The sequence below is a fragment of the Streptomyces sp. JL2001 genome (assembly GCF_050917515.1).
GTDB lineage: Bacteria > Actinomycetota > Actinomycetes > Streptomycetales > Streptomycetaceae > Streptomyces.
Map to the genome: position 1 here is coordinate 450,480 of NZ_CP169421.1, position 53,461 is coordinate 503,940.

The following is a 53,461-nucleotide window of genomic DNA, read 5'->3' on the forward strand; positions in this document are numbered from 1 at the left end:
TGTGCAGCCGCGCGTCCGGCGCGGTGAGCACCGCGTTGAAGGCGGCGGCGTCGGACCGGGCGGCCTCGATCTGGGCCCGGGCCCGGACCACCTGGTCCCCGGCGTCCTCGGCACGGGAGTACTGCCAGGCGGCGATGCCGCCGAGGGCCACGGCCAGGGCGACGCCGGCGGCCAGGACGAAGCGGAGGACGCGCCGGCCGCGCGACGCGCGAGCACCCGGCTCCCGCCCCGGATCCCAGTCCGGGTCCGGATCGACCCCACGCCCCGGGGCCGGACCCGGGCCCGGGTCCGGCCCCGGACGGGTCGCGCGCAGCTGGCGGACGCGGCTGATCTCGTCCAGGACGCGCGCCCGCAGGTCCGGCGGCGGGGCCATCGGGTCCGCGGCGCCGAGCCGGGCCGCCGCCTCCCGGAACTCCCGCACCTCGCGCCGGCACGCCTCGCAGGTCGCGAGGTGCGCCTCGAAGGCGGCCTCATCCGCCGGCGGCAGCGCGTGCAGGGCGTAGGCCCCGGCGTCGAGGTGCACGTCCTCGGCGGGCGTCATCGGCCCTCCTCCAGGCAGGCGCGCAGCTGCCGGAGCCCCGCACGCATCCGTGACTTCGTCGTGCCCTGGGGTGTCGAGAGCGAGTCGGCGACCTCGACGTAGGTCATGCCCTGGTAGTAGGCGAGGACGAGCGGAACCCGCTGCAGGCGGGTCAGCGAGGCGAGACAGCGGTAGACCCGCCGACGCTCGTCGTTCCCCTCCACGACGTCGACCACTTCGTCGTGGTCCCGGTCGGGAGAGAGCCGCCAGGCGCGCGTCTCGCGCTCCGTGCTCGCCTGGACGGCGCGGACCCGGTCCACGGCGCGGCGATGGGCGAGCGTGAGCACCCACGCCTTCGCGCTGCCCCGGTCAGGCCGGTAGCGCTCGGCGGTGCGCCATACCTCGATCATGACGTCCTGGGTCACCTCCTCCGCCTGCGCCGCGTCGCGCAGGATCCGGCAGGCCATGCCCATGACCGTGTCTGCCAGCGCGTCGTACACCGCCGCGAACGCCGCCTCGTCACCGCCGGCCGTGCGGTGCAGCAGCTCACCCAGCCGCCGGTCCGGCCCGGATCCGTGCGCCACGCGGTGCTCCTCTTCCCGGGTGCCGGAGTGCGGCACGTGTCGTCCCGCCGGGCCTGCGCCTCCTGGCGATCCTGCCCGCGTCGCCGCCGGTCCGCAGCGGGCCGGTGCCGATCGGGTGACGCCGCCCGAAGGCGGACGTGCGCGACCCCCTCAAGGCACGCCTCGGCGCGACGCGTCGGGTCCAGGTCCCCGATCCGGTTCCCGCGCGGGCGTGAAGTCGGGAGGGAGGCGCCGGTCCCGGTCGGGATCCCGGCCGGCGTCGGGAGCGAGGCCGGGCGCGTCGAGCCGGCCGGACGCGTCGGCGAGCCCTGCCGGCCCGAGGCCGGGCTCCGGATCAAGATCGAGCCGTACGTGCACGGTCTTGCCCCCGAGGGCCGGCACGACCGTCGTCGTGCCGCCCAGTCCGCTGATCACCGCCAGGCCGAAGCCGCCGGCCCGGCGCCCGCTCCCGGTCGGGACACCGGGCCCGGAGCCGGCTTCGCCCGGGAGCTGCGGCAGCTCCTCGCTGCGATCGGCCACGCCGATGTCGAGCACGGCGCCGCTGACGGTGAGGGTGAGCACGCAGGGCCCGCGACTGTGCAGGACGGCGTTGGCGACCAGCTCCGAGACGATCTGCACCGCGTCCGCGACCCGGTCGGACCCGGCGCCCGTGGGCGCGAGCCGGCGGGCGGTGACGTGCCGGGCGACGGCCGGCGCGTGCAGGCCGTAGGGCAGCGCGACGACGTGGCGCGTCGCGCTCGGCGCCTCTGTGGCGATGGTCGTGGTCATGGCCACTCCCCGGAACCGGTGGTGCGGAAAGGCGGAGTCCTTCGCAGGGGATTCGGAGCGGGACCCCTGTCCGGATGCCGTCCTCGCGGACGACTCGGCGCGACCGCCCGTCACGGAATCTTTCGGACTTTTCCTCCGTCCCGGTCATCCGGGGCGCCGACCGCTTCGAATCCCCTGTGTCACGCCGATCCGGTGAAGCTCCGGTCCCCCCGCTCGTATCCCGAGGGGCGGTGAGCCCGCCGGTACCCACGTCTCGCTACGTAAGGAAGTGCGTTTCGATGACTCCCACCATGAAGGTCCGCCGGCTCGTGGCCGGCGCCGCCTCGGCGGGTCTGCTGGCCGGTGGCGCCGCGCTCGGGCTGTCGGGCACCGCGTCGGCGGCTCCCGCGCCGGCTTCCGTCACCTCCACCGTGACCCATGACAACGACCACCGTCACCACGACCGGTGCGTCTGGAAGAAGGGTCACTGGGACAAGCGCTGGGTCCCGGGACACTGGGAGAAGAAGCAGGTCCACCACAAGACCTGGCACAAGGGTGACGGCAAGCACGGCCACCCCCACAAGGGGCACTGGGACCACGACCGGCACTACAAGTGGGTCTACGTCCCCGCGCACTGGGACCACTACTGGGTGAAGGGGCACTGGCACTGCCATCACCGGTGATCGCCTCCACGATCCGCACGCGCGACCGGGCACCTCTGGTGCCCGGTCGCCCGCCGTCCACCGCCGGCCGAGGCCACGAGGACGTTCGGCGGCACACGCGGAAATCCGCCGACCCCGGATGGCGTGGCGGGCCGACGGCGTGACGGGACGCGGGCGTCTACCCCGCCGCGTCCGCGTGGCGCAGCTCGGCGAGGAGCTCGCTCTGGCCGGCGAGGAGTTCGGTGAGGATCCGCCGTGCCGCACGCAGGAGTTCGGCGACGTCGCCGCCCGCGAGCGCGTAGCTGACGGTGGATCCGTCACGGATCGACACCACGATGCCGGAGCGGCGCAGGACCGCCAGCTGCTGGGACAGGTTGGAGGGCTCGATGTCGATGTCGTTCAGCAGTTCGCGTACCGGTACGGGGCCGTCCTGGAGGAGCTCCAGGACGCGGATACGGACCGGGTGCCCGAGCATGCGAAAGAACTCCGCTTTGGCCTGGTACAGCGGTACCTGCATGCAACAACGCTCCTGCCGGGGTCTGGGCTGCTGGGTGGGGGCGGCAGCCGGCGGCCCGCCGGTCCTCCACGACCGTTGCCACGATCCTGCCGTGTCCGGACCCGCCCCCACCTGCAGCTGTCCTCTTTTGGATGTGTCGAGTTGAAGATTTCTTCAACTCTTGGGCATAAGAGATCGGGCCGCTCGGCGAGCGGCTAGAGCTCCAGATCCTTCTCGATCCGGCGTAGCTGGTGCCGTGCCATCGCGAGGTTGGATCTGCCCTTGTCCAGGACGATGTAGAGGAACAGACCGTTGCCTCCCCGCCCCTTGAGCAACCGGATGAGGTGGTACTGGTTGCCGAGGGTGATCAGCATGTCCTCGATGTCCTCCTGGAGTCCGAGCATCTCCAGGGTGCGGGTCTTGGCACGGATCACGTCGGTGTTGCCGGCGGCGGCGACCGTCAGATCGAGGTCGTGGCTGCCGCCGAGCGTGCCGAGCGCCATGCCGCTCGTGTAGTCGACCAGTGCGACGCCCACGGTCCCGTCGATCGAGGTCATCGCCTCCTTGAGAGACGTCTCCACATTCACCATCAGCGCCTGCTTCCTCAACTCACGATGTTCCGGACCGTGGTGCTCCCCCGGCCGGTCTGTGATCGAGACGCTACTGACCGGCGTCCGAGCGGGAGGAGGAAAGCTGTTGGTCCGGCCGAAAACAGACGCTCAGGCTCCGAAACCCGCCGCGCGGCGTCGACCGGTGGGGATCGGCGCCGGCCGACGCGAGAGGATTCACCTCATGGCGATTCCTCCGGAGACACCTGCTGCGACCCGCTCGCGCCGGACCGGGCGGGGTCTGGCGGCGGACGAAAAGGGAGCGGAAACGGTGGAGTACGTACGGTTCGAGTCGCCGCACAGGAACGACCGGGGTCACTTCACCGGTGTGTTCGGGCTGGTCAACACGCTGGCGCGGGAGGGCCGGCTCTCCTTGGAGGAGGAGTCCTTCCGGCGCGTGCACAACAGCTGGTACGACGCCGCCTACCCGGACCCGTCGACCGTGGACCCCACCGTCTACGACCGGACGACGAACCCCGGCGCCGCCGCGTGGTTCAAGCCCTCGGCCACGCATCTGATCGAGCGGGTCCCCGGCTATCTGGAGATCCTCCGGGCGCACGGCGTCGACTGCCGGACGCGGCGCTGCGCCGACCCGGGCCGGATCGTCTACGAGGACGACGTCCAGATCGTCGTGGTGCCGTACGGGTAGACCGGGCCGGCGGGTCAGGGCCGGTCGGGGCGGTGGCGGTCGGCCCGGTCGAGTTCGTCGTCCAGCGCCATCGCCGCGGTGATCAGGGCTAGGTGGGTGAACGCCTGCGGGAAGTTGCCGAGTTGCTCGCCGGTGGGACCGATCTCCTCGGCGAACAGACCGACGTGGTTGGCGTAGGTGAGCATCTTGTCCATCGCGTAGCGGGCCTGTTCCAGGCGACCCGCACGGGCCATGGCGTGGACGTAGAGGAAGCTGCAGAGCGAGAAGGTGCCCTCGACGCCGCGCAGGCCGTCGGGCGAGGCCTCGGGGTTGTAGCGGTAGACGAGGCTGTCCGTGACCAGCTCGCGGTCGATGGCGTCCAGGGTGGACAGCCACTGCGTGGACTTCGGCGAGAGGAATCCGAGCAGGGGCATCAGCAGCAGTGAGGCGTCCAGGACGTCGCTGCCGTAGTGCTGGACGAAGGCGCCGCGGTCGGGGTTCCAGCCGCGCCGCATCACCTGGGTGAGGATGGCGTCGCGTTCCGCCGTCCAGCGGGTCAGGTCGGCGGGCCGGGCGTACTGGGTGGCCAGCCGGATGCCCCGGTCGAAGGCGACCCAGCACATCAGCCGGCTGAACGTGAAGTCCTGGCGTCCGCCGCGGGTCTCCCAGATGCCCTCGTCGGGCCGGTCCCAGGCGTCGGCGAGCCAGTCGAGGAGCGCGGCGAAGCCCAGCCAGCCCTCGTATCCGGCGAGCTCGGCCACCTCCGGGGAGTGGGTGAGGCCGTAGGCGAACTCGCCGTAGATGTCGAGTTGCAGCTGGTCCGCGGCCCCGTTCCCCGACCGGACCGGATACGAGTCGCGATAGCCGCTCAGGTGTTCCAGGATCTCCTCGGAGAGCCTCGGATCGCCGTCGATCCGGTACATGATCTGCAGCGGCTCGCCGCCCTCCGCCGCGGTCGACCGCAGGCAGCGGCCGAGCCACGCCCGGAAGGCGTTGGCCTCCTCGACGTAGCCGAGGTCGATCAGGACGCGGACCGACAGCGACGCGTCCCGGATCCAGGTGTAGCGGTAGTCCCAGTTGCGTTCGCCGCCGATCTGTTCCGGCAGGCCCATCGTGGGCGCGGCGATCGGGGCGCCGGTGGGCGCGTAGATGAGGAGCTTCAGCGTGATCGCCGAGCGGTTGACCATGTGCTGCCAGCGGCCGCGGTAGCTGCAGCGGCGGATCCAGCCGTGCCAGAAGCCGAGTGTCGCCTCGAACTCCGCGACGAAGTCCTCGACGGTGACGGGCTCCGGTCCGGGGGATCCCGCGGCGCGGGTCTCCAGGAGGATTCCGGCACGCTGGCCCTGCTCCAGGGTGACGGTGGCCCGGACGTCGTGGCCGTCCGCGTCCAGGGGGATGTCGCCCTGCAGGTGGACGTCGAGTTCGGGGCCGTGGAAGACGGCGCCCTGACCGCCGAGGGTGAGCGCGTGCGGGGCCCGGCCGTAGTCGAAGCGCGGCCGGCACTCCAGGGCGAAGGTCACGGTGCCGCGGACCACGCGCAGGACCCGCATCAGGCGGTGCCGGTCGCCCGCCACCTGCGGCTGGTCGCCGAGCGGCATGAAGTCCACCACCTCCCCCACACCCTGCGGGGTCAGGAACCGGGTGACCAGGACGGCCGTGTCGGGGAGGTACAGCTGACGCACCGTCGTGTCGTCGCCGACGGGCGCGATCGTGAAGTGGCCGCCGCGCTCCGCGTCGAGCAGGGCGGCGAAGATGCTCGGGGAGTCGAAGCGGGGCGCGCACATCCAGTCGACAGAGCCCCCGCCGGACACCAGGGCGGCGGTCTGGAGGTCGCCGATCATTCCGTGGTCGGCGATCGGAGGGTAACCACGCATCACTGACCTCGATTCCTGCACCGGGACCAGGGACCGGGGACCGGGGGCGTCACGATGCTCGACAGCACCACGCAACCCGCCCCGTCACCGGCCGGCAACACGGATCGGCCGATCGGGGGAACGGGAGAACGGGAACGGGACGCGGGCACCGGCGAACGCCGGCGCCCGCGAGGAGAACGATCCGACCGGGGCGTGAGAACGCCGGGGACGGCGCCGCCCGGCCGTCCCCGGAAGTCCGCTCAGGTGCCCGTGTAGAACCCGATGGTCGCCGCGGTCGTGGCCGCGACGGTCTCCGGGTCGGCACCGGACGCGGCGTACGCGGCACCCCACGCCTCCCCCGACCGCGTCGTGTACTCCTTCGCCTCCGGGGAGGTCTGCCACACCTCGGCCTCCTCCTTGCTCATGCCGGCACCCGCGAGGTGCATGCCGAGTCCGAGGAACATCAGGTCCCAGCCGACGCCGACGGCACCCGGGCCGAAGCGGTCCCGGAACTCGTCCGGCACGACGGCCACGTGTTCGAGTTCGAAGACGGTCCGTTCCTCGCCTTCGGCCGTCAGCCGGACCTCGACCTCGCCGAACCCGGGGTCGGGTCCGAACAGCCAGGAGACCCGCAGCCGTTCGGGCTCCACGCATTCGAGGATCTCGCCGCCCGCGTTGCCCTCCAACTGGTAGCGCCCACCGACCTTGAACTCGCCGGTGACCGGCAGGAACCAGCGCCCGAGCCGCTCGGGATCGGTCACCGCGTCCCACACGTCGGCGATGCCGGCGTCGTAGGTCCGCCGCAGCAGCACCGTCCCGGCCTCACCGGCCTCGACCCGACGGGTGCCGGCCTCCCGGTGCACCAGGTTGATCCGGTCGACGATCTCACTCATGTCCGCTCGTTTCCTCTCTCTGCCTGCGCTCGCGCTTTCCCCGCGCGAGCTCCGTCCCGAGCGCGTCGAGCCGCTGCTCCCAGAAGCCGCGGAACCGTTCCAGCCAGTCGTCCACCTCGCGCAGCGGCGCGGCATCGACCGCGTACAGCCGGCGCGTGCCCTCCGGGCGCACCGAGGCGAAGCCGCTCTCGCGCAGCACACGCAGGTGCTGGGACACGGCGGGCTGGGAGATCCCGAACTCCTCCCGGATGACGGCACTGACCTCGCCCGATGTCCGCTCGCCCGTGGCGAGCAGCTCCAATATCCGGCGTCTGACCGGATCCCCGAGAACATCGAAGGCGTGCACACGGGCGACTATGCCACCAGGCGCTTATATAAGGCAACTCTTATATAGGGGGGTCCTGGAGGTCTTTCCCGGGCGAGTCCGGCGCTCCTGATCGGCCGATCAGCCGGTCCGTCGTCAGGCGTCGGTCCGTCGTCAGGCGTCGGTCCGTGGGGTCGTCCGTCGTGAGCGGTCGGCTGTCACCGGTCGGCGGACCGCGTGGCGCGGGTCTGCCTCCTGCGCAGTCCCGCGCGCGGCTCCGGGCTGAAGGCGAGGCCGCGGCGGTGCCGGATCTCCCCGCTCTCCCTGCTCAGGGCGCCTTCCTCACGCCAGCGCCCGAGGTCCCCGAGCACCATGCTCAACTGGGTGAGCAGGCGGGCCAGGCTCGGCTCGTACGCGGGGTTGTCCCGGGCGAGTCGGCGGTATCCGGCCACGCTCTCCTCCAAGGGAGCCAGCGCCTCCTCGTTCCGGTCGAGGATGGCCAGCCGCCTGCCCAGGTGGTACAGCGCGAGGAAGAGATAGGACCCGTCCGCGCCGGGGGTGGTCCTCAGCAGCCGGCGCTCGATCGCGACGATCTCCTCGGCCGTGACGAGGGCATCCGCGGAACTCTCCCGTCCCCGGCGCGAGAGCACCATGGAGCGATTGCGCAGTGCCACGGCGAGCCGCGGTTCCGTCGCCCCGGGGTCGACCCGCGCGAAGCGGCGGCCGAGTTCGACCGCCTCGTCCAGTGCGGTCAGGGCTTCGCCGGCCCGGTCCATCTGCTCGCAGCGCACGCCGATGTCGTTCAACGTCTCGACGAGTTCCGGGCCATAGGCGTCGGGCTGCTGGACGGCCAGCTCGCGGAACGCGGTGGCCAGCCTGCGGTTGAGGTCCAGACCGAGAGCGGTGAAGTACGGCCTGTCGTAGGGCGCCTTGGGATGGGGCGGAAGGACGGTGCCGGCGGCGAGCAGGACCCGGACGCGCGCGGGCGCCGAGTCCACCGCGGCCCCGAGTGCGTCCAGCACCTCCGTCGCGGTCTGCGGGCGCCCCCCGAGCACATGGGCGCCCGCGGCACGCACGAGGACGACCAGGGCGTGGACCTGCTGACCGTCGGTGGCTTCGGCCCACAGGGGTGCGAGCATCTCGTCCCCGGGGCGGGTGAAGTGGACACCGGCGTGGTACTCGGCGAGCCGGTCGGGCTGGAGCGAACCCCAGTAGCGGCCGGGGGCGGGTGGGTAGAGGGCACGCAGCCACTCGGCGACGTCGTCCTCCCGGCCGGACGGCAGTCCCCGCACCTGCCGGGTGACGGCGACGGCCTCGGCGCGGGTGGCCGCCCCGCACAACGCCGCGGCCGCCACGGCACGTCGCAGGGCGACGGGCCGCAGGTCGCCGAGCCGGAACGCCGGCGAGGCCGCGGTGCCCTCCCAGTAGTGCGCCTCGTGTGCCAGCAGCAGCGCCTCGACGGGTGCCGTCTCGGTGTCCCGCCGGACGTCCAGGCCGGGCAGGACCTCCAAGCCGGACGGTAGGTCCGGGCCCTCCAGGCCGGGCGGCAGGTCCGGACCCGTCGGCTGCTCCGGGGCCGGCGGCCGGCCCGGGCCCGAGGTCGCACCGGCGGTCACCGGACTGGGGCCGGCCTGGAGCAGCGTCGCCAGCGCGTGCATCTGCAGGGTGAGGGCGGAGGCGTAGCGGGAGCGGTTCAGATCCTGCGGAGGCCTGATCCGCTCCGCCAACGCCTGCCAGTCCGTCCGCGGCAGTCCCGTCACCTGTCCCAGGAGCCGGGACAGGTCCTGGGTGGCCCGGCCGAAGGCGACGGCCCGCGCCTCGGTCCCGGCGCTCTGCCCGAGCAGGGGGGCGAGCGCGAGCGTGGGAGCGTCGGAGAGGATCCGCAGCGTGTCGGGCTCCGATCCCAGGACGTCCGTCTTCCAGTCCCCCTTCGCCCGGGCGAGCAGCAACAGCCGCGTACGGTGCCGGCCGTGGCGCAGCCGTGTGATGAGGCGGCGGACCTGGCGGGGCAGGGTCTCGGCGTAGTCGACGACCACCAGCAGGGGCGACGTGGTGTCCAGGGCTCCCCAGTCGGGACCCGTTCCGTCGGGTTCCGGGCCGCCGGCGCCCGCCGGACCCGCGGGCGCGGCGTCGTCCAGGTCGGCGCGCAGTTGCACGGCCACCCAGCCGGACGCGCGGAGTTCGGCGGCCAGATGACGGGCCAGGCGGGTCTTCCCCTGACCGCCCGGGCCGGTGATCAGGTGGACCGCGAAGGGGTCCGGGGTGTTCCGGCACCACGCGGTGAAGTAGCGCAGCTCCTTCTCCCGGCCGTGGAAGGTGACAGCCTCCGTGTCGGCGCGCAGCAGCATCGCGGGCGACCGCAGGTCGCGGGCATGTGCCGCGGGAGCGAGCAGGTGATCGGGTTCGACCGGCTCCGCCAGCGGCTGCCAGCCGGTGTGCGCGGTGACCAGCTCGCGGAACTCGGGATCGTCCAGCAGGTCGGTGGTGCGCGTGGCGATGAGCCGGGCTCCGACGGCCGCCTGCCGGTCCCGGGACACCACGCCCGTGAGCAGGTCGCCGCACAGGAGTGCGGCGCCCGACATCCCGGACCAGGGAGTGGCGGACGGGGCGGACGACGTGTCGGCGGGGAAGGTGGGGTTGACGCTCAGCACTTCGTACCGGTCGGCGCCGCTCCCGCTCCCCGGGTGGATGGAACCCGTGAGCTGTTCCCCGCGGCGGTCGAGCCCGTCCTTCTGCATGCGCGGGTAGCCGCAGACGGTGACCGGATGGGGCCGGGTGCCGATCAGCCTGCCCCACCGCTGCGGCGGACGGGTCCGCAGGTCGCGGAGGGAGTCCGGAGTCCGCCATCCGGGGTCGGGGACCACCTCGACCAGCGCGGCGTCGACGGAGTCGGCCCTGCGCCGCCAGAGCACCCGCGCGGGGAACCGCCGCTCGTCCGCCTCGGGACGGCACACGGAAACGCTCGTCCCACCCGGTTCCGGGGACTCCCCCAGCACGTGCGCCGTGGTGAGCAGCAGCCGCGGGGCGACCAGGTAGCCGGTGGCGAAGGCCGCCCGGCCCGGGCTCCGGGGCCCGGTGACCCTGACCTGCACGATCCGGTCGAACTCCACCGTGACTCCGCTCCCCTCTCGTCCCGCGTCCCGGTCCCGGCCCGGTGCGGCTCGGCACAGGCGGCCGTCACCGGGCGGGAGTCACCCGCTCACCGGGGCCCTCTCTCCGTCCGTCACGCCTCGTCCTCGTCGGAGACCTCGACGTCGCCGCCGCCCGGCAGACGGGGATCCAGTCGTACGGTCAGCGTGTGCGTCGTCTTGCGGGCTTGCTCGCCCTTCCCCCCGACCCCGACCACGCCGAAGCGCAGACCGCCGTCCGCACCGCGCGTCCGCGCCAGTTCCAGGCCGAGTTCCACGGTGACCTCGCCCAGCCCGAACCGCACGCCGCCGTCACCGCTCGTGGCGAGCCGGCGCCGGGCCTCGGCCACCTGATCCCGCAGCAGGGTGATCGCGTCCGCCAGGTCCAGCGCCTCGTCCGCCCCGCCGCCGCCCTGCCCCCGCGCCATGCTCATCCGTCCCTCCCGTACCGACAGGACGTCAGTTTTCCATCCGGGTGGGCCGGGTGAAGGCCGATGGCCGGAAGTCACCGATCGGGCCGGATCCGGGCCTCAGACCTCCTGGTCGCCGGCGTGTCGGCCCAGCGCTCCGCCGAACCGGGCGGAGATCCCCGGCATCAGGCTCTCGCCCTCGGCCGGACGGTCCAGTCCGAAGACGTGGCCCGGGAAGTCGAGATCCCTCTGGACCTCCCAGATCCCCTCGTGGTCCTCCGGTGGCAGGATGCGGGCCGGATCCCCGACGGCGACCCAGCCGATCGGCACCGTCGTGTCGGGTGGCAGCACCGTGCGCAGATGCACGACACCGTTGATGCGGACCTCGGAACGCGTGCCGATCCGGGCACCGTTGAAGACCCTGCTCCCGGTGGCGAGGAAGACCTCGTCCTCGACCCGGCAGCCCGTCAGGTAGGAGGTCGGGCCGACGAGGACCTGGCGTCCCAGCGTCAGCGGGTCGCGGCGCGTGCCGCGCAGGACCGCGTTCTCCATGACGATGCATCCCGCGCCCAGCTCCACCGGACCGCCCTCGGCGGTGAGGACCGCGCCGAACAGCACCCGGCAGTCGGCTCCCACCCGCACGTCGCCGCACAGGGTGGCGGTGGGAGCGATGTAGGCCGAGGGGTGGACCACGGGCGACCGGCCCTCGTGAGTCAGCAGCATGCGCGGCATCATCGCGCGCCCCGGGGGCCGCACGCCAGATCGGCCCGCCGCGCTCGACTCGTGTCCCCCCACCGGGCCCGACCCCACGACCCGCCTCACGCCGCCCCGCCCGACCCGCGTGAGCTCGGAGAATCGTCGGGGTTACGCTTCGAGGCGACCGAGAAGGACCGAAGCTCCCGCGGCGGCCGCGGCGACCCGGGCGACACGGCGGATCTCAGAATCCCCTGCCGGCCTGGGCCCCCGAGGCGCGGGGACCCAGGGATGGAGCAGCACATGGAGAGCCCCAGCCGCACCGCACTGGTCGAGGATCTGATGGGGCGCTTCCCGCACGTGCCCCGGGAAGCCGTGATCAAGGAAGACCTCCTGCGCGGCGGCATGGCCTTCGACGAGTCGGCGCTGAGCGGCACGGCCGACGGCGCCTCCGGTGACGTCAAGCCCAAGTCGTACTTCATCTTCTCCTTCGACCACCGCACGCTGCCGGAGCTCGGCGCCGCCGCGCTCAACCGGCCGCCGGAGGAGATCGTGCTCACCGGCGGTCCGTACGAGCTGCGGCGCACCGTCGTGTCCGTGCGCGTCAATCCCGACTCCCCGTACGTCGTGCGCGCCGGCGAGGACGGGGCGCTCGGCCTGTACCTGGACGGGGCGCGGATCGCGGACGTGGGTCTGCCGCCGATGCCGGAGTACTACCGGCACAAGCTGTCGAACGGCAAGTCCGTGATGGAGGTCGCGCCGACCATCCAGTGGGGCTACCTCATCTATCTGACGGTCTTCCGGGTGTGCCAGTACTTCGGCGCGAAGGAGGAGTGCCAGTTCTGCGACATCAACCACAACTGGCGCCAGCACAAGGCGGCGGGCCGCCCGTACACCGGGGTGAAGCCGGTGGAGGAGGTGCTGGAGGCGCTGGAGATCATCGACCGGTACGACACGGCCGGCACCTCGCGCGCCTACACCCTGACGGGCGGCTCCATCACCTCCCAGGTCGGGGGCCGGGACGAGGCCGACTTCTACGGCCACTACGCCCAGGCCATCGAGGAGCGCTTCCCGGGCCGGTGGACGGGCAAGGTCGTCGCGCAGGCGCTGCCCCGTGACGCCGTGCAGCGCTTCCACGACTACGGCATCCGGATCTACCACCCCAACTTCGAGGTGTGGGACCGGCGGCTGTTCGAGCTCCACTGCCCGGGCAAGGAGCGCTACGTCGGCCGGGACGAGTGGCACCGCCGGATCCTGGACGCGGCCGAGGTGTTCGGCCCCCGCCAGGTGATCCCGAACTTCGTGGCGGGCATCGAGATGGCCGAGCCGTTCGGCTTCACGAAGGTGAGCGAGGCGATCGAGTCGACCACCGAGGGCCTGCGGTTCTTCATGTCGAAGGGCGTCGTCCCGCGCTTCACCACGTGGTGCCCGGAGCCGACGACGCCGCTGGGCAAGGCCAATCCTCTGGGCGCGCCGCTGGAGTACCACATCCGCCTGCTGGAGGCTTACCGGGCGACGCTCGAGGAGTTCGGGCTCAGCTCCCCTCCCGGCTACGGTCCGGCGGGCCCCGGCCGCGCCGTGTTCTCCGTGAGCTCGTTCATGGACAGCCTCGAAGGCCTCTGACGGCTCCCGCCCCGCCGGGTCGTCGACGCGCGCGCGACGCCCGCCGGGGTGCCACGTCCGGAACCGGTGCCGTCGGTTCCGGTCGCCCGCGGGGCTCGGTCCGGTGACGACTTGGGGACGGGCGCGCTCCGACCTGTGCCCGCGGGACAGGCTGTGCCCATGGGGAGACGATCACAGGTCCGGAGCGGCACGGTCGGCGGCTGTCTGTTCAACGGATGCCTGACGGTGCTCGGCGGGCTGCTGCTCGTCGTCACCGTCACGTGGATCTGGCTGGCGACGGAACCGGCGCGCGACGAGAGCACGGCCCGGGACGATCTGCGGGCGCAGGTGGACGCGCGGCGCGGGGAGCTGGACCGGGAGGCGGCCGATGGCGAGCTGTCGGACGCGGACATCGCCCGGATCTTCCCCGCCGCGCGGGCGGGGGCGGGCGCGGTCGGTGTCACCCGGAGCGGCGCGGCGGTCACGGTCGTCGCGGGACTGATCGGCCACGGGCCACCGCGGACGTTCATCTTCGTGACCGAGCGGACGGTGCCGGGGTGTTACGCCTTCGACGTGCCGGTCACGGGCGGCGAGGGCGCGCGGACAGCCGTCCGGGACCTGCCGCAGGAGAAGTGCCGCGCGGCCGCCCCGACCGCGAGCCCTCGCCCCACCGTCAGCCCGGGCGCGTCGAGGACGGTCCGCCTCAGGTAGCGACGATCACGGTCGGGGCTCCGTCGCAGCACATCCGGTATTTGCCGCGGCGGTTGCGAACGCGTTCCGCGCTCGACCGTCCGCCCGAATCCGGTTCTGCTGTGCGGACTTGAGGGGAGGGGACCGTCAGTGCCCGGCGCCGGCAGGCTTACCCGGGTCGTGCCCCGGATCCTCCGTCACGGGCAGGCACTCGGCGAGCAGGTCGACGACGCCGCGCCAGGCTCGCTGCGCGTGCCGTGGGTGGTAGCCGACGCCGGGGACCACAGGGTGGCCGACCGGCGGGTGGTGGAAGGCGTGCAAGGCGCCGCCGTAGACCGCGAGGCGCCAGTCGACGCCCGCGGCCTGCATCTCGGCGGTGAACGCGTTCCGTTGCGCGGGCGGCATGATCGGGTCTTCCGAACCGACCCCGGCCCAGACCGGGCAGCGAATGCGCGCCGCCTCGCCCGGTCGGCCCGTGGTAGTTGCGTTGACTGTTCCGATCGCGCGCAGGTTCGCGCCGTCGCGCCCGAGTTCCAGCGCGATGGCGCCCCCGGTGCCGTAGCCGACGGCGGCGATCCGATCGGGGTCGGTCCGCGGTTCGGCGCGCAACACGTCGAGCGCCGCATGGCCGATGCCCCGCATCCGGTCGGGATCAGCGAGCAGCGGCAGGCAACGGGCCAGCATCTCCTCGGGGTCGCCCAGATAGCGCCCGCCGTGAAGGTCGAAGGCCAGCGCCACATATCCCAGTTCGGCGAGAGCATCGGCCCGGCGGCGCTCGACGTCGCTGAGCCCCATGCCCTCTGGTCCGAGCAGCACCGCGGGCCGGCGGTCGAAACCGGCCGGGAGCGCGAGGTGCCCGATCATCGTCAAACCGTCGGCCGGGTACTCGACCGTACGCGTCGTCATCTGCGTCATGGGACTGGACTGTAGGGATGGTCGAGCCCGGTCCGGCCGCTGTTCCGCCGCCGGCGAAACAGCGCGGGTGTCCCGCTGACCTTCGGGACGGGCCCGGCGCTCGGACGAGGTCGAGGCCCCTGGAGCGGGCAGCGTCGGCTTCCTCAGGTGGGAGGGACCGATGGCCATCTCGATCGGCCGGTGTGCCTCGGCGAGGGAGAGTCAGGTGCGGCGCGGTTCACGTGCCATGGCTTGACCGTGATGTGAGACTTGCGTCATGGACAGGGGACGTGAGGCGCGGTGGGAGAAGGACGCGATGACGGTGGAGATCGTTTTCGCTCTGGTGACCGCCGTCGCGCTGGCTGCGGCGGTCTTCGCCGTCGCGCTGGCTCTGGCACTGGCTCTCGGCGTCTCCGGTCCAGCGGGACGGGGCACCTGGGTGGGCGGTGCGCTGCTGGGAGCGGCGGCCGGAGTGTGGCGTTTGGTGCGGGTACTGCGCCGCTTCGATGCGCAGCGTCGTCAGGGTCGCTGACCACGGCTTCCTCAGGTGTCCCCTCCGGGTACTTCAGGTCACGACCGCGGCCGGAACACCCCCGTCGGCCTGGGAGACCATCACCGACGAGGAGGAGGAGGAGCGGGCGCTGGTTCGACTGAAGCGTCGGCTGACGGCCCCCGGTAAAGCGTTTGCCGCACCCCGAGGCCCCTGCCATCGTGTCGATCATGCCTACCTTCTCCGCGCACGACGGAACCGAACTCGCCTACCACGAGCTCGGTGACGGCGCCGGCCGTCCCGTCGTCTGCCTGCCCGGCGGCCCGATGCAGGACTCCGCCTACCTCGGCGACCTCGGGGGCCTGGCCGCCCGTCGCGGGCTCGTCCTGCTGGACCTGCGCGGCACGGGCCGGTCCGCGGTCCCCGACGACAGCTCCTCGTACCGGTGCGACCGGCTCGTCGACGACGTCGAGGCGCTGCGCGAGCACCTCGGGCTCGACACGCTCGACCTCCTCGCGCACTCCGGCGGCACCAATCTGGCCGCCCTCTACGCCGCCCGCCATCCGAAGCGGATCGCGCGGCTCGCGCTGATCACACCGAGCGTCCAGGCGTTCGGAATCACGATCACCGCCGACGACCGGCAGGAGGCGGCCCGGCTGCGCGAGGGCGAGCCGTGGTTCCCCGAGGCGTTCGCCGCGCTGGAGGAGATCGTCGCGGGCCGGGGTACCGCAGACTCGTTCGGCGCCATCGCCCCCTTCTGGTACGGCCGTTGGGACGCGGCGGCCCAGGCCCACCGGGCAGCGGAGGACGGTCAGCGCAACGGAGAGGCGGCCGCGGTCTACGGATCCGACGGCGCCTTCGACCCGGCGGCCACCCGTGCGGCGTTCGCGGGCTTCCCCGCCCCGGTGCTCCTGATCGCCGGGGAGGTGGACCTGAACTCGCCGCCGGGCGCGATCGCCGAGCTGGCCGAGGTCTTCCCGCGCGCCGAACTCGTCGTGCAACCGGGAGCCGGGCACTTCCCGTGGCTCGACGACCCCGAACTGTTCGTGGCCGGCGCCGCGCCGTTCCTGGCGTGAACGGGCCGGCACGCGCCGGGCGGCCGGACGCGCCCGCCGCCCGGCCGGCCACCGGCCCGCAGACCCTGACCGCTCCGGCCTCCGGTCTCCGGCGCAGGGCCGCCCCCACGCGGCCATGCCTTACTCGCCCGCACCCGCCGTCGCGCACGCCGGGTGGCCCCAGCCGTCCGGGTTCTTGCTGATCGTCTCGCCCTTGGCGTACGGGGAGCCGCAGCGGCAGCGGCCCGGGAACTTGGCCTTCACCGAGCCTCCCGCGGCGCGCGCACCCTGGGTGCGGGGCTTCGTCGTGCGGGTGCCCGACGCGGCGGCGGCCCGTCGGGGTCCGGCCGTGGAGCGGCCGGCGGTGGCGGGCTCCGGCGGCGGGAGGGCCGAGCCGTCCGCGGAGCCGATGGCCTGCTGGCTGCGGGCAGTGTGGCTCGCGGCCCGGTCGGCGGCGTCGTTCAGCCGGTCACCGTCCACCTGATGGGCCGGGGTGTAGACGAACTCCACCTCCCGGCCGGTCAGCAGCTCGTCGATCCGGACGACCAGGTCCTTGTTGGCCACCGGCGTCCCCGCCGCGGTCTTCCAGCCCTTGCGGCGCCAGCCGGGCAGCCAGGTCGTGACCGCCTTCATCGCGTACTGGGAGTCCATCCGGACCTCCACCGGAACCGCCGGGTCGAGCGTCTCCAGCAGCTTCTGCAGCGCGGTCAGCTCGGCGACGTTGTTCGTCGCCCGCCCCAGCGGGCCCGCCTCCCAGGTCCCCACCTCGCCGTCCGCGCCCGCGATGACCCACGCCCAGGCCGCCGGCCCGGGATTTCCCTTCGACGCGCCGTCGCACGCCGCGATGATCTTCTGCACCATCCTCCGATCCTGACACGTCGCGACTCCTGCTCAAACCCGCCCGGTCCCGGCCCGGCCCCGCCGCGTATTTCGCAGGACAGCGCACCCGGGCTCTGGCACCCTGCGGAGGCGAACAGCACGTGATCACTGTGACGGATGGGGTGGCGGTCGATGGGTTTCACGCTGGAGGGTCCGGTCCTCGAGGGCGCGCTGGTGCGCCTGGAGCCCCTGGACCACCGGCACACGGCGGGGCTGGCCGTGGCGGCGGAGGAGGACCGGCACGCGTACGGGTTCACCTGGGTGCCGCCGGCCGGCGAGGTCGGTCAGTACGTCGAGGCGCAGCTCGGCCGCGCCGCCGAGGGGACCGTCGCCCCGTACGCGCAGGTGGACCGCCGAACGGGGCGGGTGGTCGGTGCGACCGCCTATCTGGATCCGCGGCCGATGCCGCAGGACGACGGCGCCCTGTGCGCGGTCGAGATCGGCTACACCTGGCTGGCGGCGTCGGCGCAGGGGACGGGGCTCAACACCGAGTCCAAGTACCTGCTGTTCCGCCACGCCTTCGAGACCTGGGGCGCGGCGCGGGTCGACCTCAAGACGGACGCCCGCAACGAGCGCTCCCGGGCGGCCCTGGCGAAGGTGGGGGCGCGCTTCGAGGGCGTGCTGCGCAACTGGAACCGGTCCTGGGCCCCGGGCGAGGAGCATCTGCTGCGCGACTCCGCCATGTTCTCGGTCGTCGCCGCGGAATGGCCGGACTGCCGGGCCCGGCTGGAGACCCGGCTGGCGAGGTTCCCGGAGCGCGAGGGCGCGGGTTGCCCGCGGTCGTGAGCGGTGCGGGAAAACCCGGTGAGGGCGGGACGGGCCGTCGGCCATGATGGCGCGATGACCCCACCACCGACGCCCGTAGAGGCCCTGCTCGTCGTGGACGTCCAGTCGGCGTTCGTCGTCGGCGAGGGAGCGGTGCCCGACGCGGCACGGCTCGAGGAGCGGACCGCGGACCTGATCGCCCGTGCCCGCGCCGCCGGGGCGCTCGTCGTGCACCTGCAGAACGACGGGCGGCCGGGGGCGGAGGACGAGCCCCGCACGCCCGGCTGGGAGCTCCATCACCCCGTCGAGGCCGGGCCGACGGAAGTCGTGCTCCGCAAGACCCGTGACGACGGCTTCGCGAGGACCGGGCTGGGGGACCTGCTGGAGGCGCGGGGCGTACGAGCGGTCGCCGTCTGCGGCGTGATGTCCGAGATGTGCGTGCAGGCGACGGCGCGGACGGCTCTCGCGCGCGGGTACCGGGTGGTACTGCCGCACGACGCCCACGCCACGCAGGACGTCCCGGCGGTGGCCGGGATCAGCGAACGGATCCCGGCCCGGGTCGTCTCCCGGGTGGCCGCCTGGGCGCTGGGCGGGGAGGCCGACATCGTCTCCCGCTCGGCCGACGTCTCCTTCACCGCCGCGGGGGCCGGTGGGCGGGGGGAGGTCCCCCGGTCGTAGTGCGGGCCGGCCCCGGCCCGATGGACGCGACCGGGGCCCTTCCCTCAGGCCGTCACGCGGTCAGGCGTGGCGCAGGGCACGCCAGGTGTCCGGGCCCACGATGCCGTCCACCCCGATACCGCCCCAGTTCCGCTGGAGCGTGCGGACCGCCGTCTTCGTGGCGGTCCCGTAGTCGCCGTCGACCGTGAGGCGCGGGCCGCCGTAGTAGGCGTGGTTGTTGATCAGGCACTGGATCTCGCGGACCCGGTCGCCGGTGGCTCCGGGACCGACCTCCACGTTCCACGCCCAGCTGTAACCCGCCGTGAATCCGGCGTAGTTGTCCGTCGTCCGCCAGCGGATGGTGCAGCCGGCCTGCGCGGAGAGCGCACGCGTGTCGGTGCCGGGCGCCGCGGCCGCCGTCGTGGCGCCGGCGCAGAGCAGGAGCACCGCTCCGGTCAGCGCGGTGGCCGCCCTGCGTCCGAGCCGCAGAGATCGCATCCTCGTGTGTCGGTTCGTCAACTGTTCCCCCTGTGGACGGAGACGAGGCGACCGGTCCGCCGCCCCGGCCGTCATCCTGGGGCCCACCGGGCCCCGTTCTCCACGGGAACGCCCTGTCCGGGACACGTCCCGGACAGGGCGGGGCGCATCGGTGTCAGGAGGTGCCGCAGGTCGGGTCGTCGATCGCGCTCACGGTGTACGGGGGACGGCCCGGCGGTTCGTCCAGCTGGCTGTTGACCACGTACAGGCGGCAGCCGTACCGCGCGAGTGTGGTCGGCAGGTCGAAGGGTTCGCCGGTGAGGCGGTGGGTCACCGTGCCCGTCCGCAGGTCGTCGTCCAGCCGGGCGATGTAGACGCCGTGCGGGGCACCGTAGTTGAGCACGGCGTACAGCGTGCGGCCGTGCAGCACCATGCCGTCGGGGCCGAACGACGCCTCCCCGAGGTCGACCCGGTCGACCTCCTTGTCGGCGGTGCCGATCCGCCAGACGGCCTCGGTCCCGTTGGACGCCACCAGCAGGGCGGTGCCGGACGCGTTCGCGACGATGCCGTTCAGGAGCCAGTACTGCGCCGGGAACTGCGGGAAGGCGCCGCGGATGTCCAGCCAGGGTTCGAGGGGGCCGAGGGTGCCGCCCCGGATCTCCGCGCGATGGACGACGGGGTTGGCCCAGTCGGTCACGTACACCGCGTCCCGGGTCACGACCAGGTCGTTCAGATCGGGTGCGCCGAGGGGTCCGCTGCGGGCGGTACGGGTGGCCAGCAGCCGGCCGTGCCGGTCGTGGACGGTCAGGGTCGCGCCGCCGACCGAGAGGACCCGGCCCTGGCGGTCGGTGTGGACGCCGAGCGAGCTGGGCCGGTCGCGCAGGCCGTCCGCGGGGAAGGGGCGCAGCTCAGGCCGGCTGACGTGACCGCGGTACAGCGCGCCGGTGCCGTCCGAGGACACGTACATGGTGCCGTCGCGGGCGACGGCGATCCCCTCGGGGAGCACGCCGGGAGCGCGGGAGACGACGTAGCTGTCCGGCAGTTCCCGGGCGGTGGCCGGGCCGGGCGTCCCGGCGAGGGTGGCGAGCAGGGCCGCCGCGGTGAGGCAGGCGGTACGGGTGGGGATGCGGCGCATCGGGGCGACCTCCGGAGGGAGTCGGATCGGCGAGGCGGACACCGGGAGCCTGCGGCCCGGCGGCGCGGAACGCGAGGCCTTTCACCCCTGGTTGAAAGGGTCCGGCGGGCCGATAATCGGTCGTCGTGATCCGCCTCCACTTCATGGCCGCCGACCTGCGTCAGATCACCCTCGCCCCGGCGGCCGACGCCCTCTCGGAAACCGCGCTGAGCCTGCGGCTGGGGCTGCGGGCGGGCCGTCCCGGCGACGTCTCCGGCCCGGGCTCCGCCCTCCTGCACCGGACGCGTCCCGCGGCCCGGGAGTGGCAGCGCTCCCTGCGGGGCGGCCCGGCGGCCGGGGCGGGTGTCCTCGCCGAACTGGTCACCGAGGACGGGTTCGTGCCGGACTTCCTGCTGCAGCCGTCGGTGCACGACTTCACCGACGCGCTGGACGCGGCCGTCGCGACCCCCACCGGGACGCTGGCGCGCGATCTGGGAGTGCCGGAGGTCTCCGGCTGGAACGGCGGCCTGGCCCGCCCGGGCCGGTGGGCCCGGGAGCTCGCCCAGGGCTCCGCGGCCGCGCGCCACGCGCTGGCCCGCGACACGCGCGCCTATTTCCACTCCTCGGTGGAACCCCTCTGGCCGCGGATCCGCGCCGACGCCCTGACCGATCGTGCGCTGCGGGCCGAGATGCTGCTGCGCGGCGGCGTCGACGCGCTGCTGACCACGCTGGGGACGACCTGGCGGTGGCAGCCGCCGACGCTGCACCTGCCGTCGGCGTCGTCGTACGACATCCCGTTGTGCGGACGCGGACTGCTGCTGGTGCCCTCGTGGTTCGCGACGGGCCCGATGGTGATGTACCGACCGGAGGCGGCGACGGTGCTCGTCTACCCGATGTGCGACGGCGCCGCCTCGGGCCGGTCCGACGACCGGCCCGAAGCGCTGGGGGCGCTGCTGGGCCGTACCCGGGCGCAGGTGCTCCGGCTGCTGCGTTCCCCCGCCAGCACCACGGCCCTCGCCGAACGGGCCGGCGTCTCGCTCGCGGCGGCCAGCCAGCACGCGGGCGTCCTCCGGGGCGCCGGCCTGATCGACACGGTACGGACGGGCACGGCGGTGCTCCACAGCCTCACCCCGCTCGGACACGCGCTGCTGGCCGGGGGCTGACCGCCGAGGGCACGGGGCCCGAAGGCCCGGTGTCTCAGGAACATGAGCCGTCCGCCGTCCGGGCGGGGAGGGGCGCGCCCTCCCTCACCCGACGGCGTCCAGGAAGGCGAGTACCCGCTCGGTGAGCAGGGTGGCCGCGGCCGCGTCGTGGGAGGGCAGGCTGCTGTCGGCGAACAGGTGCTGCTTGCCGGGGTAGAGGAACAGCTCGGCCCGCTCCGTGGCGGCGACGAGCGCGCGGGCCGCGTCGAGATCGCCGTCGCCGACGAAGAACTCGTCCGCGTCCATGCCGTGCACCTGGACGGGGACGTCGTCGGGCCAGGCAGCGCCGAACTCGGTGACGGGGACGCAGGCGTCGAACAGGAGCGCGCCACGGGCGCCCGGCCTGGTCTGCGCCAACTGCTGGGCGGGCAGCACCCCGAGGGAGAAGCCGGCGAGGACGAGCCCGGCCGGCAGCGGTTCGGCGGCGCGGGCGCCCCGCTCCACGATCGTGCCGAAGCCGATGGCCTGGACGTGGCCGACGCCTTCCTCCAGGGTGTCGAACGTCCGCCCGTCGTACAGGTCGGGGACGTGCACGGTGTGGCCGTGCCGGCGGAGGGTGTCGGCGAAGGCCGTGACGCCCGGCGTCAGTCCCTGTGCGTGGTGGAAGAGCAGTACCTCGGCCATGCGGGTCCCTTCTCGTGGGCGGGCCGGCCCCGGCGGCACAGACCCGGCGCCGTGCTAGCCCCGGCCGCCGTGCGGTTCAGGTCCGGCGGGCCAGCAGGTAGACGCGGCGGGTGTCGACCTCGTGAGCGTAGTGGCCGCGCTCCATCCGCATCTCCACGGTGAACCCGGCGTCGGCGAGGAGTCCGCTCACCCGGGAGGGGTCCAGGAAGCGGAAGTCGACGTCCACCTCGTGTCCCCACCACTCGTCCAGGTGCCGCACTTCCTCGCCCTGATGGAAGGAGACCAGGAGCAGCCCGGTGGGGCGCAGGACGCGGTGCGCCTCGGCGAAGGCGCGGCCGAGCTCGTCGGGGGCGACGTGGATGACGGAGTAGAGGGCGACGGCCGCGTCGAACTCGCCGTCCTCGGCGGGCAGCGCGAGCAGGTCGCCCTCCCGGAACGCCGCCTCGGGATGGCGTCGGGCGGCGGTCGCGACCATGCCCGGGGAGAGGTCGATGCCGACGGCCCGCGCGCCGTGGGCGGCGAGCCAGCCGGTCACGTGCCCGGGTCCACAGCCGAGGTCGGCGACGGCGGCCCCCTGCCCGGCCTCTTCGAGGAGTGCGCCGAGCAGGGCCCGGTCGAGCGGCTTCCCGTCCAGTTCGTTGCCGAGCCGGTCGGCGTACTCCTCCGCCACGGTGTCGTAACTCCGCCGGACGGCCGCGTGGTCCACGTGATCCCCCATGTCCCCAGCATCCCACGGGCCCATGACCGGAGGCAGCCCGGTCGTGCGACCCCGCGGTCGCGCGCCGGCACCCTTCTCGGGCCTGACCGCCCCGGGCCGGCGACGTGACGTCAGCGGGGGTCGGGCACGGGCGCCGGATCGGGAGCCGGCGCCGGGGGTCCTCCAGGTCGTCGACCGGACGGTGAACACCTCCGCGCCGCTGCTGCGGACCCCCCTTCGGTCGCGACAGATCGTAGGGAGGTCACGACCGCCCCCGCAGCCGGACGGGAGACCTCGTGGCACGAGGGACCGGAGGGGTGTCCGGGACGCGGATCCGGGCAAGCGGAGAGGCCCTGGACGGCGAGTCGTCACATCGGCGCGCATAAAAGGCCATAAAACGACCACCCACCCCATGAGCATCAATCTTCTTTTGCTCGGAATTATGGGGTGATGTCGGACATTTCTTTCAGGTGACATGGCTCACGGGGCATCGGCCGTCATACCCGCCGTCGGGCCCCATCTCCCCCTGATTCAGGGAAGTTCGGGGCTTCACGGGCCTCCGCGACGCCGTTTATCACATCGTCGAGACGCCTTGTTTCCGACGGTATTCCTCGCCTACGGTCACCTCCATTCGGATGGAACGCCGAATCCTGCCACCATCCGCAATTCCCACTATTCACCGCCGGCAGGAGCGGGGGACCCAAGTATTCGCCGGTCCGGATTCCGGAACGGCTAGGGGTGAAGTCGCACGTGTGCGGCCGGGCATCTCCAGCCCGAACCCGACAGCTCACCCCGCAGGCTCCGGAGAGGAATCCGTCATGCCTGCAAACGGTAAGCACCGACGCCCGAAGCGCCGTCCGCTCGCCCGCGGTATCGCCCTCGCGAGCACGGGTGGAGCGGCACTGGCCCTCCCTCTCGTCGCCTCCGCGACCGCCCACGCCGCCCCCCGCACCGCCCCCGAGATCACTCCGGCCATTGCCACGGCGAACGCGGCAGCAAATGTGTCGCAAAAGATCACGGAATCGCTGCCGGCGGCGCCTGCCGCAGCTCCCAAGACTTACACCGTCGTGCCGGGCGATTCTCTTTCGATGATCGCCTACGAGCAGGGTGTCCGGGGCGGCTGGAAGGTTCTCTACCGCGCCAACCACGCTGCGGTCGGTGACAATCCGTCACTCATTCACCCGGGTCTCAAGCTGACGCTGCACCGCAATTCCGCGGCGCCGCAGCCCAAGTCCCCCGCTCCCGCGCAGAAGTCGAAGGCCGCCAAGCCGGCGAAGTCCTCGTCCGCCGACCGGGCCAGCCGTTCCCAGCAGCGCACCGCGCCCGCGCCGCAGGCCCGGCAGACCCAGCAGGCGGCTCCGGCCGCCGCCCCCGCCGCCGCCGTGAAGAGCTACACGAACGACCTCGACGGCTGGATCCGGGAGTCCCTGGACGTGATGGCCCAGCACGGCATCCCCGGCTCCTACGAGGGCATCCACCGCAACATCATGCGCGAGTCCTCCGGCAACCCGCAGGCCATCAACAACTGGGACTCCAACGCCGTCGCCGGCACTCCCTCGAAGGGCCTGCTCCAGGTCATCGAGCCCACCTTCCTGGCGTACCACGTGCCCGGCACGTCCATGGACATGTACGACCCGGTCGCCAACATCACGGCCGCGTGCAACTACGCCGCCGACAAGTACGGCTCCATCGACAACGTCTTCGGCGCCTACTGACGGGGCCACGGCGCCTCCTGACGGGCGCGCCGGCCCATACGACGGGGAAGGCCCCGACCGCTCGGGGGTCGGGGCCTTCCTCGCGTGCCGGGCCCGTCGTCGGGGCCTGCGGCGCGGGCCGCCTACAGCACGCCCCGCCGCCACTCCCGGACGAGCAGGTGGCCGAGGTAGAGCCCGCCGATGGCCATCGTGTAGATGCCCACGGGCAGGTTGTCGAGGTACGGCATCTGCTGGGCGGCAAGGTCGGCGAGGACCAGCAGCAGGGCACCCACCAGCATGGACAGGGCGAGCTGGGGACCGGACCCGCGCGACAGCCGCTTGGCGATCTGGGGGGCGGTCAGGGAGATGAAGGCGATCGGTCCGGCCACGCTCACGGCGGCGGCCGACAGCACGATCGCCAGGGTGACCGCCGCGGTCTTGGTCCGCCCGGGACGGCCGCCCAGCGCGGCGGCGGTGTCGTCGCCCATCTCCCCGATGCCGATGTCCCGCGAGAGCAGGGCGGCGAACGGAAGAACCACGGCCAGCACGAGCCAGATCGTGGTCGCGTCGTCCCACGAGCGGGCGGACAGGCTGCCGTTGACGTAGGCGCTCAGGACCGTCGCCTTGTCCCGTTCCACCGCGTACACGACGTACTGGATGACGGCGACCGCCATGGCCGAGACACCGATGCCGGCGACGACGAGGCGCACCGGGTTGCGGAAGCCCGTCCCGGTCGACACGTAGACGAGCACCATGGCCAGGACCGCGCCGAGGAGCGCGCCGACCGGGACCGGTACGACGTCCGGCAGGAGCAGGGCGACGATGGCCGCGCCGGCTCCGGCGCCCGCGCCCAGCCCGATGACGTCCGGGCTGCCGAGCGGGTTGCGGGTGACCGACTGGAACAGCGCGCCGGACAGGCCGAACGCGGCGCCGGTGCCGATGCCGACGACCAGACGCGGTCCGCGCAGCCGGTTCAGGACGAAGGCGTTCTTGCCCTCCGCGCCTCCCAGCAGGGCCGTGGGGAGGTCGGGCAGCCGGATGCCGAGGCGGCCCAGGGTGAGGGTGGCCACCGCTCCGACGACGATCAGCAGCAGCAGGCCGAGGGCCAGGACGACGGTGGAGGTGCGGATCGGCAGCGACACCGCGCCGCCGATCCGGAGCACGTGCCGGCGCGGCGCCGTCCTGACGGGGGCGGGCGCCGGGGCCTGACGGGCGCTCATGCGCTTCCTCTCATCCTGCGGACCGCCAGCAGCAGCGCGGGCGCCCCGATGAACGCGGTGATGACACCGACCATGACCTCCTGCGGGCGCAGCAGCACGCGTCCGACGACGTCGGCGGAGAGCAGCAGCGCGGGACCGACGAGAGCGGAGAAGAGGATCTGCAGGCGGAAGTCGACGCCGACGAGGGCCCGTACGAGGTGGGGCACGGCGAGGCCGACGAAGGCGATGGGTCCGACGGCCGCGGTGGCCGCCGCGCTCAGCAGGGTCGCCGCGAGCAGTCCGGCCGCCTTGACCCGTGCCGGGCGGGCGCCGAGGGAGGTCGCGCTGTCGTCGCCCAGTGCCGTCACGTTGAGACCGGGGGCGATCACGAGGGCGACGAGGAGGCCGACGGCGGCGAACGGCAGGACCGACCAGAAGACGTCGAAGTCCCGGCCGCCGAGGGCTCCGACGACCCAGTAGCGGTAGCTGTCGAAGACGCGCGGCCGGCTCAGGGTGACGGCCTGGATGAAGGCCGCGAGGACGGCGGAGAGGACCGCGCCGGCCAGCACGAGGCGGGCCGGGCCGGCGCTGGTACCGGCGGACCCGATGACGTGGACGACGAGTCCGGCCAGCAGGGCGCCGGGCAGGGCCCACCACAGGGTGGCGGACTGACCCGTCACCCCGAGGAAGGCGGTCGCGGCGACGATGCTCGCCGAGGCGCCCGCGTTGATGCCGAGGAGGCCGGGCTCGGCCAGCGGGTTGCGGGTGACGCCCTGCATGAGGGTGCCCGCGACCGCCAGGCACACGCCGGCGAGCACGCCGATCGCGGTCCGGGGGTAGCGGCTCTCGACGACGGTGGTCAGGTAGGCGTCGCCATGGCCCCTGAGGACGTCCATGACGGAGCCGAACGAGGTGGTCTTGCTGCCGAACATCACGCTCGCGAGCATCGCGAGGGCGAGGACGGCGAGACAGACCGTCAGAGACGACGCCAGCCGGGCGGCACCGGCACGCGAGGTGCTGGTACCGCCCGGCTCGACGAGCGTGGAGGAAGCCATGCGCAGGGAACCGTGCTTACTTCCCGGCCTTGGCGACGGCCTTGTCGATCAGGGGCAGGTAGCGCTCGATGCTCCACGGCACGGTCAGCGGGTTGATCATCGAGGAGGCCGTGACGAACGGGGTGTCGTGGCTGTAGACGATCGCGCCCTTCTTGACCGCGGGGATGGCCCCGTACAGCGGCTGGGCCTCGATCTCCTTGCGCGACTTCTCGTCCATGTAGAACGTGAAGGCGACGTCGCTGCCGGACAGCTTGTTGGCGTTCTCCAGGCCGATGAGGGCGGAGTCGGTGCCGTCGGTCTCCTTGAAGCCGTTCACGACCGGGTCGACCTTGAGGCCGAGGGACGTCAGCATCTCGACGCGCTGCTCCTTCGGCTTGAAGACGCCGAGGGTGCCGGGGCCGGTGTTGTAGATGTACGAGAACGTCACGTTCTTGTAGTTCGGCCGGGTCGCGGCGGCGTCGGCCAGCTGCTTGCGGATCTTCGCCGTCAGCTGCTTGCCCTCCTCGGGCTCACCGAGGGCCTTGGCGACGATGTCGATCTGCTGGTCCCAGTCGGTGCTCCACGCCTTGTCCGGGTAGGCCACGGTCGGCGCGATGTCCTTCAGGACGTCGTACTGCTCCTTGGTGACGCCGGACCAGGGCGCGAGGATCACGTCGGGCTCGAGCTCGGTGATGGCCTCGATGTCGAGCTCCTCCATGCCCTTGAACTGCTTGGGGAGCTTGCCGCCGGACTTGGTGACGGCCTCGTGGATCCACGGCAGGTAGCCGGTCTTGTCGCTGCCCCAGGGGTAGCTCTCGATGCCGACGGGGGTGTGGCCGAGGGCGATGGCGGTCTCGGCGGAGCCCTGCCCGAGGGTGACGACGCGCTTGGGCTGCTTGGTGATGGTCGCCTCGCCGAGCGCGCTCTTGATGGTCACGGGGAAGGCGGCTCCGGCGGCCTTCGCCTCGCCGGAGCCGGCGGTGTCCTTCTTCTCGCCCGCGCCGCAGCCCCCGACGAGGAGGGCGAGCGTGGCGGCGGCGGCCGTGGCGACGACTGCGCGACGGCGTGTGCGGGTCACTGCGAGGGTCATGGACGATCCTTCTCTGCGGGCAGTCGGCAGGCGGAGGGGACCCACGCGCACGGAACGCGCGCAGGCCTGATCCCGGCTCCGGAAGCCGATAAGTACTTAGGCAAAGCTAAGTTAGGTTTCCCTTATCTCCAAATCAAGGGTTTCACGCGTCCGATCCTTCGTCATCGCAGGTCGGCGCCTGTCGATATGACGGAAGGATCACCTCCGTAAGGTCGCCGGCTTCAGCAGTCGAGCCGCAACGGCGGCCGCCACACCTGGCCGTCGCCGGGAGTGCCGAGGGCGGGCCGGTACCGGAGGGGTACGAGATGGGTGCCCGCGGCCGCCTCGTTCCGGGTGCCGAGCCAGAGGTCGATGATCTGCCAGGGCCGGCCGTCCAGGACGCTCACCGTCCGCGGCTGCCCTCCGCAGCTGTTGCCGTTGAAGATACGGCGCCCGTACACGGGCGCGCCCCAGCCGACGTTGCCCGGGGCGCTCCAGCCCGAGTACAGGGAGGCGGAGGTGGCGTAGCCGATCGGGGTGCCGGCGCAGTAGCCGCAGCCCTGATCGGAGTAGGTCAGGACGTAGGTGCGGTGTTCGGGGTCCCAGAACCCGCCCGGCCCCTCGACGTGCGAGAGGCCCGCGACCTTGGCGACGCCGACACCCGGTTCGCCGCCGCTCCCCCACTCGTCGAGCTGCTGGAGCGAGAGCGCCGCGGTGCCCGGCCGGGTACAGACGAGCGCCGGCCGGCCGCCGGGCTCACCCGACTCGATGAAGCCGAAGTCGCCGTTGCCCCGGCAGATGTCGAGCGCCGGCTTCCGGTACCAGCCGGACGGCGAACCGGCGGTGGGGCCGCAGGGGCCGAGGGGGCCGTCGCATCCCATCGCGTTGTAGGCGTGCGGTGCGCCCAGGTTGTACTGCCTCGGCGCGTTGAACCACAGGACGAAGGCGCCGTCGTCCCTGCCCCAGCCGGACCGCCGGAGCATCCTCGGGTTGAAGCAGCCCTGCCCCGTCTCGCCGCAGGTGTCCTGCCAGGTCTGACGGGTGGACGGATCGTCCGAGCCGGGATCGAAGAGCAGGCGGGGCGCGGACCACGGCCCCTTGAGCGACGGCGCCGTCGCCACGCCGAACCCGCACCAGGGGGTGCGGGCGACGAACCACTCGTAACCGCAGCCGTACATCGTGCCGTACATGAAGTACGTGCCGTCGAAACGGGCGACCACGGCATCGTGCAGGTCCAGCCCCCGCACGGTCAGCGCACGTGGCGTCCACCTGGTGTCGGGCACCGGTTCCGCGCCCCGCGCCACCGGCCCGCCGACCAGCATCGCGCACACCGCCAGCACCAGGGCGGTGAGGGATTTCCTGACCCCCACGCACACCCCCCTTCCCTCCGTGTCGGGCAACAGGCCTCCATGGAACCCCACCAAGTAGCTGAAAATACTTACATTTCATCCTCATTCGCCCGTCCGGTCCGCCCGACGGGTCGTCACTCGCGGCCGCTCTGCTCCATCCGGGCGCCGACCAGATGCCATTGGTGTCGATGAGGACCAATCACCCTCTCCGCCGGTGACCGACCTGGGGAGGCGTCAACATGGGACACAAACCCCCGGGCAGAGCGCAGAAAGAGATCGACCCGGAAGTTCACCGAAGGATTACTGCACGGCCCTATACCTTTGGAGCTGCTTCCCTCATCCTGTCCACGGCGTGCCGCAGGGGCATGCCGAGACGCGAGAGGCGGGGCATGACTCCCATCAGTCGCAGGGGATTCGTAGGGATCGGGGCGGGGCTCGTGGCCGGAGCGGCCCTGCCGCCCGGCGCCGCGGCGGCCACGTCGGCCGCCGCCCGTTCAGCGGCCGGAGACATCACCGACGTCCGCCACGTGGTGATCCTCATGCAGGAGAACCGCAGCTTCGACCACTACTTCGGCAGGCTGCGCGGGGTCCGCGGCTTCGGCGACCGCGCCGCAGGCAACATCCCGGGCGGCTGGGGCACGTTCAACCAGCCCGACTGGGGCGGCCGGCAGTACCCCTGGAAGCTCAGTTCCACCCCGCCGGCCGGTGGGGTGGACGGCGAGACCCTGGCCCAGTGCAACGGCGATCTGCCGCACAGCTGGACCTCACAGCACGCGGCCTGGAACAAGGGCCGGATGGACAACTGGGTCACCGGCGTCGGCAGCACCCGCACCCTCGGCCACCTCGACCGCGGCGACATCCCCTTCCACTACGCGCTCGCCGACCACTACACGGTCTGCGACGCGTACTTCTGCTCGGCGCTCAGTGCCACCGGCCCCAACCGCACGTTCCTGTGGAGCGGCAGGATCGACGCCTCCAGCAAGGACGGCGGCGACGAGTCCGGACTCACCTGGGAGACGTACGCCGAGGCGCTGCAGCGCGCCGGGGTGAGCTGGAAGGTCTACCAGAACGCGCAGGACAACTACGGAGACAACGGGCTCGCCTACTTCAAGCGGTTCACCGACGCGCGGCCGGGCGACCCGCTGTACGACCGCGGCATGGGCTCGGTCCCCAGGGTCACCGGGTCGACGCCCGACGACATCGCCGCCGCGATCCGCGCCGACGTCCTCGGCGGCACGCTCCCGCAGGTCTCCTGGGTGGTCGCCAGCGAGGCATTCTCCGAGCACCCGTACGCCCCGCCCGGCGACGGCGCGCACTTCGTGGACCTCGTCCACCGTGCCCTCGCCGCGGACCCCGAGGTCTTCGACTCCACCGTCCTGTTCCTCAACTACGACGAGAACGACGGCTTCTTCGACCACGTGCCGCCGCCCGTGGCACCGCCGGGAACCCCGGGCGAGTACATCGACGGCGTGCCGATCGGCCTGGGCTTCCGCGTGCCGATGATCGTCATGTCGCCCTGGACGCGCGGCGGCTGGGTCAGCTCCGAGGTCTTCGACCACACCTCCGTGCTGCGCTTCATGGAGACGTGGACCGCGGCCATCGGCAAGCCCGCCGGCTGCCCGAACATCAGCGCCTGGCGCCGCAAGGTCACCGGGGACCTGACCGGGGTCTTCGACTTCGCCCACCCGGTCTACGGGATGCCCACCGGGCTGCCCTCGACCTCGAAGGTCATCGGTCAGGCCACCTGCGGCCCGCTGCCCAACCCGGTGCCGCAGGACAACGCCCTGCCCGCCCAGGAGCCCGGCAACCGCCCGGCGCGCGCCCTGCCGTACCAGGTCAACGGCAACCTCGACCGGTTCGAGTTCGGTGCGGCCGGCAAGATCCTGGCCTGGTTCTCGATGACGAACCACGGTGCTCCGGCCACCCGGGCGGCCCACTTCACGATCCACCCCCACCAGTACCGCGACACGGCCGCCTGGCAGTACACCGTCGATCCGGGCGGCACCTCCACCGACTACTTCAACATCGGCACGGGCTCGGGCGCGGGGAAGTACGACATCTCGATGATGGGCCCCAACCGCTTCCTGCGCCGCTTCATCGGCGACGCCACCAAGGCCGGGAAGGCCATCGAGGTCGCGGCCCGGTTCGCGACCGAGCCCGGCACCGGGAAGACGGCCGTCTACTTCCGGATGGCCAACGCCTCCGCCGGGCCGGTCACCTTCACCATCCGCTCCAACGCCTACCGCACGGACGGCCCGTGGACCTACACGGTCGCCGCGAACTCCGCGCGGGAGGACTGGTTCAACGCGGTGGCGTACCACGACGGCTGGTACGACTTCACGATCCTCGCCGATGTCGACGGCACCTGGTCCCGCCGCTACACCGGCCACATCGAGACCGGCGCGCCGAGCGTCACCGGGGCGTAGCGGCGGCCCCGCCACTCCCCCGGCCGGCGGCTCCCCGACGTGCCGGGGAGCCGCCGCGCGGTGCCCCGGCGGCGACCTCCCGCGGGCGGCGGCCGGATCCCGGTGTCAGAGCCAGCCGTTGCGGCGGAAGCTCCGGTGCAGCACGAAGCAGGCGACGGCCATCACGCCCACCGTCAGGGGGTAGCCGTAGGTCCAGCGCAGTTCGGGCATGTTCTCGAAGTTCATCCCGTAGACCCCGCAGACCATGGTGGGGACGGCGATGATCGCCGCCCACGCCGTGATCTTGCGCATGTCCTCGTTCTGCGCGACCGTCACCTGCGCGAGGTGGGCCTGGAGGATCGAGTCGAGGAGCGCGTCGTAGGAGGTGATCTGCTCGGTGATCCGGGACAGGTGGTCGGCGATGTCACGGAAGTAGGGCTGCATGTCCGGGCCGACCAGCGGCAGCGGCTGGGCCGCCAGGGCCTTCAGCGGGCGGTCCAGCGGGGTCACCGCACGCTTGAGTTCGAGGAGTTCGCGCTTGAGCTGGTAGACCCGTCCGGCGTCGCCGCGGGAGGCCTGCTCGCTGAAGACGGCGGTCTCGACGGCGTCGATGTCGTTCTGCACGGCGTCGGTCACGGCGAGGTAGTCGTCGACCACGTGGTCGGCGATGGCGTGCAGCACCGCCGCGGGCCCCTTGGCCAGCTGGTCGGGGGCCGCCTCCAGCGCCTCCCGCACGGGGCCGAGGGAACCGTGCCTGCCGTGCCGGACGGTGATGACGAAGTCGGGCCCCGTGAAGACCATCAGCTCGCCGGTGTCCACGACCTCGCTGGTCGCGGTGAGCTCCTCGTGCTCGACGTAGCGCACGGTCTTGAAGACGGCGAAGAGCGTCCCGTCGTAGCGCTCCAGCTTGGGCCGCTGATGGGCGTGGACGGCGTCCTCGACGGCCAGCGGGTGCAGGCCGAAGAGCTCGGCGAGGCCGGCGAACTCCTCCGCCGAAGGCTCGTGCAGGCCGATCCAGACGAACCCGTCGCCGGACTTGCGGACCCGACGCACCGCCTCGGGCGCGGGGCACGCGCCCTTCTGGCGGGCGCCGTCCTCGTACACCACGCAGTTGACGACCGAGCTGCCCAGCGGCGAGCGCGCGGGGTGGCTCAGGTCGACGGTCCGGCGGTAGGCGCGGCGGACGGTGCGCCGGAGGTTGCTGATTATCGGCACGGTGGGCTCCTCGGAACGATCGGCGGCCAGTGTGCCATCCGTCCACGGACACACCGCACCCGCGGGCACACCACCCGTCGCCCACGTCCCCGACCTCGCGGGGCACTACACCTGGGGAGCGTCGCTCGCGACGAGCTCGACCTCGAAGCCGTCGTCGTTCTCCAGGTAGGCGGCGTAGGTCTGCTCCCCGCCGGCGTGCGGATGGCGGTCGGGGTACATCAGCGTCCAGCCGTGTCCCAGGACGTCGCCGACGAGCCGGTCCAGGGCGTCACGGCCCTCGACGTGGAAGGCGAGGTGGTTCAGCCCCGGGCGGAGCCGGTCGTGGTGCCCGGCGGTGAGCGCCGGGGACCGCTCGACGACCAGGTAGGTCGCTCCCAGACGCCAGCTGCGGCCGGCGGCCCAGCTCTGGAACGGGGTGTACCCCAGGGCCTCCAGGAGGACGCCGAAGGAGGCGACGGCGCGGTCGAGGTCGGGCACCCAGATTTCGACGTGGTGCAGGGTGCCGGTGGTCGGTCGGGGCATGCGGTCACCGCCCCCGGGTGTCGAGGTCCCGGGCCGGGACCGGTCGGCCGCTCGCCGGCCCCGGGCGGCCGGCGGCCGGAGCGCGTCGTTGAGGCGCATACCGAACTGTAGCCAGCCTCATCGGCATGGCACACCACACTGTCGACAAGACTCCCGTCACGATGCTGGGCCTCGGCGCGAGGGGCACCGCCCTGGCCCGCACCTGGCTTGCCGCCGGTCACCCGCTCACAGCACCCCTGGGTCTGCGCGGCGGGGAGGCCGCCCCCGGCCCCCGTACGGGCGTCGGGGCCGGCCTCCCCCGGCGTCAGGCCCGGTCGCCCGGCGCGTCCTCGCCCGCCAGGAGCGCGTCGGCGCCGATCAGGGCGGTGGAGCCCGGCGCCGTACAGGCGAAGGCACCGGCCACCGCGCCCAGCCGGGCGCACTCCCGTACGTCGCGGCCGGCGAGCCGTCCGTACAGGAAGGCGGTGACGTAGGCGTCACCCGCCCCGTTGGTGTCCACCGCCGGCATCGGCAGCGGGGCCGCCGGGATGTGGTGCGGGGTGGGGCCGCCGTCCCGGGTGAGGAGGTACGAGCCCTCCGCGCCCGCCGTGGCCACCACGGTGTCGGCGCGGCCCTCGCGGAGGATCTCCCGCATGAGGGCCGGCGTGCCCTCCCCCGCCCCCGCCGCGCTCAGGAAGACGAGGTCCGAGCGGAGCGCGAACTCCCGGTGGTGGTCGGCGAGTCCGTCCCAGTCGTGCAGATCGGTGGAGACGGGGACGCCGACGTCCGCGATGTCGTCGTAGAGGTGGCGGGAGAAGTCCGTGATGGACAGGTGGACGTGGCGCGTGCGGCGCAGCCGGGGGAGGTAGACCTCCGGCGGCATCCGCAGGCCGGCGGGATCCCGGGAGTCGTAGAAGGACATCCGGCGACCGGTCGCGTCCACCAGGTTCACCGCGCGCCGGGTACCCGCGGGCGAGACCAGCGTCACGAACTCCACGTCCCCCTTGGCCATGCGCTCGCGCACCAGGCCGCCGATCCAGTCGTCCCCGATCCAGTCGAGCAGGGCCACCCTGAGTCCGAGGGCGCGGGCGCCGAGGGCGACGTTGCCACCGGTGTGGCCGGGCCATTCCTCGATGGGTCCGACGTGGACCGAGTCCGCGAGCGGGACCGGCAGCGCGTCGACCCGCACGATGGTGTCCACCCCGCTGCCGCCGACCACCAAGACGTCGTATTCCGTGTGCTGTTGGGTCACCACTCCACCTCTCGGGTCCCGCCGGAGCCAGTATGGCGCGACCGTCTCACCGGCCGCCCGGCCGCGCGCGTTTCCGGAAGAAGATCCCTCATGCGGCAATAATCCTGGTATGAGTGAAGAGTCGTCAGTCGTCGTCGGTGTGGACGGGTCCGAGCACAGTCTCCGGGCCCTCGGCTGGGCCCTGAGCGCCGCCCGGGGCATCGGCGCGCCCCTGCTGGTCGCGCACGTACGGTCCGACGCCCTCCAGCTCGGTTCCGCCCGGATCGCCTCGCTGGGCGGGACACCCGAGATCCCCGACACCGTCGCCGACGGCGTCCGGTCCTGGGTCGAGCGGCACGGGGCGCAGGTGTCCGTGCGGTACCTCTCCCTGGACGGCACCGTGACCGACGCGCTGCTGCCGCTCTGCCGCGACGCCCGGCTGCTGGTGATCGGCTCGCGTGGGCACGGCGGTTTCGCGACCCTGCTGCTGGGCTCGACCAGCCGCGCGCTCGCGGCGAGCGCCGCGTGCCCGGTCGTCGTCGTGCCGCACGAGGCCCGCACGGTGTCGCTGGAGAGCGGTGCGGGCGCGGGCCGGGTGCTGCTCGGGCTGCACACGGAGGAGACCGCGGACGATGTGATCGACTTCGCCTTCCGGGCCGCCGCGCAGCGTGGCGTGGCCCTGGAGGCGGTGACCGCCTTCCGCCTGCCGGCCTCGCCGGCGATGCTGGTCGGACCGCCGGCCCCGGCCCTCCAGATGCCGCCGCAGATGGCGATGTCGGAGGCCACGGAGCTGGTGGCGGAGACGGAGCGCCGGCAGGCCGAGCGGCTGCGGCCCGGCGCCGAGCGGTACCCGGACGTCGAGGTGGTGGCCGACGTCGCGCCGGCGGACGCGGCCGGCCGGCTGGTCGAGGCGTCGCGCACCGCGGGCCTCGTGGTCGTCGGCCGGCACCGCCACCGGCCGCGGATGGAGTCGCTGCTCATGGGCTCCGTCACCCACGCGGTTCTGCACCACGCGCACTGCCCGGTCGCGGTGGTGCCCGCCGCGACCGCCCCGCACTGAGCCCGGCGCCGTACGCGTTCGGGGCGGGGCCGGGTCGGCAGGCGAGACGGGCGGGCGGCTGCGGATCGGCGGGTCCCGGTCCGCCGGCGGGGCGGGGCGGGCGTGGTCCGGGCACGCGTCGTCCGCCCCCTCGCCCGGACCACGCGCCGGACGGGTCAGCGAAGCCGGAGGGTGACCCAGGGGATCGTGTCCCCGTCCAGCAGGTACCTCTCGGTCTCCACGAAGCCGTGGGCGAGGGCGAATCGCAGGCCGTCCTCGTTGCAGGAGAGGACGACGGTCTCGATCGCCTCGGCACCCAGCTCGCGGGCGTGGGCGATTCCGCGCGTGTAGAGGGCCTCCCCGACTCCCCGCCCGCGGTGCTCGGCGAGCGTCCGGGCGATCACCGTCGCGACCGGCTCGTCGGACGTGGGCGGGCGGACCGTCGAGCATCCGACCAGGACGTCGCCGCGGTAGGCCACTTCCAGGCGGTTGCGCCGGACCCGGTCGCGCACCTCCTCGGACGTGAGCGGTGCCGTGGGGATGATCACGTTGTGGACGTGCCGCCAGTCCTCGGCCGTCGCTTCGTCGTCCACGGCCCGGATATGAAGATCGGTCATGTCCGCAGCAAACCCGGTGGGCTCACGGCCCGTCAATCGCATAAGGGGCGGCAGGACCCCGCCCCTCAGGCACACGCCGGCCTCGCCGGTGCGGTGCGGCCCGCACCGGGCTCGGCGCGGACGTCCTGACGCCGCGCGGTCGCAGGTCCCGGCGACGGACCGCCCGCCCCCCTGCCCCGGTCCGGGGGGCCGGTCGGTCGGGCAGGGGCCGCGTTACTTCAGCGCGTGTCGCCCTCCCAGTCCCAGCGCGCCGGGTCGCCCTCCCGCGGCCCGTACCGGGACCGGCCGCCGGGGCCGTACGCGCCTATCTCCGTGTCGAGCGCGGCGCCCTCACGCAGTTCGTGGCTCGTCCAGCCGGTGACGTCGAGCAGGAGCCCGTCCAGCGGGCCGGCCACCAGCTCGCGATAGACCCGCCCGGGTCTGGGGCCGGGGTCGTCGTGGTCGGTGCCGTACACCCGGCCTCGCATCAGCTCGTCCATACCCGGCAGGATCGCACCCGCCACTGACAGCCGCCCGGCCACCGCGTCCAACCGCCGGAACCACGCCGGGCGGTGCCGGTCAGGCGCCGACGGTGCCGTCGACGCCCTCGCGCAGGAAGTCGGCGTGGCCGTTGTGCCGGCCGTACTCGAGGAGCACGTGGATCATCACCATGCGCAGGGAGACCTCCTCGCCCCACCGCGGCTGGTGCCCGGCGAGGTCCAGGCTCCCGGCCTCACGTTCCAGACGCCGGGAGTTCTCCACCTCGGCCTCCCAGGCCGTGAACGCCTCCGCCCCGGTCGACCGGCTCGCGTCGTAGGCGGCCTGGAAGTCGACGGTGTCCGACCAGACCATCGGGGCGTCGTTGTCCTCGAACACCCGGCGGAACCAGGCCCGCTCGACCTCCGCCATGTGCCGTACCAGACCGAGCAGGGACAGTGTCGACGGCGGCATCGACCGTTCCCTGAGCTGTTCGTCGGTGAGTCCGGCGCACTTCATCGCGAGCGTGGCGCGGTGGTAGTCGAGGAACGCCCGCAGCGTCTCCCGCTCGCCGCCGCGGTGGGGCGGGCCGATCCGGTCGTCGGTGGTCATCTGCGCTGCTCCTCGCCGAAGGGGTGGTGCGTGCGGGACGAGAAGCTACCGCCCTGCCCGGCTGTCGGCCCCGGGCGGCCCCGCCGCTCGGGCCAGGACAGCGCATGGCACCAGGTCGAGGCGCGGAGGAGGTCCGGGAGAGGCCGGCGATCCGGGCCGGCCCTCGGGGGGCGCGGAGCGCGCGGGCATGAGAAGAGGTCCGGTGCCGGGCACGGGGGAACGCCGACACCGGACCTCAGTTGAAGATTGTACTAGGACTTGAGAGGGGGTTCGCACACCCCCGCGCGGGTGATCTTCCCCGCACGCGCGCGTCGCGCTCCGGTCAGCCCCGAGGGGGCCGACGCTCCGCGGTGAGGGAGGCCACCACGACCCCGACGAGGCACGCCCAGACCACCGCCGTACCGCCGACGGCGCCCCAGCCGACCACGCCGAGCAGCACCGCCACGGTCGCACCGGTGCCGAGCGCGCGACGGTCCGTGACGAACGCCCAGGCGCGCCGGCCGGTGCCGGGTTCACGCAGCTCCAGCACCGCCGCCCGGCACACCAGCGCCGCGGCGACGATCACCGCCGTCATCGCGGTCGGATCCATGGCACCCGCCTCTCCCCCACCATGCTCGCCCATGACGCGCGCCTCGGCGCCTCCACGGCACCGACGAGGCCGCACGGCCCACCGGCGCGGAGGTTCCCGGAGCACGGACGGACGCGCGGCCCACCCGCGTCTTCGGACGTGCCTACGATGCGGCCGTAACGACGACGAGCGGGGGAACGCCATGCGGGAGACGGCCGGTGACGACGAGGGCGTGGTGCTGTACTGGCGCCCGAGGTGCGCCCCGGACCGGTCGCCGCAGCCGCCGGGCCCCGGCGGCACCCCGTCGGATCAGGCGGCCAGGAATGCCTCGATGGCCGCGGCGAGCGCCTCCGGGGTCTCCTCCGGGGCGTAGTGGCCGGCCTCGGGAAGGACTTCCAGGCGGGCGTTCGGGTACCACTGGAGCCAGCCGGCCGTCATCGCCGCCTCGCCCAGCGCCGGGTCGTGGGCGCCGACGACGAGCAGGACGGGGGTCGGGTTGTCCTTGACCCGGTGGTGGAAGTCCGTGCGGGACCAGGAGTCGAGGTAGGCCCGGAAAGCGGTCGCCGAGGAGCGCGCCAGCGAGCGTTCCACCAGCGCGTCCAGCCAGGCGTCGTCGTACCGGCCGCCGGTGGTGGTGTCGATGATGACGCGCCGGTTCGCGGGTTCCTCGGCGGCTCCGGCGAACAGCTCCCAGCTCTCGCCGTCGAGCGGGAACCCCGCGGCCGAGACCGGCGAGATGCCGACCAGCGAGCGGACCCGGTCGGGCGCGTCGAGCAGCATGAGCTGGGCCGCCTTGCCGCCCATCGAGTGCCCGATCACCGAGAAGGAGTCCCAGCCCAGGTCGTCGGCGACGGCCAGCGCGTCCGCCGCCACCTCCTCCATGGTGAACTCGCCGTCGGAGTCGATGGCCTCCCCGTAGCCGCGGCAGTCGACGAAGGCGTACGTGCCGGTGTCGCCGTCCAGGTGGGCCCGGAGCGGAGCGAAGCTCGTCCGGTCACCGAACCAGTTGTGGAGCACGAGGGCTCGCCCGGGCCCGCTCCCCTGCACGTCGTACGGCAGAACCCGACCCGACATCACGCCCCCTGGTCACGAGGTGAATCGCCCGGCACACCCGTCGTGGCCGTTCGGCTACCGAGTGTGGCGAGTGCCGGCGGCCGGGTCAACGGTGCCGCGCGTGGAACGCCAGTCCAGGGCTCCCGGTGGCGGTCCGCGGACCCCGGCGAATCCCGCGCGCCGCGGGCAGGGGTCGAGATGCGCCGTACGGCGGCCCGGGAGCATGCTGGCTGTGTGACGACGCACGGCACGGCCGGGCCCGTCCCGTCGGCGGAAGACGGAGGCACGCCCCCCGAGGCGCCCCCCGACGGGCCGGTGTGGCGCGGGCAGCAGCCCCACGGCCCGCTGCGCGACGAGTTGCCGCTGGTCCTGGCCGAGGCGGCGCTGCGGACGATCGAGGCGGTCGGCGGGTACGCCGGCGGTGTGTACCTGCGTTCCGGCACGCCCGGGCTGCTGCGGCTCGCGGTGCTCGCCGGGCTGCCCGGTCCGCTGTTCCGGCCGTGGTGGCGCATGCACGTGAACCGGCCCTTCCCGGTGGCGGAGGCCTACCGCTCCGGACAGCCCGTGCACCTGGCCGACGTCGACGAGGCCATGCGGCTCTTCCCCCAGTTCGTGGCGAGCCTGCCGTTTCCCTTCGGTTCCCTGTACGCGCCCGTCCTCAACGGCCGTGAGCGCTTCGGGGTCCTGGTGGTACTGCGCGCGCCCACCGCCGGCGTTCCGGTCAACTCCCGCGACCGCGGTCGTCTGCTGCGCGAGGCACAGCGGCTCGGCGCGGCCCTCGGGAAGCTCACGGCCGAGGGCACTCCGGTGTCCTGGTCGACCGAACCGGTGTGCGTGCAGCTCCCGTCGCCCGGGATGAAACCGGTGCGGATCGGCTACTTCGACTGGGATCTGGACACCGGCCTCGTCACCGTCGACGAGGGGCTGCGGGCGATCATCGGCGACGGCGAGGAGTTCCCCGGCACCATCGCGGCCCTGACGGCACGCCTGGCACCGGAGGACACGTACGCCCTGTGGACGATGGCACGCCGGGCCGCCGGTTCGGGCGGACCGGTCGCGCGCAGGATCCGGCTGAAGGGGCCCGACGGCGGGCTGCACCTGCTGGAGGTCTCCGCCCGCGCGTCGCCCCCCGAAGGACCCGCGGACCGGTCCGGGAGCCGGGGGCGCTTCCTGACCGGATCCCTGGTCGACCTGGGCACCGGCCTCATCGGGTCGGACGCCACCGACCGGCTCCCCCGGGCCATTCTCGCGATCGACCGCCTCGGCCGGATCACCTACGTGAACCACCTCGCGGAGGCGCTCCTCGCCGAGGCGCGCGGCACGCTCGCCGGGCAAAGCCTGTGGCAGGTCATGCCGTGGTTCGACCACGCCGCCCACGAGGAGGAACTGCGGGCGGCACTGCTGTCCGAGGAACCCCGGTACTTCCAGGCCCGTACGGCGGCGGGCCAGTGGCTGTCGGTCTCCCTCTATCCGGGGCACGACGGCGTGACCATCGTGCTCCTCCCCGAAGGGGACCCCGCGTATCGGCCGGGCTCCGTCACACGTCGCGACGCGGGGCTCGGCTCACCCGCCGACCAGGCGTCCGCCCTGTACCGGCCGGTGGCCCTGGCGATCGCCCTCACCGAGGCGGTCACGGCACGTCAGGTCTCGGCCGTGGTCACCGACGAGCTGCTGCCCGCGTTCGGCGGCCGTCAGCTGGCGATCTACCTGCTGAGCGAGCGTCACCTGTATCTGGCCTGGGAGACCGGCTTCCCCAAGGGTTTCCTGGAGCCCTTTGAGGGCGTGGGCCTGGACGCCCACGTGCCCGGCGTGGAGACACTCACGACCGGCCGGCCGCTCTTCTACGAGTCGATGGAGCAGCTCGGCAAGGCGTACCCGGGCCTCCCGCTGGACTCCCACTCCGGCGCCCGGGCGTTTCTGCCGCTGATCGCCTCCGGCCGTCCGGTGGGCTCCTGCATCCTCGGCTTCGAGCGGCCGCGCGGCTTCAGCCCGGAGGAACGCACGGTGCTGACGGCCCTGGCGGGACTGATCGCGCAGGCGCTGGAGCGGGCCCGCCGGTACGACTCCGAGGCCGCCCTGGCGCGGGGGCTCCAGGACGCGCTGCTGCCGGGCCGCCTCCTCGTCTGCGCCGGCTACGACACGGTGGCCCGGTACCTGCCGGGCACGCAGGGCATGGAGGTAGGGGGCGACTGGTACGACGTCATCGAGACCGCGGACGGCATGCTGGCCCTGACCATCGGCGACGTCCAGGGCCACGGGGTCGCCGCGGCGGCGACGATGGGGCAACTGCGCAGCGCGGTGCGCGCCTTCGCGCTCGGCGGACTCGCGCCGCAGGACGTCGTCCGGGGCACCAACCGGCTGTTGATCGACATGGATCCGGGGCAGTTCGCGAGCTGCTGCTACATCCTGCTCGACCCGGAGACGGGGGCCGCCCAAGGCGTGCGGGCCGGTCACCCGCAGCCGTTGCTGCGCCGGCCGGACGGGACGACGGAGGTCGTGGACCTCGCGGGCGGGCTGGTGCTGGGGATCGACGACGACGCCACCTACCCCGTCACGGAGCTGGAGCTGGAACCGGGCGCCGTGCTCGCGCTGTTCACGGACGGCCTGGTGGAGAAGCCCGGCATGGACATCGACGACGGCATCGAACGGCTGCGCCGCACCTTCGCGGCGTCGGGTTCGGGACCGCTCGCCGAAACGGCGGACCGGCTGATCCGCCACGCCCGCCAGGCGACCGACCGCGCCGACGACATCGCCCTGCTGCTGGCGGCCCGTTGGGCCTCCCCGTCCTGACGCCCCGTCCTCACGCCCCGTGCGCGGGACGGGGAGGCAGGAGCTCGTGAACCGGCCGGCGGTGAGCCGCCAGGCCGGTTCACGTCCTGACCGGGGCCCCGTGGGGCCGTCCGTCAGGAGCGGTAGCTGTCGCCCATCGTCGGCGGCGTGTTGTGCGCCGAGATCGACGAGAACGACGTGCGGTCGTTGTGCGCCTGGACGCGCCGCGCCTGCTCGATCAGCAGGCCGTCGGCGTTCTCGGTCACCCTGTTCCCCCGCCGCAGCAGGGTGACGGCGAGCAGCACCGCCACCGCGCCCAGGACCCCGAACAGAACGAGTACCGATCCCATGTCGAACTCCCCCGTGTCACCGAGCCGTCGGCCGGCTCGCCTACGGCTCACCGTAATCCGTCCGCTGATCACGGAGAAGCGGTTCGACGGGCGGATCTGGTCCCGGCCCCGTGCGGGCGACCCGTGCGGGCCGGGTCCGGCACCTCGTGTGGGCGGACGGGCGTTCACCCGGTCGGCCTCGTGGCGCTGGTCGCGCGCGCCGGGCCCGGCCAGGCTGGGCCCATCACCGCAGGCAGCACGAGGAGGACGAGTGCAGCAGGACAAGCAGCCGGAGTACGGCCCCGTGGTCTTCCGCGACCGCTCCGCCGGGTTCGCCTTCCTGACCCGGTCCACGGCCACCAGCCCGGAGACGATCGAGTGGGACGACGGCAACACCTACCCCGTGGTCGACGTCGAGATCTCTTCCGAGAGCCACCCCTTCTACACGGGCAAGGCGCGGACCGTGGACGCCGAGGGCCGGATCGCGAAGTTCGAGCGGCGCTTCGGCGAGGAGAAGTAGTCCGTCAGGTTCGCGGGGCGCCCCTGTCGCGGGGAGCTCCGCGGCCGCGACTTCCGCGGCTGCCGTGGCGGGCCTTCGACCCGTCCGGGTAAACCGGTCAGAGGATGACCGGTTCTGCTTTCAGGATGACGTCATGACCACACGGGGCACCCGGCCCCGTGCGCGGAGAGGCGGAATCATGATCGTTGTCACGGGAGCTTCGGGGAACGTCGGACGGCCGCTGGTGGCGGCCCTCGCGGCGGCGGGCGAGCAGGTCACGACGGTGAGCCGGCGGCCCTCGGAAGGACCCCCGCCGCCGGGGGTGCGCCACCGGGCGGCCGATCTGTCCCGGGCCGCCGACCTCAAGACGGCTTTCGAGGGGGCCGACGCCCTCTATCTGCTGGTGCCCGGCGGGGGCGGGACACTCGACCCGCGGGACATCGTGGACACGGCGGCCGCCTGTGGTGTGGGCCGCATCGTCCTGCAGTCCTCGCAGGTCACCGGGACCCGGCCGGAGGCCGCGTCCCACGCCGTCCTGCGGGAGTTCGAGTCAGCGGTCCGCGCGTCCGGCACGGAGTGGACGATCCTGCGACCCGGCGGCTTCGCCTCCAACGCGTTCCTGTGGGCGGACTCCCTGCGCTCGGCGCACACCGTCGCGGCCCCGTTCGGCGACGTGGCCCTGCCGGTGGTGGACCCCGCGGACATCGCCGAGGTCGCCGCCGCGGTCCTGCGCGGGGACGGGCACGCCGGCCGGACGTACGTGCTCACCGGGCCCTCCGCCGTCTCCCCGCGCGAGCAGGCGGGGGCGTTCGCGGAGGTCCTGGGCACGTCCGTGCGCTTCGAGGAGCTGAGCCGGGACGAAGCCCGCGCGGGAATGCTCCGGTTCATGCCGGAGCCGGTCGTGGAGGGGACGCTCTCGGTCCTGGGCGAGCCGACCTCAGAGGAGCGCCGGGTGAGCCCGGACGTCGAGCGGATCCTCGGCCGCCCGGCCCGGCCCTTCTCCGCGTGGGCCGAGCGGAACGCGGCAGCCTTCCGCCGGCCTGACGCGCGGTGAGGGACGCCGCTCGGCGTCCGGCACCACCGACGATCTCGGCAAGATCGACGCGACACACCTAAGGTGTGCGGGTCGGGTCGGTGCGAGAACGGTGTGATGGCGGGGGTCGGTCGTGCGGGAGTTGTTCCTGGCGGACGCGCGGGGATACATGCGGTGGATCGAGTTGCCGGGGGAAGGACCGGTCCGGGTCTGTCTGCACGGCCTGGGGTGCACGGGCGCGTCCGACTTCGCGCACGTCATGACGCATCCCGCCCTGGCCGGCGGCAGGACGCTCCTGGTGGATCTGCTGGGCTTCGGACTGAGCGACCGGCCGCGGGAGTTCGGTTACGGCATGGCTGCGCAGGCCGCAGCCGTGGCGCAGGTCCTCGACCACCTCGGCCTGACGGGCGTGGAACTGATCGGGCATTCGATGGGCGGCGCCGTCGCCGTGCGGCTCGCCGCCTCCCGCCCCGATCTGGTGGCCCGGCTGGTGGTGGCGGAGCCGAACCTGTACCCCGGGGGCGGGATGTTCAGCAGCCCGGTCGCCGCGCAGGACGAGGAGACGTTCGTACGTGACGGCTTCGCGCGGATGCTGGCCGCCGTCGACCGGCCGGACTACGCGGCACGGTTGCGCCTGGCCGACCCGTTGGCGGTGCACCGGAGCGCGGTGGCCCTGGTCGAGGGGGCCGCGCCGCCGGAGGGTGAGCTGCTGGCGGGGCTGGACCGACCGCGGGCCTTCCTGGTCGGTGAGTACAGCCTGCCGGACCCGGACGCGGAGCGCATGGCCGCGCTGGGCGTTCCCGTGTTCGAGGTCCCGAAGGCCGGCCACAACCTCATGATCGACAATCCGGAGGGCTTCGTGACGGCGCTCGTCGCGGGCCTCGCGGCCGACGCGCCCTGAGCCGTGCCTCCCGCCGCGGGCGGGAGGAGGGACACGGAACGCGCGACCGCCCCGGCCCGGCGGACGGGTGGGGCGGTCGGGTGCAGTCCGCTCAGGGATGCAGCGACGTCAGGCCTTGTCCTCGACGACGCCGGAAGCGGCGACGGCGATCTTCGCGCTGGTGGCGCCGGACCGGGAGCCCAGGCCCTCGATCTTCTTGACCAGGTCCTGACCCTCGACGACCTCGCCGAAGACGACGTGCTTGCCGTCGAGCCAGTCGGTCACGATGGTGGTGATGAAGAACTGCGAGCCGTTGGTGTTGCGGCCGGCGTTCGCCATCGACAGCAGGAACGGGCGGTCGTGCTTGAGCGTGAAGTTCTCGTCGGCGAACTTCTCGCCGTAGATGCTCTTGCCACCGGTGCCGTTGCCGTTGGTGAAGTCACCGCCCTGAAGCATGAACTCGGGGATGACACGGTGGAACGGGGAGCCGGCGTAGCCGAAGCCGTGCTGGCCGGTGGCGAGCTCACGGAAGTTCTGCGCCGTCTTCGGGACGACGTCGTCGAACAGCTGGAAGACGATCCGGCCGGCCGGCTCGTCGTTGATGGTGATGTCGAAGTAAACGTTGTTGCTCATGGGGACATCCTGTCATTCCTGTCCCGTGCTCGCGCGCACGGGCTGCCGCTTGTCGGGGCTCACCCGGCCCACACTTCACCCGGCTGCCCCACGGAGCGGGCGGGCAGGATCCCCGTACCCCGGCGTGGGTACGGGGATCCGAGGCGTCGTCAGGCGGACGCGCCGCCGTCGAGCGCGTGCAGGGCACCGTCGGTGGGAAGCGGGGCGGCCTCCTCCAGCAGGGAGCCGAGGGCCGTGTCGTTCTGCAGGAGCCCGGTGGCTCCGGCGGCGCCGGTGTCGGCCGAGGCGTTCGGCGGCGGGCTGACGAGGGCCGTGACGACGCCGGCCGCGAGGGAGGCGATGGCGAGCATGCTGCGCTTCTTCATGCCCTGGTCAACTACCGGGAGGCCCGGGGGGTTACGGCCTCGGTGGGCGAAATGATTCAGCGGTTCCGACGGGTCCGGTGCGGGTCACCACCGGGGACGGTCCGGCGCCGGCGCGGGCCCGGCGGGGCGCCCCGCAAGAGGCCGTCCAGGCACGCCCTCGCCGATCGGGGCGCCGACCCGTCCCTCGCACGGCACCCCCTCTCTGCATTCGCCTCGAAATAACCGAAAACGCGCAATTCATCCGCAACCGGACAGTGCATGCGGCGCGTCTTCCCCAGTGACACCAGGTCCCCGGAGCACGAGAAATGGGGGACGTCATGCATCACCGTCCACGCCTCGCGGCCGCCGCCGCCGGAATTCTGCTGGCCGCCGGGATCGGAGCCACGATCCCCGCCGATGCCTCCACCGCCCCGTCACGGACGGCCGGGCCGCCCACGACGGCCCTGGTCACCAACGCCCGCTGGGGCGGGCACCCCACCTTCGACCGGTTGGTCGTGGACGTCCGGGGAGCGATGCCTCCGGTCACCGTGAAGCCGGCCACCGTCCTGCGGTACGACGGCTCGGGCCACCGGGTCCCGCTTCCCGGGAAGTACTTCCTGGAGATCAAGCTCTCCCCCGCCGCCGCCCACGACGCGTCCGGCAGGTCCGTCTACCACGGCCCCCGGCTCGCGAAGATCAACCTGCCCGCACTCAAGGGCGTCGCCCTGACCGGCGACTTCGAGGGCGTGGTCACCCTCGGGGCCGCCTTCGACACCAAGCCGCACTACAAGACCTTCACGCTGCACTCGCCCGAGCGCCTCGTGGTCGACATCGCGCATCCGGTCGGCTGCCGGCGCTGAGCGAGGAGCACCAGGCCGACGGCCGGCCCCTCGGCGCCCCACCCGGAACGGCCTGGCGGCCACGCGTCGGCGGTCCGGGCCCCGGGCCCGTTCGGGTCACCCTCGGCGCGACCCGAACGGGCCCGGGGCCCTCGCCCGGCCCTCACCCGCCGTCCGGATCCCGGCCCGTCCCACGGTCCCGCGCAGGGCCGCGGGGCGGCGGGTGCGGGACGTCGGCCGGGAGGTGCTCGGGCGGCAGGCGGTCGATCCGGCGCCGGAGCAGGTGCTCGTGAGCCAGCCGGCCCACCAGGGCGCCGCCGTAGACGACGAAGCCGACCCCGACGAGCCAGGACTGCAGGACGAGGACGGTACCGAACTGCCCGTAGGTCACCGCGTTCGAGGCGATCAGCGGGGAGAAGACGAACTGGGAGAAGACCCGCAGCCCGAGCAGTCCGAGAGCCGTGAACAGCGCCCCCGGGGCCAGGGCCCGCCAGCGGATGCGGCCGCAGAGCAGGAAGCGCTGCGACCACCAGAAGAAGAAGAACGTGCCGACGACGTCACCGACGGTGACGAGGGCGGTGACGCCGGCGGGGACGTCCTCCGGCGGCGGACCGGCGACGAAGAGGAGGAGGGCCGCGACCAGCACGGCGAGCCACACGACGTGGCGCCACATGGTGTGCCAGCGGGCGGTGGGCAGGTCCCAGGCCCGTTCGTACCCGGTCTGGACGGCGGACCCGAAGGTGACACCGAACGCGGCCAGCGCGGCGAGTCCGAACGCGGTCGTGCGCTGGAGCGCCTGACCGGGCTTGCCGAAGAGTTGTTCGACCTCTTCCTGGGAGACCTCGGAGACGCCGAGGCCCTGGACGAGCCAGCGGGCGAAGCCCTGCCCGCTGGCCAGGTCGGCGGCGGCCACGACGATGAGGAGGGGGACGAGGGTGAGCAGGCTGAGCGCCGCGAAGCCCATCGCCCGGTGCATGAGTTCCATCTCGCGCCCGCGGTTCCAGGCGAGCCCGACGACGGACGTCAGGACGGCCCTGTGGAGCCGCTGGAGCCCGTGACCGGTCTCGGCGGAGGCACGGTCGCGGGGGGCGCCGGAGGTGGGGGGCATGCAACGGGGAGTACCCGCCGGACGCCGGGAACTCTCCGCGATGCCGCCGAACGGGGGGTCCCGCGCCCCCGCGGCGCCGGCGGTCGGCGGTCGGGTCCGCCCGGGCTCCCAGGAACGTGGGCGGCCCTCAGGAGACGAGCGGGCGGGCGGCGGGGCCCGGGCGCACCGAGACGTCGAAGGGGCTGAGCGCGGCGTGCTCGTCGCCCTCGCACACGACGACGACCCGCACGGGCGCTCCGCAGTCGGTGTGCCGGATCTCCAGGGCGGGCCCTTCGGGATCTCCGGCGTGGGTGTCCCCCCACTGCTTGAGGGCGAGCAGCACCGGCCACAGGTCGCGCCCCTTGCCGGTCAGCCGGTACTCGGACCGGGTGCGGGCGCCGGGCTCGCGGTAGGGCTCGGCGCGCAGGATCCCGGCGGCGACGAGCTTGCGCAGCCGGTCGGCGAGGACCGCCTCCGACAGACCCAGGTGCCGGCGGAACTCCTCGTAGCGGCGTACGCCGTTGAAGGCGTCGCGCACGATCAGGAGGGACCACTTCTCGCCGACGAGGTCGAGCGAGCGGCGGACCGGGCAGTTCTCGGTGTCCATCTCCAGCCACTTCACCCGCTCACTCTACCGAGCTGGCTACGTCGTTGACAGTCAGCTGGCGAGCGGTCTAGCTTCGATCTTCACAGTCAGCTGGTCGGACGGAACGGAGCGACGCGGGATGAAGCGGTCACGCACGGTCGAGTGGGAGGACGCCGCGGCCACCGCGAGAGCGGCGGGCACGATGGCGGGACTCGACTTCCTGCGGGAGCTCGCGGCCGGGAGGCTGCCCGGGCCGCCGATCGGGGCGCTGCTCGGCTTCGCGCTGGAGGAGGTCGAGCACGGGCGGGCGGTGTTCACCTTCGAGCCCGGCGAGGAGCACTACAACCCGATCGGCAGTGTGCACGGCGGCGTCTACGCGACGCTGCTGGACTCGGCGGCCGGCTGCGCGGTGCACTCCACGCTCCCGCAGGGGATGGCGTACACCTCGCTGGACCTGTCGACCCGCTTCCTGCGGCCGATCACGCTGGGCACGGGCAAGGTCCGCGCGATCGGCACGGTGATGAGCGCCGGCCGCCGCACGGCGCTCGCCGAGGCGGGGCTCTACGACGCCTCGGACCGGCTCCTCGGGCACGCCACGAGCACCTGCATGATCTTCCCGGCGGGGTGAGACCGCCGGGAGCGTCGACGTCACTCCGGCGAGGGCCCGGGTCCGTCGCCGGCACCCGCGCGCCTCGGCGGCTGCCGGGACCCGCGCCCGCCGGCTCCGGTGTCCCGGCAGCCGTACGGGACCCGTATCCGTCGGTCTCGGCGCCTCAACCCCCGTACGGCGCAACCCGCGTGCGCGTGCAGTCGTCCGGCAGGGTGTTCATGCCCCGGGTGGACGCCTGGAGCGCCGCGCTCACCAGGGTCGCCAGCAGGTCGATGTCCGAGCCCATGTCCAGATGGACCGTCACCCAGCCCGATCCGGCCCGCAGTCGTACGGCGCTGGACCCGAGGAGAGCGGGCCGCAGCTTCGCGATCATGGCCCGGGTCAGGTGCACGTCCGCCTCGTGTTCACCGTGGAAGTGCACGATCTCCTGCGTGGCGGTACGCAGACCGAGCTCGGCGCCGCACCGGGCGCGGTCGGCGGTCAGCGAGGGCCAGCTCATCAGACGTTCACTGGCGTGCCTGGCTGTGTTCATACCGAGGAGCGTGCCGGGACCGGCGACCCGGCACAAGCGTCCCGGCGAAAGAATTCCGCCGAGGCGCGAAATCGACCCTGGTCGTGTGACGGGGTGGTGACGGTGGGGCACGCGTGAGGTCCGAACACCCCTGCACAGAGCGCGATTCGGGCCTTGCGGTCCGGCGCCGCCCCGGCCGGGCGGACGGCCGGAAACGAGGGCCGACGCCCCTCTCACAGCACGTGCCCCTGACCCGGTCCACGCCGTCCCGGGCCGTCCGGCCCGGTTCACGGCACGCGGCCCGCCCGGCCGGCGAGCGGCTCGCGCCACCCGACACATGCGCGGGCCGGCGAGCGGTTCACCGGGCCTTCCTACTCGGGCGCGGGACGCTCGCGGATCCGGGCGGCGAGCACGGCGACGTCGTCCTCGGCGTGCCGGGCGTCGAGGCGCGCGAGGACCTGGCGGACGACCTCCTCGGGACCCGAGCCGGCGGGGAGGCGGAGGGCCGCCAGGCGGGCGAGCGAGACGTCGATGTCCTCGCCGCGCCGCTCCACGAGACCGTCCGTGAAGAGCAGGAGCGTGTCGGCCGGCGTGAGCTCGCGGGTCAGCGGCTCGTACCCGCCGAAGCCGGTGCCCAGGGGCGGACCGACCGGGAGGTCCACGAGTTCGGCGGAGCCGTCGGCGGTGAAGACGACCGGCGGCAGGTGTCCGGCGCTGGCGAGGGTGGCGGTGCCGCGCGCCGGGTCGATCCGGATCAGCAGGCAGGTGGCCGGACGACGCGACCCGTCCTCCGCGACGACGGAGTCGAGGTGGCGCAGCACCCGGTGCGGCGGAAGGTCCGTCGAGGCGACGTCCCGCAGCGCCGAGCGGTAGGCGTTCATGTCCACGGCGGCGTCGGGACCATGGCCCATCACGTCTCCGACGACGAGCAGGCTGCGGCCGAAGTGGAGGCGCACGGTCTCGAACCAGTCGCCGCCGACCAGGGTCCTCGGACCGACCGGGAGGTAGCGGCCCGCGACCTCCAGATTGGGGTGCGGCCTGCCGGGCTCGGCGACCAGGGCGCGCTGGAGGTGCAGGGCGGTCTGCTCGGTCGCGGCGAGCCGGCGCGCGTGGCCGAGGTGGACACCGGCCAGCCGGGCGGCGTGCGCGACCAGCGCCTCCTCGTGACCGGTGAAGCCGCCCGCCGAGCGGACCGCGAGGACGGCCCCGAGCCGCGGGCCGCCGGGTGCGGCCAGCGGGGCGTGCACGACGTGGACGGGCCGGCCGGCGAAGTACGTCCACCACGACCGGGCGGAGTCCGCTCCGGCGGTGTCCGGGGCCGGTTCGGAGCTGCGGCGGCCGTGCAGGGGGACGGGGGCGTGCTCGCCCGGCTCGGACGACGGCCGGTCGGGGGCGGGCGGGTCGTCATGGCCGGCGCCGTACAGCCCGGTGCCGGGGTCCACGCGCGGGTCCAGCCGGTCCACGAGCGCGGCCTCGCCCGCGACGGCGACACGACGGGGCGCGCCGCCGTCCTCCGGCCGGACGTCCACGGCGACGGCCTCGACGCCGTGCCGGTGCAGGAAGGCGGCCAGTTCCCGGCAGACGCCGTGCTCGTCCGCGCTCGTGCCGATGGCTCCGGCGGCTTCCTCCGTGGCGCGGAGCCTGGCCAGCACCGCGGCGTGCTCCTCGGCCAGGGAGACGCGCGCCCCCGCTCGCTCCGACACGACACCTCCACTCGATGCGAAGGATCCGGACAGCGCGGCCCCTTCCCTTGGACCAGTGGCCCCGCTCGCCCGCGTGTCGCACTCGTCGGACCTGCGACGCCGCACGGTGGGTGAAGCTCTGGCCATGTTCCGACAGGGCAACGCTACGCCGCGCGCCCGCTCCCGGCCGAAGCACAGGTCCCTGCCGTGCCCCCGGCAGGTCGTCGCCCCGAGTCCCCCGACCCCCGTTTCGCCCCCGCGCCCGGTCGCCGCCGGTGTCGACCGGGCGTCCGGACCGGGGCGCCGGCCGCCGGGCTCGACTCGGCCGGCGTCCCGCCGGACCGTGGGCGCGACCGCCGCCCCCGCCCGTGACGTTGGCCGCAATCCTCGCCGAGGTGGTTGTCGGGTGCTCGCGGAACTGATCGAGTACGCATGGCTACCGGCCAGTACGCGATCCTGCCGCTCCGGGGAGAACAAGCAATGACGACCGGGTACTTCACCTCCGTCGACGATGTCGCCGAACGCCTGGCCGCGATCGGTTACCTGGCCTCGCCCGCCGTCGCCACCACCGTCTTCCTCGCCGACCGGCTGGGCAAGCCGCTGCTCGTCGAGGGTCCCGCGGGGGTCGGCAAGACCGAACTGGCCAAGGCGGTCGCCCACGTCGCGGACGCCCGCCTGATCCGGCTCCAGTGCTACGAGGGCGTCGACGAGGCGCGTGCCCTGTACGAGTGGAACCACGCCAAACAACTGCTGCGCATCACGGCGGGCCGCGACGAGACCTGGGACGAGACGCGAACGGACATCTTCAGCGAGGAGTTCCTGCTCCCCCGCCCCCTCCTCACCGCGATCCGCTCGGCCGACCCGACCGTGCTCCTCATCGACGAGACCGACAAGGCCGACGTCGAGGTGGAGGGGCTGCTCCTGGAGGTGCTGAGCGACTTCCAGATCACGGTTCCCGAGCTCGGCACGATCTCGGCGACCCGGCGCCCCTTCGTCGTCCTCACCTCCAACGCCGGCCGCGAGCTGTCCGAGGCCCTGCGCCGCCGTTGCCTGTTCCTGCACATCGGCTTCCCGGAGGAGGAGCTGGAGCGGCGGATCGTGGCCATGAAGGTGCCGGGGATCGACGAGGCGCTGGCCGCGTCCGTCGTGCGCGTGGTCGGCGCCCTGCGGGCGATGGACCTGCGCAAGGCGCCGTCGGTGGCGGAGACGATCGACTGGGCGCGGACACTGCTCGCCCTCGGCGCCGACCGCCTCGACGAGACGGTCGTCCGCGACAGCCTGGGCGTGATCCTGAAGCACCAGGACGACATCCTCAGGGCCGCCGCCAAGCTCGACCTGGACGCGGTGTGAGCAGGCCGGGCGGCCCCGGGCCCGCGGCGGGCATCGAGGGGGACCCGCGGGCGGCCGAGGACGCGGCCCGGCGGGCGGGCGGTGACGCGTATCCGACCGCGGCCGGGGTCCAGGACCCCCGAGCGGCCGAGGACGGGAACCCGCGGGCGGCAGGCGCGGCGGATCCCGGCGGCCTCGGCACCCGGGGCGACGGCGCGGCGCACCGGCTCACCGGGCTGGTGCAGGCACTGCGCGCGCACGGCGTCGGCATCGGTACCGGCGAGACCGTGGACGCGGGGCACGCGCTGGAGGCGGTCGGCTTCTCCGAACGGGAACGGATGCGGGAGGCGCTCGCGGCCACGCTGCTCCACCGGGAGGGGCAGCGTGCCCTCTTCGACCGGATCTTCGACCTGTACTTCCCGCAGACCGCCGGCACCTCGTCCTCGGGCGCGTCCGAGGACTTCGACACGGGCGCGCTGCGCGAGCGACTCGCCGCCGCGCTCGCCGCCGACGACCGGCAGGCGATGAACCTGCTGGCCGGCGAGGCCGTCGGTGGCCTGGGGGCGTACGGCTCCTCGCCCGGATCGGACGGCTGGTCCTCGTACCAGACCCTCGCCCGGCTCCGTCCCGAGACGCTGCTCGCGCGGGTCAGGGCCGCCGTCCGCGAGGCCGCTGCGGACGACGGGACGGAGTTCGCCGACCGTCTCACCGACGACGAGATCCGGCGCCGCATCGAGGCGTTCCGCGAGCGGGTGCGGACCGAGGCACGCCGCCGGGTCGCCGAGCGGCAGGGCCGTGACCAGGTCGCGCGGCGGGCCGTGGCGGGCACCGCGGACTCCGTCGACTTCCTGCTGGCCGGCCGCGAACAGCTCCTGGAACTGCGCAGGACCGTGCAGCCGCTGGCCCGCAGGCTGGCCACCCGCCTGGCGGCCAGGCGGCGGCGCGCCGCACGCGGGACGATCGACCTGCGGCGGACACTGCGCGGCTCCCTGTCGACGGGCGGGGTGCCCGTGCGTCCGGTGCTGCGGCGTCGCCGCCCCGGGCGGCCGGAACTGGTGCTGCTGTGCGACGTCTCCGGCTCGGTCGCCGGCTTCGCGAACTTCACGATGCTGCTGGTGCGGGCGTTGCACGACCAGTTCAGCCGGGTACGGGTGTTCGCCTTCGTCAACCAGGTGGACGAGGTGACGGGACTGATCGCACAGGGCGCGCCCGACCCCGCGGGCCTCGGGGCGCGGATCCTCGCGGAGGCGGCGCTGACGAGCTGGCACGGGCAGAGCGACTACGGGACGGCCCTGGGCGAGTTCGCCGAGCGGTACGCCGACGCCGTCGGACCGCGCACCGCCGTCTTCATCCTCGGGGACGCCCGGACGAACAACGCCGACCCCAACCTCGCGGCCCTCCGGCTGATCGCGGACCGGGCCCGGAGGGTCTGCTGGCTCAACCCGGAACAGCCCTCACTCTGGTCGACCGGCGATTCGGCGGCCCTCGCCTACGCCGAGCTGGTCGAGATGCACCCGTGCCGCAACGCGCGGCAACTCGGCGAACTCGTCGGCCGCCTGCTCCCCGTGTGAGCGGTGCCGTGGCACCATCGCCGCATGACGGAAGCGAACGGCACC

At 73.4% G+C, this 53,461-nt stretch carries 57 protein-coding genes and 1 riboswitch (2 of these 58 only partly in view); of the genes, 21 read left to right on the plus strand and 36 right to left on the minus strand.

The genetic code is table 11. From position 1 onward, the window contains the following. The 3 genes from ACE1OA_RS02035 to ACE1OA_RS02045 form a co-directional block, all read right to left on the minus strand. On the minus strand, nt 1-541 hold the 5' portion of the coding sequence (locus ACE1OA_RS02035) for an anti-sigma factor (protein WP_432752116.1). Its footprint begins 302 nt before the window's first position; the window shows 541 of its 843 coding nt (coding positions 1-541); the start codon lies at nt 539-541; its stop codon lies beyond the left edge, outside the window. After that, a complete protein-coding gene (gene sigK / locus ACE1OA_RS02040) occupies nt 538-1,104 on the minus strand; it encodes an ECF RNA polymerase sigma factor SigK (protein ID WP_432752117.1) in 567 nt (188 codons plus the stop codon). The genes ACE1OA_RS02035 and sigK overlap by 4 nt, the downstream gene beginning before the upstream one ends. Before the next feature lie 150 nt (nt 1,105-1,254). Next, nucleotides 1,255-1,872: an ATP-binding protein gene (locus tag ACE1OA_RS02045; RefSeq protein ID WP_432752118.1), complete on the minus strand. Its 618-nt coding sequence runs from the start codon at nt 1,870-1,872 to the stop codon at nt 1,255-1,257. A gap of 278 nt (nt 1,873-2,150) precedes the next feature. On the opposite strand from ACE1OA_RS02045, the gene ACE1OA_RS02050 reads away from it, so the two are divergent. Next, a complete protein-coding gene (locus ACE1OA_RS02050) occupies nt 2,151-2,534 on the plus strand; it encodes a hypothetical protein (RefSeq protein ID WP_356604747.1) in 384 nt (127 codons plus the stop codon). Between the two features lie 157 nt (nt 2,535-2,691). Here ACE1OA_RS02050 and ACE1OA_RS02055 read toward each other — a convergent pair whose 3' ends face one another. Both ACE1OA_RS02055 and ACE1OA_RS02060 read right to left on the minus strand, forming a co-directional pair. Then, nucleotides 2,692-3,030: an ArsR/SmtB family transcription factor gene (locus tag ACE1OA_RS02055; RefSeq protein ID WP_356604748.1), complete on the minus strand. Its 339-nt coding sequence runs from the start codon at nt 3,028-3,030 to the stop codon at nt 2,692-2,694. A 194-nt stretch (nt 3,031-3,224) separates the two neighbouring features. After that, complete coding sequence (locus ACE1OA_RS02060) at nt 3,225-3,599, minus strand: hypothetical protein (RefSeq protein ID WP_356604750.1); 375 nt, start codon at nt 3,597-3,599, stop codon at nt 3,225-3,227. 289 nt (nt 3,600-3,888) lie between these two features. On the opposite strand from ACE1OA_RS02060, the gene ACE1OA_RS02065 reads away from it, so the two are divergent. Further along, complete coding sequence (locus ACE1OA_RS02065) at nt 3,889-4,266, plus strand: hypothetical protein (protein ID WP_356604752.1); 378 nt, start codon at nt 3,889-3,891, stop codon at nt 4,264-4,266. Nucleotides 4,267-4,280: 14 nt separating this feature from the next. Here the strand turns inward: ACE1OA_RS02065 and ACE1OA_RS02070 are convergent, their stop codons facing one another. The 6 genes from ACE1OA_RS02070 to ACE1OA_RS02095 form a co-directional block, all read right to left on the minus strand. Continuing rightward, nucleotides 4,281-6,119, minus strand: coding sequence for a glycoside hydrolase family 15 protein (locus tag ACE1OA_RS02070; RefSeq protein ID WP_386542594.1), 1,839 nt, complete (start codon nt 6,117-6,119; stop codon nt 4,281-4,283). Nucleotides 6,120-6,358: 239 nt separating this feature from the next. Beyond that, entirely contained in the window at nt 6,359-6,991 is a 633-nt protein-coding gene (locus ACE1OA_RS02075; RefSeq protein WP_356604756.1) for an SRPBCC family protein, read from the minus strand. Then, nucleotides 6,984-7,337 (minus strand): ArsR/SmtB family transcription factor, encoded by a 354-nt coding sequence (locus ACE1OA_RS02080; RefSeq protein WP_356779096.1) that lies wholly within the window; start codon nt 7,335-7,337, stop codon nt 6,984-6,986. Before ACE1OA_RS02080 ends, ACE1OA_RS02075 begins: the two co-directional genes overlap by 8 nt. Nucleotides 7,338-7,513: 176 nt before the next feature. Then, nucleotides 7,514-10,405: a trypsin-like peptidase domain-containing protein gene (locus ACE1OA_RS02085; protein WP_384869154.1), complete on the minus strand. Its 2,892-nt coding sequence runs from the start codon at nt 10,403-10,405 to the stop codon at nt 7,514-7,516. Nucleotides 10,406-10,518: 113 nt separating this feature from the next. Beyond that, nucleotides 10,519-10,857, minus strand: a complete 339-nt coding sequence (locus tag ACE1OA_RS02090) for a trypco2 family protein (protein WP_432752119.1) — start codon at nt 10,855-10,857, stop codon at nt 10,519-10,521. Nucleotides 10,858-10,953: 96 nt separating this feature from the next. After that, on the minus strand, nt 10,954-11,556 hold the full coding sequence (locus ACE1OA_RS02095) for a gamma carbonic anhydrase family protein (RefSeq protein ID WP_384869149.1): 603 nt from the start codon (nt 11,554-11,556) through the stop codon (nt 10,954-10,956). Nucleotides 11,557-11,829: 273 nt separating this feature from the next. Between ACE1OA_RS02095 and ACE1OA_RS02100 the strand changes: the two genes are divergently transcribed. Further along, complete coding sequence (locus ACE1OA_RS02100) at nt 11,830-13,149, plus strand: radical SAM protein (RefSeq protein ID WP_361312634.1); 1,320 nt, start codon at nt 11,830-11,832, stop codon at nt 13,147-13,149. 159 nt (nt 13,150-13,308) lie between these two features. Continuing rightward, nucleotides 13,309-13,839 (plus strand): hypothetical protein, encoded by a 531-nt coding sequence (locus tag ACE1OA_RS02105; protein ID WP_384869143.1) that lies wholly within the window; start codon nt 13,309-13,311, stop codon nt 13,837-13,839. A gap of 126 nt (nt 13,840-13,965) precedes the next feature. On the opposite strand, the gene ACE1OA_RS02110 is transcribed toward ACE1OA_RS02105, so the two are convergent. After that, nucleotides 13,966-14,733 (minus strand): dienelactone hydrolase family protein, encoded by a 768-nt coding sequence (locus tag ACE1OA_RS02110; RefSeq protein WP_432752120.1) that lies wholly within the window; start codon nt 14,731-14,733, stop codon nt 13,966-13,968. Nucleotides 14,734-14,989: 256 nt separating this feature from the next. On the opposite strand from ACE1OA_RS02110, the gene ACE1OA_RS02115 reads away from it, so the two are divergent. After that, nucleotides 14,990-15,244, plus strand: coding sequence for a DUF6332 family protein (locus ACE1OA_RS02115; protein ID WP_356779103.1), 255 nt, complete (start codon nt 14,990-14,992; stop codon nt 15,242-15,244). A gap of 188 nt (nt 15,245-15,432) precedes the next feature. Beyond that, nucleotides 15,433-16,278, plus strand: a complete 846-nt coding sequence (locus ACE1OA_RS02120; RefSeq protein WP_384869136.1) for an alpha/beta fold hydrolase — start codon at nt 15,433-15,435, stop codon at nt 16,276-16,278. Nucleotides 16,279-16,398: 120 nt separating this feature from the next. On the opposite strand, the gene ACE1OA_RS02125 is transcribed toward ACE1OA_RS02120, so the two are convergent. After that, a complete protein-coding gene (locus ACE1OA_RS02125; protein WP_356604776.1) occupies nt 16,399-17,118 on the minus strand; it encodes a ribonuclease H family protein in 720 nt (239 codons plus the stop codon). Nucleotides 17,119-17,268: 150 nt separating this feature from the next. On the opposite strand from ACE1OA_RS02125, the gene ACE1OA_RS02130 reads away from it, so the two are divergent. After that, nucleotides 17,269-17,922 (plus strand): GNAT family N-acetyltransferase, encoded by a 654-nt coding sequence (locus tag ACE1OA_RS02130; protein ID WP_432752121.1) that lies wholly within the window; start codon nt 17,269-17,271, stop codon nt 17,920-17,922. A 54-nt stretch (nt 17,923-17,976) separates the two neighbouring features. Continuing rightward, nucleotides 17,977-18,579, plus strand: coding sequence for an isochorismatase family protein (locus ACE1OA_RS02135; RefSeq protein WP_432752122.1), 603 nt, complete (start codon nt 17,977-17,979; stop codon nt 18,577-18,579). A 60-nt stretch (nt 18,580-18,639) separates the two neighbouring features. On the opposite strand, the gene ACE1OA_RS02140 is transcribed toward ACE1OA_RS02135, so the two are convergent. Both ACE1OA_RS02140 and ACE1OA_RS02145 read right to left on the minus strand, forming a co-directional pair. After that, the gene (locus tag ACE1OA_RS02140) at nt 18,640-19,056 is read right to left on the minus strand and encodes a peptidoglycan-binding domain-containing protein (RefSeq protein ID WP_356604782.1); all 417 of its coding nucleotides are present in this window, start codon (nt 19,054-19,056) and stop codon (nt 18,640-18,642) included. Between the two features lie 154 nt (nt 19,057-19,210). Then, entirely contained in the window at nt 19,211-20,170 is a 960-nt protein-coding gene (locus ACE1OA_RS02145; RefSeq protein WP_432752123.1) for a hypothetical protein, read from the minus strand. A gap of 125 nt (nt 20,171-20,295) precedes the next feature. Here ACE1OA_RS02145 and ACE1OA_RS02150 point away from each other — a divergent pair, with 125 nt between their 5' ends. After that, nucleotides 20,296-21,312: a winged helix-turn-helix domain-containing protein gene (locus tag ACE1OA_RS02150; RefSeq protein ID WP_384869126.1), complete on the plus strand. Its 1,017-nt coding sequence runs from the start codon at nt 20,296-20,298 to the stop codon at nt 21,310-21,312. A gap of 84 nt (nt 21,313-21,396) precedes the next feature. Here ACE1OA_RS02150 and ACE1OA_RS02155 read toward each other — a convergent pair whose 3' ends face one another. Beyond that, complete coding sequence (locus ACE1OA_RS02155; RefSeq protein ID WP_432752124.1) at nt 21,397-21,975, minus strand: dienelactone hydrolase family protein; 579 nt, start codon at nt 21,973-21,975, stop codon at nt 21,397-21,399. A 76-nt stretch (nt 21,976-22,051) separates the two neighbouring features. Beyond that, entirely contained in the window at nt 22,052-22,693 is a 642-nt protein-coding gene (locus tag ACE1OA_RS02160) for a class I SAM-dependent methyltransferase (RefSeq protein WP_356604790.1), read from the minus strand. A gap of 610 nt (nt 22,694-23,303) precedes the next feature. Then, a riboswitch (cyclic di-AMP (ydaO/yuaA leader) is annotated at nt 23,304-23,486 on the plus strand. Nucleotides 23,487-23,490: 4 nt separating this feature from the next. Here ACE1OA_RS02160 and ACE1OA_RS02165 point away from each other — a divergent pair. Beyond that, on the plus strand, nt 23,491-24,387 hold the full coding sequence (locus ACE1OA_RS02165) for a LysM peptidoglycan-binding domain-containing protein (protein ID WP_384869116.1): 897 nt from the start codon (nt 23,491-23,493) through the stop codon (nt 24,385-24,387). 122 nt (nt 24,388-24,509) lie between these two features. On the opposite strand, the gene ACE1OA_RS02170 is transcribed toward ACE1OA_RS02165, so the two are convergent. The 4 genes from ACE1OA_RS02170 to ACE1OA_RS02185 all read right to left on the minus strand — a co-directional run bounded on the left by ACE1OA_RS02170 (nt 24,510) and on the right by ACE1OA_RS02185 (nt 29,038). Continuing rightward, a complete protein-coding gene (locus ACE1OA_RS02170) occupies nt 24,510-25,586 on the minus strand; it encodes a FecCD family ABC transporter permease (RefSeq protein WP_432752125.1) in 1,077 nt (358 codons plus the stop codon). Continuing rightward, entirely contained in the window at nt 25,583-26,620 is a 1,038-nt protein-coding gene (locus ACE1OA_RS02175; RefSeq protein ID WP_432752126.1) for a FecCD family ABC transporter permease, read from the minus strand. Before ACE1OA_RS02175 ends, ACE1OA_RS02170 begins: the two co-directional genes overlap by 4 nt. Nucleotides 26,621-26,636: 16 nt before the next feature. Next, nucleotides 26,637-27,689 (minus strand): iron-siderophore ABC transporter substrate-binding protein, encoded by a 1,053-nt coding sequence (locus tag ACE1OA_RS02180; protein WP_356779115.1) that lies wholly within the window; start codon nt 27,687-27,689, stop codon nt 26,637-26,639. Between the two features lie 221 nt (nt 27,690-27,910). Beyond that, entirely contained in the window at nt 27,911-29,038 is a 1,128-nt protein-coding gene (locus ACE1OA_RS02185) for a hypothetical protein (RefSeq protein WP_356604802.1), read from the minus strand. A gap of 368 nt (nt 29,039-29,406) precedes the next feature. Between ACE1OA_RS02185 and ACE1OA_RS02190 the strand changes: the two genes are divergently transcribed. Beyond that, on the plus strand, nt 29,407-31,443 hold the full coding sequence (locus ACE1OA_RS02190) for a phosphocholine-specific phospholipase C (RefSeq protein WP_432752127.1): 2,037 nt from the start codon (nt 29,407-29,409) through the stop codon (nt 31,441-31,443). A gap of 105 nt (nt 31,444-31,548) precedes the next feature. Here the strand turns inward: ACE1OA_RS02190 and corA are convergent, their stop codons facing one another. The 3 genes from corA to ACE1OA_RS02205 all read right to left on the minus strand — a co-directional run bounded on the left by corA (nt 31,549) and on the right by ACE1OA_RS02205 (nt 34,390). Beyond that, complete coding sequence (gene corA / locus ACE1OA_RS02195) at nt 31,549-32,637, minus strand: magnesium/cobalt transporter CorA (RefSeq protein ID WP_356604806.1); 1,089 nt, start codon at nt 32,635-32,637, stop codon at nt 31,549-31,551. A 105-nt stretch (nt 32,638-32,742) separates the two neighbouring features. Beyond that, a complete protein-coding gene (locus ACE1OA_RS02200; RefSeq protein WP_356779117.1) occupies nt 32,743-33,159 on the minus strand; it encodes a VOC family protein in 417 nt (138 codons plus the stop codon). A gap of 304 nt (nt 33,160-33,463) precedes the next feature. After that, nucleotides 33,464-34,390 carry a carbohydrate kinase family protein gene (locus tag ACE1OA_RS02205; RefSeq protein ID WP_386542605.1) on the minus strand — a complete coding sequence of 309 codons (927 nt, stop codon included), beginning with the start codon at nt 34,388-34,390 and terminating at the stop codon, nt 33,464-33,466. Nucleotides 34,391-34,499: 109 nt separating this feature from the next. On the opposite strand from ACE1OA_RS02205, the gene ACE1OA_RS02210 reads away from it, so the two are divergent. Beyond that, nucleotides 34,500-35,429 (plus strand): universal stress protein, encoded by a 930-nt coding sequence (locus ACE1OA_RS02210; protein WP_384869100.1) that lies wholly within the window; start codon nt 34,500-34,502, stop codon nt 35,427-35,429. 155 nt (nt 35,430-35,584) lie between these two features. Here the strand turns inward: ACE1OA_RS02210 and ACE1OA_RS02215 are convergent, their stop codons facing one another. The 5 genes from ACE1OA_RS02215 to ACE1OA_RS02235 all read right to left on the minus strand — a co-directional run bounded on the left by ACE1OA_RS02215 (nt 35,585) and on the right by ACE1OA_RS02235 (nt 38,735). Next, on the minus strand, nt 35,585-36,025 hold the full coding sequence (locus ACE1OA_RS02215) for a GNAT family N-acetyltransferase (RefSeq protein WP_432752128.1): 441 nt from the start codon (nt 36,023-36,025) through the stop codon (nt 35,585-35,587). A 218-nt stretch (nt 36,026-36,243) separates the two neighbouring features. After that, nucleotides 36,244-36,504, minus strand: a complete 261-nt coding sequence (locus tag ACE1OA_RS02220; protein ID WP_356779121.1) for a hypothetical protein — start codon at nt 36,502-36,504, stop codon at nt 36,244-36,246. Nucleotides 36,505-36,583: 79 nt separating this feature from the next. After that, nucleotides 36,584-37,093: a DinB family protein gene (locus ACE1OA_RS02225; RefSeq protein WP_356604818.1), complete on the minus strand. Its 510-nt coding sequence runs from the start codon at nt 37,091-37,093 to the stop codon at nt 36,584-36,586. A 322-nt stretch (nt 37,094-37,415) separates the two neighbouring features. Next, nucleotides 37,416-37,682, minus strand: a complete 267-nt coding sequence (locus ACE1OA_RS02230; protein WP_356604820.1) for a hypothetical protein — start codon at nt 37,680-37,682, stop codon at nt 37,416-37,418. A 288-nt stretch (nt 37,683-37,970) separates the two neighbouring features. Then, nucleotides 37,971-38,735: an alpha/beta fold hydrolase gene (locus tag ACE1OA_RS02235; protein ID WP_356604822.1), complete on the minus strand. Its 765-nt coding sequence runs from the start codon at nt 38,733-38,735 to the stop codon at nt 37,971-37,973. Nucleotides 38,736-38,912: 177 nt separating this feature from the next. On the opposite strand from ACE1OA_RS02235, the gene ACE1OA_RS02240 reads away from it, so the two are divergent. Continuing rightward, on the plus strand, nt 38,913-41,504 hold the full coding sequence (locus ACE1OA_RS02240) for a SpoIIE family protein phosphatase (RefSeq protein ID WP_432752129.1): 2,592 nt from the start codon (nt 38,913-38,915) through the stop codon (nt 41,502-41,504). A 113-nt stretch (nt 41,505-41,617) separates the two neighbouring features. Here the strand turns inward: ACE1OA_RS02240 and ACE1OA_RS02245 are convergent, their stop codons facing one another. Beyond that, nucleotides 41,618-41,833 (minus strand): hypothetical protein, encoded by a 216-nt coding sequence (locus ACE1OA_RS02245; protein ID WP_356604826.1) that lies wholly within the window; start codon nt 41,831-41,833, stop codon nt 41,618-41,620. A gap of 250 nt (nt 41,834-42,083) precedes the next feature. Here ACE1OA_RS02245 and ACE1OA_RS02250 point away from each other — a divergent pair, with 250 nt between their 5' ends. From ACE1OA_RS02250 to ACE1OA_RS02260, 3 genes are all read left to right on the plus strand, one after another. After that, entirely contained in the window at nt 42,084-42,332 is a 249-nt protein-coding gene (locus ACE1OA_RS02250) for a type B 50S ribosomal protein L31 (protein ID WP_356604828.1), read from the plus strand. Nucleotides 42,333-42,510: 178 nt separating this feature from the next. Continuing rightward, nucleotides 42,511-43,365 (plus strand): NAD(P)H-binding protein, encoded by an 855-nt coding sequence (locus ACE1OA_RS02255; protein ID WP_386542607.1) that lies wholly within the window; start codon nt 42,511-42,513, stop codon nt 43,363-43,365. A 112-nt stretch (nt 43,366-43,477) separates the two neighbouring features. Further along, the gene (locus ACE1OA_RS02260; RefSeq protein ID WP_384869083.1) at nt 43,478-44,245 is read left to right on the plus strand and encodes an alpha/beta fold hydrolase; all 768 of its coding nucleotides are present in this window, start codon (nt 43,478-43,480) and stop codon (nt 44,243-44,245) included. A gap of 108 nt (nt 44,246-44,353) precedes the next feature. Here ACE1OA_RS02260 and ACE1OA_RS02265 read toward each other — a convergent pair whose 3' ends face one another. Both ACE1OA_RS02265 and ACE1OA_RS02270 read right to left on the minus strand, forming a co-directional pair. Further along, entirely contained in the window at nt 44,354-44,857 is a 504-nt protein-coding gene (locus ACE1OA_RS02265; protein WP_147979696.1) for a peptidylprolyl isomerase, read from the minus strand. 149 nt (nt 44,858-45,006) lie between these two features. Further along, entirely contained in the window at nt 45,007-45,222 is a 216-nt protein-coding gene (locus ACE1OA_RS02270) for a hypothetical protein (RefSeq protein WP_147979695.1), read from the minus strand. Between the two features lie 317 nt (nt 45,223-45,539). Between ACE1OA_RS02270 and ACE1OA_RS02275 the strand changes: the two genes are divergently transcribed. Further along, nucleotides 45,540-46,061, plus strand: a complete 522-nt coding sequence (locus ACE1OA_RS02275) for an AMIN-like domain-containing (lipo)protein (protein WP_386542608.1) — start codon at nt 45,540-45,542, stop codon at nt 46,059-46,061. 142 nt (nt 46,062-46,203) lie between these two features. Here ACE1OA_RS02275 and ACE1OA_RS02280 read toward each other — a convergent pair whose 3' ends face one another. Both ACE1OA_RS02280 and ACE1OA_RS02285 read right to left on the minus strand, forming a co-directional pair. Continuing rightward, nucleotides 46,204-47,148, minus strand: coding sequence for a YhjD/YihY/BrkB family envelope integrity protein (locus ACE1OA_RS02280; protein WP_386545800.1), 945 nt, complete (start codon nt 47,146-47,148; stop codon nt 46,204-46,206). Between the two features lie 127 nt (nt 47,149-47,275). Beyond that, nucleotides 47,276-47,749, minus strand: coding sequence for a winged helix-turn-helix transcriptional regulator (locus ACE1OA_RS02285; RefSeq protein ID WP_356604839.1), 474 nt, complete (start codon nt 47,747-47,749; stop codon nt 47,276-47,278). A gap of 103 nt (nt 47,750-47,852) precedes the next feature. Between ACE1OA_RS02285 and ACE1OA_RS02290 the strand changes: the two genes are divergently transcribed. Next, on the plus strand, nt 47,853-48,341 hold the full coding sequence (locus ACE1OA_RS02290; RefSeq protein WP_432752130.1) for a PaaI family thioesterase: 489 nt from the start codon (nt 47,853-47,855) through the stop codon (nt 48,339-48,341). Between the two features lie 145 nt (nt 48,342-48,486). On the opposite strand, the gene ACE1OA_RS02295 is transcribed toward ACE1OA_RS02290, so the two are convergent. Both ACE1OA_RS02295 and ACE1OA_RS02300 read right to left on the minus strand, forming a co-directional pair. Then, the gene (locus ACE1OA_RS02295) at nt 48,487-48,855 is read right to left on the minus strand and encodes a luciferase family protein (RefSeq protein ID WP_356604843.1); all 369 of its coding nucleotides are present in this window, start codon (nt 48,853-48,855) and stop codon (nt 48,487-48,489) included. A gap of 350 nt (nt 48,856-49,205) precedes the next feature. Further along, nucleotides 49,206-50,537 carry a PP2C family protein-serine/threonine phosphatase gene (locus tag ACE1OA_RS02300; protein ID WP_432752131.1) on the minus strand — a complete coding sequence of 444 codons (1,332 nt, stop codon included), beginning with the start codon at nt 50,535-50,537 and terminating at the stop codon, nt 49,206-49,208. Between the two features lie 459 nt (nt 50,538-50,996). Here ACE1OA_RS02300 and ACE1OA_RS02305 point away from each other — a divergent pair, with 459 nt between their 5' ends. From ACE1OA_RS02305 to ACE1OA_RS02315, 3 genes are all read left to right on the plus strand, one after another. Further along, a complete protein-coding gene (locus ACE1OA_RS02305) occupies nt 50,997-51,866 on the plus strand; it encodes an AAA family ATPase (protein ID WP_384869071.1) in 870 nt (289 codons plus the stop codon). 218 nt (nt 51,867-52,084) lie between these two features. Then, a complete protein-coding gene (locus ACE1OA_RS02310; RefSeq protein WP_432754025.1) occupies nt 52,085-53,416 on the plus strand; it encodes a VWA domain-containing protein in 1,332 nt (443 codons plus the stop codon). Between the two features lie 24 nt (nt 53,417-53,440). Further along, on the plus strand, nt 53,441-53,461 hold the start of the coding sequence (locus ACE1OA_RS02315; RefSeq protein ID WP_432752132.1) for a DNA-binding protein. The gene runs 207 nt beyond the window's last position; the window shows 21 of its 228 coding nt (coding positions 1-21); its start codon is at nt 53,441-53,443; its stop codon lies off the right edge, out of view.

Bases quoted from the DNA above. Each gene is read 5' to 3' on its own strand.
- ACE1OA_RS02105 (WP_384869143.1), top strand. From the start codon at position 13,309: ATGGGGAGACGATCACAGGTCCGGAGCGGCACGGTCGGCGGCTGTCTG.
- ACE1OA_RS02050 (WP_356604747.1), top strand. From the start codon at position 2,151: ATGACTCCCACCATGAAGGTCCGCCGGCTCGTGGCCGGCGCCGCCTCG.
- ACE1OA_RS02155 (WP_432752124.1), bottom strand. From the start codon at position 21,975: ATGGCCGAGGTACTGCTCTTCCACCACGCACAGGGACTGACGCCGGGC.
- ACE1OA_RS02275 (WP_386542608.1), top strand. From the start codon at position 45,540: ATGCATCACCGTCCACGCCTCGCGGCCGCCGCCGCCGGAATTCTGCTG.
- ACE1OA_RS02090 (WP_432752119.1), bottom strand. From the start codon at position 10,857: ATGAGCATGGCGCGGGGGCAGGGCGGCGGCGGGGCGGACGAGGCGCTG.
- ACE1OA_RS02130 (WP_432752121.1), top strand. From the start codon at position 17,269: ATGGGTTTCACGCTGGAGGGTCCGGTCCTCGAGGGCGCGCTGGTGCGC.
- ACE1OA_RS02180 (WP_356779115.1), bottom strand. From the start codon at position 27,689: ATGACCCTCGCAGTGACCCGCACACGCCGTCGCGCAGTCGTCGCCACG.
- ACE1OA_RS02100 (WP_361312634.1), top strand. From the start codon at position 11,830: ATGGAGAGCCCCAGCCGCACCGCACTGGTCGAGGATCTGATGGGGCGC.
- ACE1OA_RS02230 (WP_356604820.1), bottom strand. From the start codon at position 37,682: ATGGATCCGACCGCGATGACGGCGGTGATCGTCGCCGCGGCGCTGGTG.
- ACE1OA_RS02095 (WP_384869149.1), bottom strand. From the start codon at position 11,556: ATGCTGCTGACTCACGAGGGCCGGTCGCCCGTGGTCCACCCCTCGGCC.
- ACE1OA_RS02055 (WP_356604748.1), bottom strand. From the start codon at position 3,030: ATGCAGGTACCGCTGTACCAGGCCAAAGCGGAGTTCTTTCGCATGCTC.
- ACE1OA_RS02160 (WP_356604790.1), bottom strand. From the start codon at position 22,693: ATGGGGGATCACGTGGACCACGCGGCCGTCCGGCGGAGTTACGACACC.
- ACE1OA_RS02240 (WP_432752129.1), top strand. From the start codon at position 38,913: ATGCGCCGTACGGCGGCCCGGGAGCATGCTGGCTGTGTGACGACGCAC.
- ACE1OA_RS02125 (WP_356604776.1), bottom strand. From the start codon at position 17,118: ATGGTGCAGAAGATCATCGCGGCGTGCGACGGCGCGTCGAAGGGAAAT.
- ACE1OA_RS02245 (WP_356604826.1), bottom strand. From the start codon at position 41,833: ATGGGATCGGTACTCGTTCTGTTCGGGGTCCTGGGCGCGGTGGCGGTG.
- ACE1OA_RS02235 (WP_356604822.1), bottom strand. From the start codon at position 38,735: ATGTCGGGTCGGGTTCTGCCGTACGACGTGCAGGGGAGCGGGCCCGGG.
- ACE1OA_RS02060 (WP_356604750.1), bottom strand. From the start codon at position 3,599: ATGGTGAATGTGGAGACGTCTCTCAAGGAGGCGATGACCTCGATCGAC.
- ACE1OA_RS02295 (WP_356604843.1), bottom strand. From the start codon at position 48,855: ATGAACACAGCCAGGCACGCCAGTGAACGTCTGATGAGCTGGCCCTCG.
- ACE1OA_RS02075 (WP_356604756.1), bottom strand. From the start codon at position 6,991: ATGAGTGAGATCGTCGACCGGATCAACCTGGTGCACCGGGAGGCCGGC.
- ACE1OA_RS02290 (WP_432752130.1), top strand. From the start codon at position 47,853: ATGAAGCGGTCACGCACGGTCGAGTGGGAGGACGCCGCGGCCACCGCG.
- ACE1OA_RS02255 (WP_386542607.1), top strand. From the start codon at position 42,511: ATGATCGTTGTCACGGGAGCTTCGGGGAACGTCGGACGGCCGCTGGTG.
- ACE1OA_RS02135 (WP_432752122.1), top strand. From the start codon at position 17,977: ATGACCCCACCACCGACGCCCGTAGAGGCCCTGCTCGTCGTGGACGTC.
- ACE1OA_RS02265 (WP_147979696.1), bottom strand. From the start codon at position 44,857: ATGAGCAACAACGTTTACTTCGACATCACCATCAACGACGAGCCGGCC.
- ACE1OA_RS02270 (WP_147979695.1), bottom strand. From the start codon at position 45,222: ATGAAGAAGCGCAGCATGCTCGCCATCGCCTCCCTCGCGGCCGGCGTC.
- ACE1OA_RS02305 (WP_384869071.1), top strand. From the start codon at position 50,997: ATGACGACCGGGTACTTCACCTCCGTCGACGATGTCGCCGAACGCCTG.
- ACE1OA_RS02280 (WP_386545800.1), bottom strand. From the start codon at position 47,148: ATGCCCCCCACCTCCGGCGCCCCCCGCGACCGTGCCTCCGCCGAGACC.
- ACE1OA_RS02190 (WP_432752127.1), top strand. From the start codon at position 29,407: ATGACTCCCATCAGTCGCAGGGGATTCGTAGGGATCGGGGCGGGGCTC.
- ACE1OA_RS02210 (WP_384869100.1), top strand. From the start codon at position 34,500: ATGAGTGAAGAGTCGTCAGTCGTCGTCGGTGTGGACGGGTCCGAGCAC.
- ACE1OA_RS02045 (WP_432752118.1), bottom strand. From the start codon at position 1,872: ATGACCACGACCATCGCCACAGAGGCGCCGAGCGCGACGCGCCACGTC.
- ACE1OA_RS02165 (WP_384869116.1), top strand. From the start codon at position 23,491: ATGCCTGCAAACGGTAAGCACCGACGCCCGAAGCGCCGTCCGCTCGCC.
- ACE1OA_RS02225 (WP_356604818.1), bottom strand. From the start codon at position 37,093: ATGACCACCGACGACCGGATCGGCCCGCCCCACCGCGGCGGCGAGCGG.
- ACE1OA_RS02110 (WP_432752120.1), bottom strand. From the start codon at position 14,733: ATGACGCAGATGACGACGCGTACGGTCGAGTACCCGGCCGACGGTTTG.
- ACE1OA_RS02220 (WP_356779121.1), bottom strand. From the start codon at position 36,504: ATGGACGAGCTGATGCGAGGCCGGGTGTACGGCACCGACCACGACGAC.
- ACE1OA_RS02175 (WP_432752126.1), bottom strand. From the start codon at position 26,620: ATGGCTTCCTCCACGCTCGTCGAGCCGGGCGGTACCAGCACCTCGCGT.
- ACE1OA_RS02070 (WP_386542594.1), bottom strand. From the start codon at position 6,119: ATGCGTGGTTACCCTCCGATCGCCGACCACGGAATGATCGGCGACCTC.
- ACE1OA_RS02140 (WP_356604782.1), bottom strand. From the start codon at position 19,056: ATGCGATCTCTGCGGCTCGGACGCAGGGCGGCCACCGCGCTGACCGGA.
- ACE1OA_RS02145 (WP_432752123.1), bottom strand. From the start codon at position 20,170: ATGCGCCGCATCCCCACCCGTACCGCCTGCCTCACCGCGGCGGCCCTG.
- ACE1OA_RS02115 (WP_356779103.1), top strand. From the start codon at position 14,990: ATGGACAGGGGACGTGAGGCGCGGTGGGAGAAGGACGCGATGACGGTG.
- ACE1OA_RS02170 (WP_432752125.1), bottom strand. From the start codon at position 25,586: ATGAGCGCCCGTCAGGCCCCGGCGCCCGCCCCCGTCAGGACGGCGCCG.
- ACE1OA_RS02215 (WP_432752128.1), bottom strand. From the start codon at position 36,025: ATGACCGATCTTCATATCCGGGCCGTGGACGACGAAGCGACGGCCGAG.
- ACE1OA_RS02200 (WP_356779117.1), bottom strand. From the start codon at position 33,159: ATGCCCCGACCGACCACCGGCACCCTGCACCACGTCGAAATCTGGGTG.
- ACE1OA_RS02120 (WP_384869136.1), top strand. From the start codon at position 15,433: ATGCCTACCTTCTCCGCGCACGACGGAACCGAACTCGCCTACCACGAG.